At 65.7% G+C, this 57,671-nt stretch carries 45 protein-coding genes, 2 tRNA genes and 2 riboswitches (2 of these 49 running past the window's edge); of the genes, 14 read left to right on the forward strand and 33 right to left on the reverse strand.

Translation table 11 applies throughout. The annotated features are described in order from the left end of the window. Window positions 1-17, forward strand: partial view of a DUF3141 domain-containing protein gene (locus H3H36_RS19155; RefSeq protein WP_182219697.1) — the 3' end only. The gene continues 2,197 nt to the left of window position 1, outside the view; the window shows 17 of its 2,214 coding nt (coding positions 2,198-2,214); its start codon lies beyond the left edge, outside the window; it ends in the stop codon at window positions 15-17. Between the two features lie 14 nt (window positions 18-31). Here the strand turns inward: H3H36_RS19155 and H3H36_RS19160 are convergent, their stop codons facing one another. From H3H36_RS19160 to H3H36_RS19190, 7 genes are all read right to left on the reverse strand, one after another. Then, entirely contained in the window at window positions 32-985 is a 954-nt protein-coding gene (locus tag H3H36_RS19160; RefSeq protein ID WP_182219698.1) for an ion channel, read from the reverse strand. A gap of 10 nt (window positions 986-995) precedes the next feature. Next, window positions 996-1,532, reverse strand: a complete 537-nt coding sequence (def, locus tag H3H36_RS19165) for a peptide deformylase (RefSeq protein ID WP_182219699.1) — start codon at window positions 1,530-1,532, stop codon at window positions 996-998. Then, window positions 1,529-2,455, reverse strand: coding sequence for a UTP--glucose-1-phosphate uridylyltransferase GalU (gene galU / locus H3H36_RS19170; RefSeq protein ID WP_182219700.1), 927 nt, complete (start codon window positions 2,453-2,455; stop codon window positions 1,529-1,531). Before galU ends, def begins: the two co-directional genes overlap by 4 nt. Next, window positions 2,452-4,857 carry an NAD-dependent DNA ligase LigA gene (gene ligA / locus H3H36_RS19175; protein ID WP_229219989.1) on the reverse strand — a complete coding sequence of 802 codons (2,406 nt, stop codon included), beginning with the start codon at window positions 4,855-4,857 and terminating at the stop codon, window positions 2,452-2,454. Before ligA ends, galU begins: the two co-directional genes overlap by 4 nt. 10 nt (window positions 4,858-4,867) lie before the next feature. Further along, window positions 4,868-5,998, reverse strand: a complete 1,131-nt coding sequence (locus tag H3H36_RS19180) for a cell division protein ZipA C-terminal FtsZ-binding domain-containing protein (RefSeq protein ID WP_182219701.1) — start codon at window positions 5,996-5,998, stop codon at window positions 4,868-4,870. Next, window positions 5,995-9,522: a chromosome segregation protein SMC gene (gene smc, locus H3H36_RS19185; protein WP_182219702.1), complete on the reverse strand. Its 3,528-nt coding sequence runs from the start codon at window positions 9,520-9,522 to the stop codon at window positions 5,995-5,997. The genes H3H36_RS19180 and smc overlap by 4 nt, the downstream gene beginning before the upstream one ends. 190 nt (window positions 9,523-9,712) lie before the next feature. Continuing rightward, on the reverse strand, window positions 9,713-10,345 hold the full coding sequence (locus H3H36_RS19190; protein WP_182219703.1) for a phosphatase PAP2 family protein: 633 nt from the start codon (window positions 10,343-10,345) through the stop codon (window positions 9,713-9,715). 192 nt (window positions 10,346-10,537) lie between these two features. On the opposite strand from H3H36_RS19190, the gene hmpA reads away from it, so the two are divergent. After that, entirely contained in the window at window positions 10,538-11,719 is a 1,182-nt protein-coding gene (hmpA, locus tag H3H36_RS19195; RefSeq protein WP_182219704.1) for an NO-inducible flavohemoprotein, read from the forward strand. A 160-nt stretch (window positions 11,720-11,879) separates the two neighbouring features. Here the strand turns inward: hmpA and H3H36_RS19200 are convergent, their stop codons facing one another. Both H3H36_RS19200 and H3H36_RS19205 read right to left on the reverse strand, forming a co-directional pair. After that, window positions 11,880-14,174: a DUF1631 family protein gene (locus H3H36_RS19200; RefSeq protein ID WP_311196660.1), complete on the reverse strand. Its 2,295-nt coding sequence runs from the start codon at window positions 14,172-14,174 to the stop codon at window positions 11,880-11,882. A 371-nt stretch (window positions 14,175-14,545) separates the two neighbouring features. After that, window positions 14,546-15,106, reverse strand: a complete 561-nt coding sequence (locus H3H36_RS19205; protein ID WP_182219706.1) for an ATP-dependent Clp protease proteolytic subunit — start codon at window positions 15,104-15,106, stop codon at window positions 14,546-14,548. Between the two features lie 153 nt (window positions 15,107-15,259). After that, window positions 15,260-15,346: riboswitch (glycine riboswitch) on the forward strand. A gap of 17 nt (window positions 15,347-15,363) precedes the next feature. Next, window positions 15,364-15,468: riboswitch (glycine riboswitch) on the forward strand. Between the two features lie 76 nt (window positions 15,469-15,544). Between H3H36_RS19205 and gcvT the strand changes: the two genes are divergently transcribed. The 3 genes from gcvT to gcvP all read left to right on the forward strand — a co-directional run bounded on the left by gcvT (window position 15,545) and on the right by gcvP (window position 20,073). Then, complete coding sequence (gene gcvT / locus H3H36_RS19210; protein WP_182219707.1) at window positions 15,545-16,666, forward strand: glycine cleavage system aminomethyltransferase GcvT; 1,122 nt, start codon at window positions 15,545-15,547, stop codon at window positions 16,664-16,666. Window positions 16,667-16,708: 42 nt separating this feature from the next. Continuing rightward, window positions 16,709-17,086: a glycine cleavage system protein GcvH gene (gene gcvH / locus H3H36_RS19215; RefSeq protein ID WP_182162264.1), complete on the forward strand. Its 378-nt coding sequence runs from the start codon at window positions 16,709-16,711 to the stop codon at window positions 17,084-17,086. A gap of 92 nt (window positions 17,087-17,178) precedes the next feature. Beyond that, a complete protein-coding gene (gene gcvP / locus H3H36_RS19220; protein ID WP_182219708.1) occupies window positions 17,179-20,073 on the forward strand; it encodes an aminomethyl-transferring glycine dehydrogenase in 2,895 nt (964 codons plus the stop codon). Window positions 20,074-20,140: 67 nt separating this feature from the next. Here the strand turns inward: gcvP and H3H36_RS19225 are convergent, their stop codons facing one another. Both H3H36_RS19225 and H3H36_RS19230 read right to left on the reverse strand, forming a co-directional pair. After that, window positions 20,141-21,790, reverse strand: a complete 1,650-nt coding sequence (locus H3H36_RS19225; protein ID WP_182219709.1) for a methyl-accepting chemotaxis protein — start codon at window positions 21,788-21,790, stop codon at window positions 20,141-20,143. Window positions 21,791-21,882: 92 nt separating this feature from the next. Beyond that, entirely contained in the window at window positions 21,883-22,320 is a 438-nt protein-coding gene (locus H3H36_RS19230; RefSeq protein WP_182219710.1) for a cache domain-containing protein, read from the reverse strand. Window positions 22,321-22,519: 199 nt separating this feature from the next. Here H3H36_RS19230 and H3H36_RS19235 point away from each other — a divergent pair, with 199 nt between their 5' ends. The 4 genes from H3H36_RS19235 to H3H36_RS19250 all read left to right on the forward strand — a co-directional run bounded on the left by H3H36_RS19235 (window position 22,520) and on the right by H3H36_RS19250 (window position 27,559). Continuing rightward, on the forward strand, window positions 22,520-22,858 hold the full coding sequence (locus H3H36_RS19235; protein WP_182219711.1) for a hypothetical protein: 339 nt from the start codon (window positions 22,520-22,522) through the stop codon (window positions 22,856-22,858). Window positions 22,859-23,062: 204 nt separating this feature from the next. Then, the gene (locus H3H36_RS19240) at window positions 23,063-25,093 is read left to right on the forward strand and encodes a TonB-dependent receptor plug domain-containing protein (protein WP_182219712.1); all 2,031 of its coding nucleotides are present in this window, start codon (window positions 23,063-23,065) and stop codon (window positions 25,091-25,093) included. A gap of 4 nt (window positions 25,094-25,097) precedes the next feature. After that, complete coding sequence (locus H3H36_RS19245; RefSeq protein WP_182219713.1) at window positions 25,098-25,670, forward strand: YfiR family protein; 573 nt, start codon at window positions 25,098-25,100, stop codon at window positions 25,668-25,670. Further along, window positions 25,667-27,559, forward strand: coding sequence for a putative bifunctional diguanylate cyclase/phosphodiesterase (locus H3H36_RS19250; protein ID WP_182219714.1), 1,893 nt, complete (start codon window positions 25,667-25,669; stop codon window positions 27,557-27,559). Before H3H36_RS19245 ends, H3H36_RS19250 begins: the two co-directional genes overlap by 4 nt. 115 nt (window positions 27,560-27,674) lie before the next feature. Here the strand turns inward: H3H36_RS19250 and H3H36_RS19255 are convergent, their stop codons facing one another. The 7 genes from H3H36_RS19255 to H3H36_RS19285 form a co-directional block, all read right to left on the reverse strand. Next, window positions 27,675-29,342 carry a peptide chain release factor 3 gene (locus H3H36_RS19255; RefSeq protein WP_182219715.1) on the reverse strand — a complete coding sequence of 556 codons (1,668 nt, stop codon included), beginning with the start codon at window positions 29,340-29,342 and terminating at the stop codon, window positions 27,675-27,677. A gap of 125 nt (window positions 29,343-29,467) precedes the next feature. Then, window positions 29,468-34,078 (reverse strand): PilC/PilY family type IV pilus protein, encoded by a 4,611-nt coding sequence (locus tag H3H36_RS19260; protein ID WP_229219991.1) that lies wholly within the window; start codon window positions 34,076-34,078, stop codon window positions 29,468-29,470. A 26-nt stretch (window positions 34,079-34,104) separates the two neighbouring features. Further along, complete coding sequence (locus H3H36_RS19265) at window positions 34,105-34,698, reverse strand: pilus assembly PilX family protein (protein ID WP_229219992.1); 594 nt, start codon at window positions 34,696-34,698, stop codon at window positions 34,105-34,107. Next, window positions 34,695-35,882 carry a PilW family protein gene (locus H3H36_RS19270; protein ID WP_182219718.1) on the reverse strand — a complete coding sequence of 396 codons (1,188 nt, stop codon included), beginning with the start codon at window positions 35,880-35,882 and terminating at the stop codon, window positions 34,695-34,697. Before H3H36_RS19270 ends, H3H36_RS19265 begins: the two co-directional genes overlap by 4 nt. Window position 35,883: 1 nt before the next feature. Continuing rightward, window positions 35,884-36,306, reverse strand: coding sequence for a PilV family protein (locus H3H36_RS19275; RefSeq protein WP_182219719.1), 423 nt, complete (start codon window positions 36,304-36,306; stop codon window positions 35,884-35,886). After that, the gene (locus H3H36_RS19280; protein ID WP_182219720.1) at window positions 36,303-36,923 is read right to left on the reverse strand and encodes a pilus assembly FimT family protein; all 621 of its coding nucleotides are present in this window, start codon (window positions 36,921-36,923) and stop codon (window positions 36,303-36,305) included. The genes H3H36_RS19275 and H3H36_RS19280 overlap by 4 nt, the downstream gene beginning before the upstream one ends. Then, window positions 36,911-37,336, reverse strand: a complete 426-nt coding sequence (locus H3H36_RS19285; RefSeq protein WP_182219721.1) for a type IV pilin protein — start codon at window positions 37,334-37,336, stop codon at window positions 36,911-36,913. The genes H3H36_RS19280 and H3H36_RS19285 overlap by 13 nt, the downstream gene beginning before the upstream one ends. Window positions 37,337-37,565: 229 nt before the next feature. On the opposite strand from H3H36_RS19285, the gene H3H36_RS19290 reads away from it, so the two are divergent. Beyond that, window positions 37,566-38,726, forward strand: a complete 1,161-nt coding sequence (locus H3H36_RS19290) for a hypothetical protein (protein ID WP_182219722.1) — start codon at window positions 37,566-37,568, stop codon at window positions 38,724-38,726. Window positions 38,727-38,747: 21 nt separating this feature from the next. Here H3H36_RS19290 and H3H36_RS19295 read toward each other — a convergent pair whose 3' ends face one another. The 3 genes from H3H36_RS19295 to H3H36_RS19305 form a co-directional block, all read right to left on the reverse strand. Beyond that, the gene (locus tag H3H36_RS19295) at window positions 38,748-39,608 is read right to left on the reverse strand and encodes a hypothetical protein (RefSeq protein ID WP_182219723.1); all 861 of its coding nucleotides are present in this window, start codon (window positions 39,606-39,608) and stop codon (window positions 38,748-38,750) included. A 139-nt stretch (window positions 39,609-39,747) separates the two neighbouring features. Next, on the reverse strand, window positions 39,748-41,118 hold the full coding sequence (locus H3H36_RS19300) for a sensor histidine kinase (protein WP_182219724.1): 1,371 nt from the start codon (window positions 41,116-41,118) through the stop codon (window positions 39,748-39,750). Continuing rightward, entirely contained in the window at window positions 41,111-41,791 is a 681-nt protein-coding gene (locus H3H36_RS19305; protein ID WP_182219725.1) for a response regulator transcription factor, read from the reverse strand. Before H3H36_RS19305 ends, H3H36_RS19300 begins: the two co-directional genes overlap by 8 nt. 183 nt (window positions 41,792-41,974) lie before the next feature. Between H3H36_RS19305 and H3H36_RS19310 the strand changes: the two genes are divergently transcribed. Both H3H36_RS19310 and H3H36_RS19315 read left to right on the forward strand, forming a co-directional pair. Next, the gene (locus tag H3H36_RS19310) at window positions 41,975-44,068 is read left to right on the forward strand and encodes a methyl-accepting chemotaxis protein (RefSeq protein WP_182219726.1); all 2,094 of its coding nucleotides are present in this window, start codon (window positions 41,975-41,977) and stop codon (window positions 44,066-44,068) included. Window positions 44,069-44,260: 192 nt separating this feature from the next. Then, window positions 44,261-45,070 (forward strand): Crp/Fnr family transcriptional regulator, encoded by an 810-nt coding sequence (locus H3H36_RS19315; protein ID WP_182219727.1) that lies wholly within the window; start codon window positions 44,261-44,263, stop codon window positions 45,068-45,070. Here the strand turns inward: H3H36_RS19315 and H3H36_RS19320 are convergent. From H3H36_RS19320 to H3H36_RS19375, 12 genes are all read right to left on the reverse strand, one after another. Further along, complete coding sequence (locus tag H3H36_RS19320; protein WP_182219728.1) at window positions 44,967-46,667, reverse strand: CHASE3 domain-containing protein; 1,701 nt, start codon at window positions 46,665-46,667, stop codon at window positions 44,967-44,969. The genes H3H36_RS19315 and H3H36_RS19320 overlap by 104 nt on opposite strands. 123 nt (window positions 46,668-46,790) lie before the next feature. Next, a complete protein-coding gene (locus H3H36_RS19325) occupies window positions 46,791-47,423 on the reverse strand; it encodes a response regulator (RefSeq protein WP_182162226.1) in 633 nt (210 codons plus the stop codon). Window positions 47,424-47,631: 208 nt separating this feature from the next. After that, window positions 47,632-48,042 carry a MerR family transcriptional regulator gene (locus H3H36_RS19330; RefSeq protein ID WP_182219729.1) on the reverse strand — a complete coding sequence of 137 codons (411 nt, stop codon included), beginning with the start codon at window positions 48,040-48,042 and terminating at the stop codon, window positions 47,632-47,634. Between the two features lie 16 nt (window positions 48,043-48,058). After that, window positions 48,059-48,409 (reverse strand): integration host factor subunit alpha, encoded by a 351-nt coding sequence (locus H3H36_RS19335; protein ID WP_182162222.1) that lies wholly within the window; start codon window positions 48,407-48,409, stop codon window positions 48,059-48,061. A 131-nt stretch (window positions 48,410-48,540) separates the two neighbouring features. Next, a complete protein-coding gene (pheT, locus tag H3H36_RS19340) occupies window positions 48,541-50,967 on the reverse strand; it encodes a phenylalanine--tRNA ligase subunit beta (RefSeq protein WP_182219730.1) in 2,427 nt (808 codons plus the stop codon). Window positions 50,968-51,051: 84 nt separating this feature from the next. After that, complete coding sequence (gene pheS / locus H3H36_RS19345; RefSeq protein WP_182219731.1) at window positions 51,052-52,071, reverse strand: phenylalanine--tRNA ligase subunit alpha; 1,020 nt, start codon at window positions 52,069-52,071, stop codon at window positions 51,052-51,054. A gap of 99 nt (window positions 52,072-52,170) precedes the next feature. Next, complete coding sequence (gene rplT / locus H3H36_RS19350) at window positions 52,171-52,530, reverse strand: 50S ribosomal protein L20 (RefSeq protein ID WP_092271776.1); 360 nt, start codon at window positions 52,528-52,530, stop codon at window positions 52,171-52,173. Between the two features lie 25 nt (window positions 52,531-52,555). Then, on the reverse strand, window positions 52,556-52,753 hold the full coding sequence (gene rpmI, locus H3H36_RS19355; protein WP_057262756.1) for a 50S ribosomal protein L35: 198 nt from the start codon (window positions 52,751-52,753) through the stop codon (window positions 52,556-52,558). 210 nt (window positions 52,754-52,963) lie between these two features. After that, window positions 52,964-53,485, reverse strand: a complete 522-nt coding sequence (gene infC, locus H3H36_RS19360; RefSeq protein WP_182219740.1) for a translation initiation factor IF-3 — start codon at window positions 53,483-53,485, stop codon at window positions 52,964-52,966. Window positions 53,486-53,535: 50 nt separating this feature from the next. Then, on the reverse strand, window positions 53,536-55,443 hold the full coding sequence (thrS, locus tag H3H36_RS19365) for a threonine--tRNA ligase (protein WP_182219732.1): 1,908 nt from the start codon (window positions 55,441-55,443) through the stop codon (window positions 53,536-53,538). Window positions 55,444-55,640: 197 nt separating this feature from the next. Beyond that, window positions 55,641-55,717, reverse strand: a tRNA-Val gene (locus H3H36_RS19370). A gap of 45 nt (window positions 55,718-55,762) precedes the next feature. Next, window positions 55,763-55,839, reverse strand: a tRNA-Val gene (locus H3H36_RS19375). A gap of 214 nt (window positions 55,840-56,053) precedes the next feature. Between H3H36_RS19375 and H3H36_RS19380 the strand changes: the two genes are divergently transcribed. Both H3H36_RS19380 and H3H36_RS19385 read left to right on the forward strand, forming a co-directional pair. Beyond that, complete coding sequence (locus H3H36_RS19380) at window positions 56,054-56,716, forward strand: response regulator transcription factor (RefSeq protein ID WP_182219733.1); 663 nt, start codon at window positions 56,054-56,056, stop codon at window positions 56,714-56,716. After that, window positions 56,716-57,671 carry the 5' portion of an ATP-binding protein gene (locus tag H3H36_RS19385; protein ID WP_182219734.1) on the forward strand. 394 nt of this gene lie beyond the right edge of the window, so only the first 956 of its 1,350 coding nucleotides appear in the window; the start codon lies at window positions 56,716-56,718; its stop codon lies off the right edge, out of view. Before H3H36_RS19380 ends, H3H36_RS19385 begins: the two co-directional genes overlap by 1 nt.

The raw sequence follows: 57,671 nt of genomic DNA on the forward strand, positions 1-57,671 counted from the left end.
CGGGGCCGGAGATGTAAAGGCGTGCCGCCGCTTAGCCGGGATGGGCCACGGCGGCGCCGGGCATGGTGCCGCCTTCGCTGCCATCGGGATAGATGTCGTGGAACTTGCTGAAGTCGAGGATGCGCAGGTCGCCTTCCTGCTTGTCGGACAGGATGTCGGCGAAGTGGTGGTTGAAGAAGATGTGCTCGGCCGAATAGCTCTGGCGCGCGTGGACGAAGTCATTGAGCGTGTCGTCCGTGCCGGACACGCCCACCGTCAGCGTCGTCCCCTCGTTGATCAGGTCCTGGCGCGTCTTGCCCCACAGCGGGCTGCTCTCGTCGATGCGGTGCATGATGGTCCACGTGAGCGCGAACACGGTGGTCTGGTCGCGTTCCAGCTTGAGATCGTAGAAGCGAGTGAACAACTGGCCCTCCTGGGTCGTCTCGCGCCGCACCAGCGAGGCCCGCACGGACGCTTCCAGGATCAGGTTGGAGCGTTCGTTCCCGGCCCGCAGCATCAGCGTGGGCACGCCATTGAACGGCGTGATAACGGCCGAATCGGAAAACATGATGCGCGACGTGGGCCGCGAGAAGCGCGCGAACAGCAGGCCCGTGACCACCGCCACCTCCACCATGCCCAGCATGATCTCGATGGACGCCACCACGTGGCCGTAGGTGCTGCCCGGATTCATGTAGCCATAGCCCACCGTGGCCAGCGTCTCGATCGAGAAGAACACGGTATCGAGGTAAGAGTCCGGGCGGGCGTTGGCGACGGAGCCGGGCACCAGGTAGAACGCGCTGGCGAACAGCAGGTTGGTCAGCACGTAGATGGTGGAAAACAACAGGAAGAAGCGGGTCCACGTGAGCGTCAGCATCCAGTGGTAGATGTCGGCCCAGTACCAGCGCGGCAGGCCGATGCGCTTGATGCGCGAATTGCCCATGCGGAAGGTGCCCCGCTCGGCGCCCACCTTGGGCCGCAACGGCCCCTTGACTGGCTCTGCGCTCATCGTGCCCCGCTCAATCGTCGTCGTTGGGATCGCGGTCAGGGAACATCACGTCGGTGAAGCCGAACCGGGAGAAGTCCTTGATGCGCATCGGGTACAGGATGCCGTGCAGGTGGTCCACCTCGTGCTGCACCACGCGCGCGTGGAAGCCATCCACCTCGCGCACGATGGGCTGGTTGAACTGGTCCACGCCCACGTAGCGCAACCGGGTCCAGCGCGGCACGCTGGCGCGCAGGCCGGGCACGGACAAGCAGCCCTCGTAGCCTTCCTCCTGTTCGTCCGACAGCGGCGTGAGCACGGGATTGATCAATACCGTTTCCGGTACCTGGGGCGCGTCCGGATAGCGCGTGTTCTGCTTGAAGCCGTAGATCACCAGTTGCAGGTTGACGCCGATCTGCGGCGCGGCCAGGCCGGCCCCATTGGCCGCGTGCATGGTGTCGAACATGTCGGCGATCAGGCGTTCCATGGCCGGCGTGCCGAATTCGCGCACCGGCTCGGCCACCCGCAGCAAACGCGGATCGCCCATCTTGAGGATCTCGCGCACGGTCATGGCTGGCCCCCGGCCTGCTCGCCTTGCTGCTCACTTTTAAGCTGGCACTGGACTTCGCGCAGGAAGGTGCAATAGGCGTCGCCGATTTCGGCGTGCTTCAAGCCCATGGCGGTGGTCGCCTTCAGGTAGCCCAGCTTGGAGCCGCAGTCGTAGCGCTGGCCCTGGTAGCGGTAGGCCAGCACACGTTCATCCTTCATCAGGGCGGCGATACCGTCCGTGAGCTGGATCTCGCCGCCGGTGCCGGCGCCGATGTGCTCCAGGTAGTCGAAGATGCGGCCCGACAGCACGTAGCGCCCCACCACGGCCAGCGTGGACGGCGCGTCGTCCGGCTGCGGCTTTTCCACGATGCCGTGCACCAGTTCCAGGTTGGGCTGGTAGGCCGAGGCGCTGACGATACCGTAGTGCTTGGTTTCGTTGCGCGGCACGTTCTGCACCGCCAGCACGCTGCAGCGCTCGTAGGCGTACAAGTCCGTCATCTGGGCCAGCACAGGCTTGACGCCGTCGGGCGTGTCCATGAAATCGTCAGCCAGCAGCACGGCGAACGGGTCGTCGCCCACCACGGGACGGGCGCACAACACGGCATGGCCCAGGCCCAGCGGCGCGGACTGGCGGATGTAGATGCAGTTGACGTGCTTGGGGATCACGTTCTGGACGAATTCGAGCAACCGGGTCTTGCCGGCCGCTTCCAGTTCCGATTCCAGCTCATAGGCCGTGTCGAAGTGGTCTTCGATGGCGCGCTTGTTGCGGCCCGTGATGAAGATCATCTCCGTGATGCCGGCCGCCACCGCCTCTTCCACCGCATACTGGATCAGCGGCTTGTCCACGATGGGCAGCATTTCCTTGGGCTGGGCCTTGGTCGCGGGCAGGAACCGGCTGCCCAGTCCTGCCACCGGGAATACTGCCTTGGTAATTTTCTTCGTCATGCCACACTTCCATTGTCTGTTGCGGCAGCCGCCGCGGGCTGCCCATGTAACGCCAATAATGCCAGCAAGCCCGCTTCGTCGAGGATCGCCAGATCAAGTTCCTGCGCTTTGGCCAGCTTGCTGCCGGCGTCGGCCCCGGCCACCACGTAGCCCGTCTTCTTGGACACGGAACCGGCCACGCGGCCGCCGGCCGCCTCGATCAGGGCCGCCGCCTGGTCGCGGCTCAGGTTGGGCAAGGTGCCCGTCAGGACAAAGGTCTTGCCGCTCAAGGCGCTTTCCACCACGGCGGCCGCGGCCGGCATCTGCGCCAGCAGGTCCGTGCGCAAGGCATCCAGCGCCAGCAGCTGTTCGCGGTGGCCGGGCTGCTCCATCCAGTCGCGCAGCGCCTCGGCCACGGCGGCCGGCAGGCCGAACACGTCGAAGATCTTCAGGTAGGCCAGCGCTTCCAGCGTGACGCCCTGCTCCACCAGCTGCTTGCTGCGCGGCTCCGTCAACTTGGGAATGGCCAGCGCGGCCAGCAGCTTGACCGTATCGAGCCGCTCGCGCAGCTTGGCGCTGGGCGCATGTTCGCCCTGCGGCTGCACGCCTTCGGCCAGCAGCGCATCGATGGCTTGCTGGTTTTTGGGTTCGGCGAAAAAATCCGCGATCGATTCTGCCACCGTGCCGCCGATATCAGGCAGCACGCGCAGCAGCGCCACGGGCGCGCGCCGCACCAGCTCGAAGCGGCCCAGCCATTCGGCCAGGGTCTTGGCCGTCGATTCGCCCACGTGGCGGATGCCGAGCGCGAACAACAGCCGTTCCAGCGGCGGGCGCTTGGCGGCGGCGATCGCCTCCAGCAGGTTCTCGGCCCACTTGGTGGCCACCTTGCCTTGCTGGACAGTCTCGGGCGTGGTGCCGTCGCGCTCATCGGCCAGCCGCTTCATTTTCAGCAGGTCGTCCAGCGTGAGCCGGTACAGGTCCGACACGCCGTGCACCAGGCCCGCTTCCACCAGGTTGTCGATGTAGCGGTCGCCCAGGCCTTCGATGTCCATCATGCGGCGGCCGGCGAAGTGGCGGATCGCCTCCTTGCGCTGGGCCGAGCAGAACAACCCACCCGAGCAGCGGGCGATGGCTTCATCTTCCTCGCGCACCACGTGCGAACCGCACACGGGGCAATGCTTGGGCAGCTCGTATGGCGGCGGCGCCGGCTGCGGGCGCTTGTCCAGCACCACGGCCAGCACTTCGGGAATCACGTCGCCGGCGCGGCGCACGATCACCGTGTCGCCCACGCGCACATCCTTGCGGCGCACTTCGTCCTCGTTGTGCAGCGTGGCGTTGGTGACGTTGACGCCCCCGACGAAGACAGAGGCCAGCCGCGCCACGGGCGTGATGGCGCCCGTGCGACCCACCTGCACTTCGATCGCCTGCACCGTCGTCAGCGCTTCCTCGGCCGGGAACTTGTGGGCCAGCGCAAAGCGGGGCGCGCGCGACACGTAGCCAAGCACGCGCTGGTCCTGCAGCCGGTTGGCCTTGTACACGACGCCGTCGATTTCATAGGGCATGTTGGGACGGTTGGCGCCGATGGTGCGGTAGTAGCCCAGCAAGCCATCGACGCCATGCACGACAGAGGCCTCGCGCGCCACGGGCAGGCCCAGCGTGCGGTACCAGTCCAGCAGCGCCGAATGGGACTCGGGCATGGGCGCCCCTTCCAGCGCGCCGATGCCGTAGGCGAAAAAGCTCAGCTTGCGCTGGCTGGTGATGCGCGAATCGAGCTGGCGCAAGGTGCCGGCCGCCGCATTGCGCGGATTGACGAATTCCTTGTGGCCGGCGGCGCGCTGGCGCTCGTTCATGCGCTCGAAATCGGCCTTGAACATCAGCACTTCGCCGCGCACGTCGAGCACGGCCGGCGGATGGGGCGTGTCCAGGCGCAGCGGGATGCTGCGGATGGTCTTGACGTTGGCCGTCACATCCTCGCCCGTGTAGCCATCGCCGCGCGTGGCGGCCTGCACCAGCACGCCATCGACGTAGCGCAGGTTGATGGCCAGGCCGTCGTACTTGACCTCGGCCGCGTATTCGACCTGCACCGCATCCAGCCCTTCGCGCACGCGGCGGTCGAAGTTGACGATGTCCTCATCGTTGAAACCGTTGTTCAGCGACAGCATGGGCACGGCGTGCGTGACCTGCTCGAACTGGGGCAGCGGCGGCGCGCCCACGCGCAAGGTGGGCGAGTCGGGCTGGGCCAGCTCGGGATGGGCCGCCTCCAGTTGCTGCAATTCCAGGAACAGCTTGTCGTACTCCGCGTCCGGGATGGTGGGCGCGTCCAGCACATGATAGGCGTGCAGGTGCTTGTTCAGCTCCGCGCCCAGGGCGGCCATCCGGGCCGCCACTGCCGTCATGTCCGTGTTGTGTTGCGTATTGCTCATTACCCTGCTTTCAGCTGAACACGCGCAGCGCGCGCGAGGAACCGGCCGGGATATCGGACGCTTCCATCTCGGCGTAGAAATCCTGCACCTGGCCCTTGATTTCTTCCAGTGCCGCATCGCTGAGCGGCGTGTTGTAATCGTCGACGATGGTCGCGTCCAGCCGCGCCACCAGCGACTTGGCGCACGCCACCATGGCGCCGAAGCCGTCGCGGGCCGGCGCCACGCAGGGCACGTCCAGCAGCAGCGTCAGGCGCGACGTGGTTTCCTCGGCCAGCGTGACGTTGGTCGACAGCGAGAACAGGTAGCCGCCCTCGCCGTCCGGCATCACGAAGCGGCCATCGGGACGCACGTCGAAACCTTTCTTTTCCAGCGCGCCCAGCAGCGTGGCGATGGCCCATGGCGCGCCATTGCTTTGCAGGTTCACGCCCAGTTGCGCGTCGTGGCCGGCCACGAAACGGTGCAGGTTGCGGGCCTCGGCCATCACCTCGATCATGTCCGGGATTTCCGGCTCGGCGCCGATCTCGTCGGCCATGGCGCGCAGGCGCGTGACCAGTTCCGAATATTCCAGCTCGTTCAGTGCCGTGGTGCGGCTGGCCAGCTGCACGCCACCTTGCAATTTCGTATAGACCCCGCCGTGGACGATAGGTTCCCAGTCGCCGCTGACGGCCAGGCCAATGAAGTGCACCGGCTTGTTGCCCACCAGCCGCAACGTTTGCAGCACGGGCAGGATTTTTTCGCCGCGCACGGGCGTTTCCAGCGCCAGCGGCAGCAGGCAGTCGATCAGCGGATCGACCAGGTTGGTGGCTTGCTCGGCCAGGCTGGCCGCCGTTTCCGCCGTGGGGGCGGCGGGCGCGGCCTGGCCGTCGCCGTACTGGGCTTGGCCGGCGACGGCGCTCAAGGCGGCGGCCGCGGCCGTCGCTTCGCCGCCAGCCACGCCGGGCGCCGCACCATCGAGCGAGAAGCTCGGTTCCTGGCGCGGCACAGGAGCGTCGCCGGCGCGCATCAGCACGTCGTCATGGTCGGAGGCGAACGCCCGTTCCACGCTTTTCTTGGCCTTGTACTCCTGCCACTTGTTGTAGCTGAACACACCGACGATGAACACGCCACCGGCGCCGATTAAACTCAGTTGAAGATCTGTCATGCTGCTTGTGCCTCGGAAGCAAAATTGGCGGCGGCTTCCATGTCCACCGCCACGATGCGCGATACGCCCTGCTCTTGCATCGTCACACCGATCAGTTGATTGGCCATCTCCATCGCGATCTTGTTGTGCGAAATGAAGAGGAATTGGGTCTGGTCCGACATGCGCTTGACCATGCGGCAGAAACGTTCCGTGTTGGCGTCGTCCAGCGGCGCGTCGACCTCGTCGAGCAGGCAGAACGGCGCCGGGTTCAGGCGGAACATGGAGAACACCAGCGCCGTGGCCGTGAGCGCCTTCTCGCCGCCCGACAGCAGGTGGATGGTGGCGTTCTTCTTGCCCGGCGGCTGCGCCATCACTTGCACGCCGGAGTCGAGGATTTCATCGCCCGTCATGATGAGCTTGGCCTGGCCGCCGCCGAACAGGATGGGGAACAGCTCGGAGAAGTGGCCGTTGACGCGGTCAAAGGTGTCTTGCAGCAGTTCGCGCGTTTCCTTGTCGATCTTTTGGATCGCATCTTCCAGCGTGTTGATGGCCTCGGTCAGGTCGGCGTTCTGGGCGTCCAGGAATTGCTTGCGTTCGGACGCCTGGGCCAGCTCGTCGAGCGCGGCCAGGTTGACGGCGCCCAGGCCGGCGATGGCGTTGCTGAGCCTGGTCACCTCGCCTTGCAGGTAGGATGGTTTCATGTCCGGGTGCAGCTTCTCGGACAGGGCCGCCTCGTCCGCGTTCACTTCGGCCAGCTGGGCCGCGTACTGCTCCTGGTTCAGGCGCGCGGCCTGTTCCTTGAGCTGCATTTCCATGATCTTGTCGCGCTGCGGTTGCAGGCTGCGTTCGGCCTGCATGCGCTGCTCCTCGGACGAGCGCAGTTGCTGGGTGATCTGGTCCAGCTCGTGGCGCGCGTCCGACAGCGCTTTCTCCTGTTCCGTCCGGCGTTGCAGCAAGTCCTGCAAGCCATCGTTGGCCGCGCCCGATTCCAGGCTGGCCAGTTCCTGCTGGCCCGCTGCCAGGCTGGACGCCACCTGCGTGGCCTGGGTGGTGGCGGTGGCGATATTGCGGCGCAATTCCTCGATCTTGCTGCGCTGGGATTTTTCGGCGAACTGGGCTTCCTGCGCGGCCCGTTCCAGCTCGCGCAGCTGTTCGCGCGCGTCGGCCAGCCGCTGCTCCTGTTGCAGGAAGGCCGTCTGGCCATCCTCGTGCTCGCCTTGCAGCGTGCCCAGCGCCATGTCCAGCTGTTCGAATTTTTCTTCCGATTCCAGCTTGATCTGCATCTGCTCCGCTTCCTGGGCCGCGATCTCGGCCAGGTCCGTTTCGATCTGGTTGCTGCGCTGGTTGAAGCGCGCTTCGATCTCGGACAGCTTGAGCACTTCCAGTTGCAGCGTGTGCACGGACTGGGTCAGGCTCTGGCTGCGGGCGCGGTACTCGGTGAGCTGGCGCGCATGGTTGGCCACGGCCGCCTCGGCCCGCACGGCGCGCGCGCGCGCCTCGTCGGCCAGCATCTGCTGGGCCCGCAACTGCTTGGTGATGTTGTCGATTTCCTGCTGGCGGCCCAGCATGCCGTCCTGCTCGGCGTCGGCCGCGTAAAAGCGCACGCTGCCTTGCGTGATCACGTGGCCCTGGCGCGTGACGAAACAGCCGCCGGCCGGCAACCTGCCCCGCTCCGCGAAGGCGCTGGCCGTGTCCTCGGCCGAATAAACGTTGTGCAGCCAGTCCTGCAGCACGGCGCGCAGGCCCGGATCGTTAAGCTTGAGCAGGTTCAGAAATGGCGTCAGGCCGGGCACTTCCTGCGGCGCCGGCGGCACGGCCGTCGAGGGCGCGTACAGGGCCAGCTTGGCCGGTGGCGCATCGCTGAAGAAAGCCTTGGCCCAGTCGATGTTCGACATCTGCAAGGCCGAAGTGCGTTCGCGCAGCACGGATTCGAGCGCCGTCTCCCAGCCCGCTACCACGTTCAGTTTTTGCCACAGGCGCGGCAGCGCGTCGAGCTCGTGCTTTTGCAGCCACGGCTGCACCTTGCCCTGGGTTTGCACCCGTTCCTGCATCTGGCGCAGCGCGTTCAGGCGCGCTTCGAGCTGGGCGTTGGCGGCCGTTTCCGTGTTGACCTGGGCTTGCGCGGCCTGGCGTTCCGCTTCCAGTTTCGGCTGCTGTTCCAGCGCCTCCTCGAGGTGGTAGCCCAGTTCCTCCTGCGCCTGCTGCTTTTCCTCCAGCTGCAGCTTCAGGTTGGCCAGGTGGCTGCTGTCGGGCAGGCTCAGGCCGGTCTTTTCCTGCTGCAAGCGCTCGCGCCGCGTGGCCAGGCCGGACAGGATGTTGGAGGCGTTACGCTGGTGGGCCGATTCCAATTCCAGTTGCTGCTGGGCCTGCATGATGCGGGCCCGCGATTCCGTGCTCTTGACCTGGGCTTCGCGCCACGCCTGCTCCATGGCCGGCAAGGCTTCGGCCTTCTGCTCGGCCATCATTTGCGATTGTTCGACCTTGGCCGACAATTCCTCGAGGTTGAATTCCGCTTCCTCGATCTGTTCCGTGTATTCCTGGGCCTGGCTTTGCCACTGGTCGCGCTGGGCTGTCAGGGTGGCCAGCTGGGCCTGCAAGCGGGTGCGCGATTCGAGCACGAACTTGATCTGCGCTTCCAGGCTGCCGATCTCGGCGTTGGTCTGGTACAGATGGCCCTGGGCCGTGTGCAGCCGATCGCCCACGGCGAAGTGGGCCTGGCGCATCTGCTCGAGCGACAGTTCCACGTGGCGCAGCTTGGCCGTCTGTTCCTCCAGGTCGGTCTGGGCCTGCTCCATGTCGCGGAAATATTTCTTCTGCTCGTTTTCCGCTTCCGTCTTGCGCAGCAGCCACAGCAGTTTCTGCTTTTCTTCCTGGTCCGCTTGCAGCGCGTGGAACTTGGTGGCCACGGCCGCCTGGGCTTCCAGCTTTTCCAGGTTGGCGTTCAGCTCGCGCAGGATGTCTTCCACCCGCAGCAGGTTCTCGCGCGTGTCGTGCAGCCGGTTTTCCGTTTCACGCCGGCGTTCCTTGTATTTCGACACGCCCGCCGCTTCCTCGAGGAACACGCGCAATTCCTCCGGGCGCGACTCGATGATGCGGGCGATCATGCCCTGGCCAATAATCGCGTAGGCGCGCGGCCCCAGGCCCGTGCCCAGGAAGATATCCTGGATGTCGCGCCGCCGCACGGGCTGGCCGTTGATGTAGTAAGTCGAGGTGCCGTCGCGCGTGAGCGTGCGCTTGACGGCGATTTCCGCGTACTGGCCCCACTGGCCGGAGGCCTTGCCGTCGTTATTGTCGAACACCAGCTCCACCGACGCGCGGCCAGCCGGCTTGCGGTGGGTGGAACCGTTGAAAATCACGTCCTGCATGGACTCGCCGCGCAGTTCCGACGCCTTCGATTCGCCCAGCACCCAGCGCACGGCGTCGATGATGTTCGACTTGCCGCAACCATTGGGGCCGACCACACCGACCAGCTGACCGGGGACCTGGAAATTGGTGGGATCGACGAAAGACTTAAATCCCGACAATTTAATGGAAGATAGACGCACGTTGTGAACTGTTCCAGGCCGCAGGCGGCCTCAATTAATCAAACTCAAGCAAACGATCGATGGTTGGTGGAAGGCGTGCGGCGGCGCTAGGCATCACCGTGCATTAGCCAAATGAAAAGTGGCCTATCATACCATTTCGTCCATCTATTCTGGCCAAAAACACGCATTGCGCCCCTGCGTGCGTCCTGCCTTAGCGCAATACGCTGCGCGGGCCGGGCCCGCGCCACAGGCTGCGCGTGTAGGGACGGTCATGCCCCGACAGCAACAGCGCCAGTTGCGTCATCCATTGCTCGGTGGGCAGGGGTTCGACACGCGGCGCCACCAGCAGCACGGGGATGCACAAGGCCATCAGCACCCGGCTCAGGGCCATGTGGTTTTCCGTGCTGGCATGCCAGATGAAGGCGGCCGCCACCACCAGGCCCAGCAGGCAGCCAGTGACCGCCTCGGACACGGAATGGGCCATCACATACACGCGCGCGACGGCGATCAGCATGGCCACCAGGATGCCGGCCATCAATGCCAGCTGGCGGTGCGGCAAGTCCCAGCGCCGGAACGCGAGGTAGAACGCGACGGGGAACACGGCGGCGGCCCGCATCGCATGGCCGCTGAAGCCAGCGAATTCCAGCGAGGGCACCCCGACGCCCCAGCCGATAAAGGCCACCTTGGTCAGCACCACCAGCGCCATGCCGGCGCCAAACAGCAGGCACCACGATAACGTGAGCCGCCACGACTTGCCGGCCAGCAGCCAGACGGCGATGGCCACGCCGATGGGGCCGGTCACCGCCAGACTGCCCAACACGCTCAAGCTTTGCCACCAGATCATTTACACCACCAAAAAGAAAACGTTGCGCGCGCATTGCAGCGCAACATCATTTAACCACATCGCCGAGGCCACGAGGGATATTTCCGTGCGTCAATATTGCATAAAAATAGAAGTAAATGAAATACCGATTCTCTTGACACAGATCAAGAAAAAGCGGCATACTACATGCATGTTTAACCCAAAGGAGTCGTCATGCTGTCCCAGTCGCACCGCGCCATCGTCACCGCCACCGTCCCCATCCTCGAACAAGGCGGTGAAGCCCTGACCCGCCACTTCTACCGCACCTTGTTCCAGGACTATCCTGAAGTGCTGCCCTACTTCAACCAGGCGCACCAGCATAGCGGCGACCAGCAGCGCGCCCTGGCCACCAGCATCCTCATGTACGCCAAGCACATCGACAAACTGGAAGCGCTGGGACCGCTGGTCAACACCATCGTCAGCAAGCACGTGGCGCTGCGCATCCTGCCTGAACACTATCCCATGGTGGGCGCCAGCCTGCTGAAGGCGATCCGCGAAGTGCTGGGCGCCGAGACGGCCACCGACGCCGTGCTCGAAGCCTGGGGCGCCGCCTACGGCCAACTGGCCGAGCTGCTGATCGGCATCGAAGGCCAGACCTACCAGGCCCAGGCCGCCGCAAAAGGTGGCTGGGAAGGCGCGCGCGCCTTTGTGGTGGCGCAAAAGCGCGTGGAGAGCGCCGAGATCACGACCTTCGTGCTGCGTCCGGCCGACGGCCAGCCCGTCATGGAATTCCAGCCCGGCCAGTACATCGGCATCCGCGCCATGGTCGATGGCAGCGAGCAGCGCCGCCAGTATTCGCTGTCGGCCGAAAGCAATGGCCGCGATTACCAGATCAGCGTCAAGCGTGAGCCGGGCGGCAAGATGTCGGGCTACCTGCACGAGCAGGTGCAGGAAGGCGACACGGTGGAACTGTTCCCGCCGTCGGGCAACTTCACGCTGGCCGACAGCGCCCGTCCGATCGTGCTGATCAGCGGCGGCGTGGGCATCACCCCCACCCTGGCCATGCTGAGCAAGGCCGTGAAGTCAGGCCGCCCCATCCACTTCATCCACGCCGCCCGCAACGGCGCCGTGCATGCGTTCCGCGACCAGGTGGACCAGCTGGCCGAACGCCACGCCAACCTGCGCCGCCACTACATCTACGCCGAGCCCCACGAGGCCCATCCGGCGCCCGACGCCGTGGGCCTGATCGACAGCGCCCAACTGGCCAAGTGGATGCCGGAAACGCGCGATGTGGACGCCTACTTCCTCGGCCCCACGCCGTTCATGAAGACGGTCAAGCACGCGCTGCGTGAACTGGGCGTGCCGGAAACGCAGACCCACTACGAGTTCTTCGGCCCCGCCGCCGCACTCAACTAAGCATCCCGACTATCCCCCCAGAAAAATCGGGGACGTAACAAGATATTCCCTTCCGGAAAAATGGTGTTACGTCCCTGATTTTTCTTTGCCGACAAATCGGGGACGTAACACAGTATTCCCTTGCGGGAAAATGGTGTTACGTCCCCGATTTTGCTTTGGGTTATGCGGCGGTTTCGGCTTCGTCCATCGCCTCATCGTTGACGGCGCCCTGCTCCAGCGCTTGCGACAGCGCCACGGACACCACGCCATCGGCACGGATCAGTTGCACGGTGTTCTCGCGGAAATGCTTGACCAGCTGTTCGCCGGACATGGAGAACGCTTCCTGCCGCGCCGCCGTGGAGAAGATGTACAGCGTGCGCAAGGGACTGATCCACGCCAGCTTGACCTTGCGCTGGCTGCCGTCCTCCTGCGTAAAGCCCAGCCACATGCCACGCGCCAGGCTGTCGACCTCGATCGCGGCATCGTCGTCGGGCGGCGGGGGCGGCGGTTCGGCGGCGGCCTTGGCCTGCAGTTCCAGCCGGCGTTCCGTGGCCCGCTGGGCCGCTTCCATGGCGATTTCCACTTGCCGCTCCGGGCTCAGTTCCAGCGGCGCCCGCACGATGGACGCGTGGCACTCGGCCAGCTCGGCAAAAAATTGCAGCCGGTCCGCATCCTGCCACTTGATCACGTCGAGCCACTTGTTGAGCGTGGACAGCAGGCCGGGCAGCTTGGCGATCAATTGCTTGCGGTCGTCCGCGTTGAGCTTGGGCTTGACGCTCCAGATCAGGTCGTCCATGGTGCGCGTGGCGTTCTCGACCGCACCTGGCTTGTCCTGCTCCACGCTGTAGGCGATGGTCAGCACGGACACCCATTTGTTTTCCAGGAACGCTTCCACCACGGCGATCACTTCGCCGGTGCCGATGCGCAGCGCGACCGCGTTCTTGGCCGACTTGCTGGCCTCGGCCATGCGTTCCTGCTTGAGCGCGGCGGCGATCGGCTCGGCGATGGCGGTGGCGGCGGCCGCTTCCTCGGCCTTGATCGACGCCTCCAGTTCATTGACCGCTTCCGTGAACACGGACAGCTCATGGTCGTAATCGCGCCCCACCCGGTCCACACTACGCTGCATGGCCTGGAACAAGGGATCGTCCGGCCCCTTGCGCTGTTCCCAGCCCATGCGCGACAGCAAATCGATCAGGCGCCGCGCAGGGTGGGCTTCCTGGAAGAAGAAATTCTTGTCCACCAGCGCCGCCTTGAGCACGGGAATCTGGAGGAAGCGGATCAGGTCGCGGATTTCCTGCGAAATATTCTGGTCGCGGAACACCGTCTCGAAGATGGCCGACAGCAGGTCTATCGTGCTTTCGTCGGTGCGCGACAAACTGCCCTGCGGCAGGTTCTGCTTAATGGCGGGCAAGTAAAACACATTGCCAGCACCTGGCTCGCCAAAGCCGTGCAGCATATCGGACAGGCCGCCCCCGCTGCCAACTCCACCGGCCACCGCGCCCCCCACGCCGGCCGGCGCCAGTCCGGTCGGCACGCTTTTCTTCTGTAACTGCGCCAGATAACCGAGCAAGGGCCGCTTGGCCGCCACCTGCGACAGGCGCTGGGCACTTTCGTTGTGCATGGCCCCATGGAAGCCTTGGGCGGCGCCCTGCGTCCAGGCGCTGTCGGGCGCCATCGGCACGTTGGGCAGGTCGGGGATGGTCAGGTCGATGTCTTCCTGCGGTTCGGCGGCGCCAAAGAACTGGCGCAACTGCTGGGCCAGTACGGCCTGGTTGGCGCGCACGCGCGGCGGGGCCGCGGGCGAGGCGCGGTCGGCCTTGCGGCTCTTGTAGCCGTCCACCGAACCGGGCAATACCCCCTTGCGCTGCAAGGTCAGGTTGAGCGCTTCCAGCATGGGGCCCAGTTCGATGAACATGCCCGGTTTGAGCAGCGGCTGCAACAGGCCGGCCGATTCCGGCGACGGGTCGAAATCCAGCCACGCTTGCTGCACGGCGGACAGGAACACTTCTGGGCGGAACGGATTCTGGTTGCCGCGCAGGATGTCGCGATCCAGCAGGAAGGCGAGGCGCACGTTGAGCGTCTGCAGCGCGTCAGCGTACAGGGTTTCGAACGGCTTGCTGACGCTGCCCAGCGCCACCTTGGTGTCCATTTCCTCGTAGGGCACGAGGCTGAGCGCTTCCGTCTTCTTGGCGGCCTTGGGCTTGGCGGCCGGCGACAGCAACGCGATTTCCTTGCGCAACGATTTTTCCAGCGTGGCCGTGGCCAGGTGTTGGAACGCTGCATTGCCATGATGTAGCAGGTTGCCAGCCTTGATGCGCTGCTGCATCTGCGCGGGATCGCCCTGGGTGGCGTCGATCAAGGCGGCCGCCAGGCGGTTGGCGAAGTCGGGGAACTGGTCGCCAGCCTGCTTGACGGCGATACCGATCAGCTCCTCCAACAAGGCATGCCGCGGCGAGACCGTCTTTTTCGGTGCCACAGTAGTTGTTGAAGTTGCCATCATTTTATCGCCTGCTGACGGGTTGTCTGGTGCGGCGGCATCAGCCAGCTTGGCAGCCGGACCGGGAATTTCGCCGCTTTACCCTATTCTTGCACAGTATTGCCACATGGCAATAGCCAAAAAGAAATAATCGGAGATATTTCTCACATTTTCACGCTGACCATCAAATCCAACGCACTTTCCCATGGTTATTTCTTAACCAGAGCAAATCAGCCACGGCACGCGCGGGCCCATGGACCGGCGCGCCAGTCGCACGCAGGAATTACCTAAAATGCAACACATAATTACGGAGGAGAAAAGTAATAACGGCCGGATTGGCCGAAAGTTGACGGTCGCCGGCGCGGTCAGCCTCAAATATTGGTCACGCGCAGCCCCTTGGGCGGGGCGAAGTCCTGCACCTCGTCCACCAGGCCCACGGCCTGCGCCTCGCTGGCCGTCAGGTGCAAATCGGAATAAGCGTGGATCCGCCAGTGCTCGTCCGTCAGGCGCACGTGCGCGCGGATGATCTGTTCGGTACGCGCGTCGTCGGCCTGCAAGCCTTCCACGATGATGCGCAACGCGTCGGGCCGGGCGCCGTGGGGCGCGCTGGCGTGCGACTTGTGCACCATGAAGCGGGCCGTCTCACTGGCGTAGCGCCGCTCGCCGGCCAGGAACACGATGACGGCGATCGACGCCACGGCGCCGGCGTTGTAGGTCATGAAGCGGATCGGCAGGTTGCTCAGGTAGTTGTACAGGCAGATGCCGTCGCTGACGTAGCCGCCATTGGACTGGATCAGGATATGGGCCGTGCCGACCCGGTCTTCCGTCATGTCGGCGACCGCGTCGAACACGCGCCGCACCATATCGCTGTTGACGTCGCCGGACAAGGTAAACCAGGCATGCCCTTCGAATTGATCGCGCTCTTCGTTCATGGCCGCACCCGCAGGTTGTTTGGGCAATTTTAGCAAAACGGCGGTCATCGAGTCCGCCACCGCGCGCCATTCGTGCGCGCCCGGCAAGACCACACAGCAGGCGCGCCGACGACTGGTTTTATTGACAGCAAGGCCCTTCTGGCATATATTTCCGAGTCTTGATCGGGAGAGGGCTGACCTGCGCAGCCGCCGAAGGGGCACTACCCACAAACTCTCAGGCAAAAGGACCGATCAAGGGACCGGCGCGCGCAAGCGCCTGGCTCAACTCTGGAGAGCGGCCGCGGCACATGCCGGCGGCCCACCGAAGGGGCGCACGGGAACCATCCCGTTATCTCTCAGGTACCAAGGACAGAGGGGTCTGCGATCACACGTGGAGAAGCTGCGTTAGCTCTTCCTTGTCTGCTCCGTTAACCCTTTCACCTTTGGACCGAGGAATACATGACGCTCAAAACCACCCCGCTCAATCAAGCCCACCGCGACGCGGGCGCCCGCATGGTCGATTTCGGCGGCTGGGACATGCCCGTCAACTACGGTTCGCAGATCGAGGAACACCATGCCGTGCGCACCGACGTGGGCATGTTCGACGTGGCCCACATGTGCGTGGTCGACATCAAGGGCGACAACGTGCGCGCCTTCCTGCGCGGCCTGCTGGCCAACAACGTCGACAAGCTGCAAGTGTCGGGCAAGGCCCTGTACTCGTGCATGCTCAACCCGCAAGGCAAGGTGATCGACGACCTGATCGTCTACTTCATCAACGAGAGCTGGTTCCGCCTGGTGGTCAACGCCGGCACGGCCGAGAAGGACGTGGCCTGGATGCAGGCGCAGAACACGGCCACCAACAGCGGCCTGACCATCACCCAGCGCCGCGACGGCGCCAACGCCATGGCCCTGATCGCCGTGCAGGGCCCGAACGCGCGCGCCAAGGTATGGCAAGTGATCCCCGAAGCCCAGGCCGCGACGGCCGACATGAAGCCCTTCAACGTGGCCTTCGCCCACAGCGCCGTGTTCGGCGAGGCGATGGTGGCGCGCACCGGCTACACGGGCGAAGACGGTTTTGAAATCGGCGTGGCCGCCGAACAGGCCGTGGCCCTGTGGAACGCGCTGGCCGCCGCCGGCGTCAAGCCGGCCGGCCTGGGCGCGCGCGACACGCTGCGCCTGGAAGCGGGCATGAATTTGTACGGCCAGGACATGGACGAAACCGTCAACCCGCTGGACGCGGGCCTGGCCTGGACCATCGACCTGGTGTCGCCGCGCGACTTCATCGGCAAGGCCGCGCTGGAGGAAATGGGCCAGAACGCCCAGTTCGTGGGCCTGGTGCTGCGCGAAAAAGGCGGCGTGCTGCGCGCCCACCAGAAAGTCATCGTGGCCGGCAGCGACGCCACCGGCGAGATCACCAGCGGCACCTTCAGCCCCACCATGCAGCAAGCGATCGCGCTGGCGCGCGTGCCGATGGGCGTGGCCGTGGGCGACACCGTGCACGTGGAAATCCGCGACAAGAAGCTGGCCGCCTCGGTCGTCAAGCTGCCGTTCGTACGTAACGGTAAAATCCTCGTCGCCTGACCCCAAAAACTATTTAACAAACACTTACCTCTGGAGCCACACATGAACATCCCTGCAGACCTGAAGTACACCGAGTCCCACGAGTGGGTACGCCTGGAAGCTGACGGCACCGTCACCGTCGGCATCACCGAGTACGCACAGGATGCGCTGGGCGACATCGTCTTCGTCGAACTGCCGAAAGTGGGCGCCACCTACGGCGCCGGCGACGACGCGGCCGTGGTGGAATCGGTCAAGGCCGCCAGCGACATCTACGCTCCCGTGGCCGGCGAAGTGGTGGCCGTGAACGAGGACGTGGTCAACGCCCCCGAGTCGATCAACGCCGACGCCTACGCCGCCTGGATGTTCAAGATCAAGCCAGCCGATGCCAACGCCATTAACGGCCTGCTGGACGCGGCCGCCTACGGCAAGGCCACCGCCTAAGACGGTAACCAGGCCAGCGTTCGCGCTGGCCTTTTTTGTTCCCGTCCGCCGTCCCCGCCGGCACCCTCTCCTCTTTTTCGCCCTGATACATCATGACCCGCACCAGCCTTTCCCAACTTGAAGCCCGCGACGCCTTCCAGGCCCGCCACATCGGCCCCGACGCCGCCGACCAGCAAGCCATGCTGGCCGTGCTCGGCTACGCCTCGCGCGCCGCGCTGATCGACGCCCTCGTGCCCGCCAACATCCGCAACCAGAGCGCGCTGCCGCTGGGCCAGTACAGCGCCCCCATGCCCGAGCAGGAAGCGCTGGGCAAGCTGAAGGCCATCGCATCCAAGAACAAGGTGCTCAAGTCGCTGATCGGCCAGGGCTACTACAACACCCACACGCCAGGCGTCATCCTGCGCAATATCTTCGAGAACCCGGCCTGGTACACGGCTTACACGCCCTACCAGCCGGAGATCTCGCAAGGCCGCCTGGAAGCGATCCTGAACTTCCAGCAGGTGATCACCGACCTGACCGGCATGGGCATCGCCAACGCCTCCATGCTCGACGAAGGCACGGCCGCCGCCGAAGCCATGACGCTGATCCAGCGCGTGGGCAAATCGAAATCGAACGTGTTCTACGTGGCCGACGACGTGCTGCCGCAAACGCGCGAAGTGGTGGAAACACGCGCCAAGCCGCTGGGGATTGAAGTGCGCGGCTTCGCGCCGGCCGAACTGGCCGGCCTGCCCGAGTGCTTCGGCGTGCTGCTGCAATACCCTGGCGTGAACGGCGTGGTGCGCGACTACAGGGAAGCCGTGGCCGCCGTCAAGGCGCGTGGCGCGATGGTGGTGGTGGCGGCCGACCTGCTGGCCCTGACCATGCTCACCCCGCCGGGCGAATGGGGCGCCGACGTCGTCGTCGGTAACAGCCAGCGCTTCGGCGTGCCGCTCGGTTTCGGCGGCCCGCACGCCGGCTACCTGTCCACCCGCGACGAATTCAAGCGCAGCATGTCGGGCCGCCTGGTCGGCGTGACCATCGACTCGCAGGGCAACAAGGCCTACCGCCTGGCGCTGCAGACGCGCGAACAGCACATCCGCCGCGAGAAAGCCACCTCCAACATCTGCACCGCGCAAGTGCTGCTGGCCGTGATCGCGTCCATGTACGCCGTCTACCACGGCCCCGCCGGCCTGCGCCAGATCGCCCAGCGCGTGCACCGCTACACGGGCGTGCTGGCCGCCGGCCTGAAAGCGCTGGGCTACACGCTGGCCAACGACAGCTACTTCGACACGCTGACCGTGCAGACGGCGCGCGCCGACCAGCTGCACGCGGTGGCCGTGGCCAACGGCGTCAACCTGCGCAAGGTCGATGCCAACCACGTCGGCGTCTCGCTGGATGAGACCACCACGCGTGACGACATCGAACTGCTGTGGACCATCTTCGCCGACGGCGCCAACGGCGCCAAGCCCGCGTTCGACGCGATCGAAGCGTCGGTGGCCGACGCCTTCCCGGCCGCGCTGAACCGCACCAGCAGCTACCTGGATCACCCCGTGTTCAACCGCTACCACTCGGAACACGAAATGCTGCGCTACCTGCGCGCCCTGGCCGACAAGGACCTGGCGCTGGACCGCACCATGATCCCATTGGGTTCGTGCACCATGAAGCTGAACGCCACCAGCGAGATGGTGCCCGTGACCTGGCCCGAGTTCTCCAACATCCACCCGTTCGCGCCGGACGCGCAAACCGTGGGTTACCGCGAGATGATCTCCCAGCTGGAAGAGATGCTGTGCGCATTGACCGGCTACGCGGCCGTGTCGCTGCAGCCTAACGCCGGCTCGCAAGGCGAATACGCCGGCCTGCTCGTGATCAAGGCTTACCACGAGTCGCGTGGCGAAGGCCATCGCAACATCTGCCTGATCCCGTCGTCGGCGCACGGCACCAACCCTGCCTCGGCCAACATGGTCGGCATGCAGGTGGTGGTGACGGCCTGCGACGCCAGCGGCAACGTCGACCTGGCCGACCTGAAGGCCAAGGCCGAGCAACACTCGAAGAACCTGGCCTGCGTGATGGTGACCTACCCATCGACCCATGGCGTGTTCGAGGAAGGCATCCAGGAACTGTGCCAGATCATCCACAGCCACGGCGGCCAGGTCTACATCGACGGCGCCAACATGAACGCGCTGGTGGGCGTGGCCGCGCCGGGCAGCTTCGGCGGCGACGTGTCGCACCTGAACCTGCACAAGACCTTCTGCATCCCGCACGGCGGCGGCGGCCCTGGCGTGGGTCCGATCGGCGTGGGCGCGCACCTGGCCAAGTTCCTGCCTAACCAGCGTTCGACCGGCTACCAGCGCGATGCGGACGGAGCCGGCATCGGCGCCGTCAGCTCGGCGGCCTTCGGCTCGGCCAGCATCCTGCCGATCTCGTGGATGTACATTGCCATGATGGGCGCGGAAGGCCTGACGGCTGCCACCGAGACGGCCATCCTGGCGGCCAACTACATCGCCCGCCGCCTGGCGCCGCACTACCCGGTGCTGTACTCGGGCCACGACGGCCTGGTGGCGCACGAGTGCATCCTGGACCTGCGTCCGCTGCAGGACGCCACCGGCATCAGCAACGAGGACGTGGCCAAGCGCCTGATGGACTTCGGCTTCCACGCCCCGACCATGAGCTTCCCCGTGCCGGGCACGCTGATGATCGAGCCGACCGAGAGCGAATCGAAGGCCGAGATGGACCGCTTCATCGACGCCATGATCGCCATCCGCATGGAGATCGCGAAAGTGGAATCGGGCGAATTCGACCGCACCGACAACCCGCTCAAGGGCGCGCCGCACACGGCCGAAATGCTGACGGCCGACACCTGGGAGCACAAGTACAGCCGCGAAGTGGCGGCCTACCCCGTGCCATCGCTGCGCAAGCAGAAATACTGGCCGCCAGTCGGCCGCGCCGACAACGTGTACGGCGACCGTAACCTGTTCTGCGGCTGCGCGCCGATGAGCGATTACGAGTAAGCGCCAGGTTGTATGCGGACCGGCGTCAGCGCCACGCGGTTAGCGCCGCGCGCCTGACGCCGCGAAGTCAACGTCGATTCGACGCCAGACGCAGGCGGGCCACCTGGCTCGTTCCTGCGTTTTTTTTCGCCTCCGCCGCCAGCGCCAGCTCGGGCCGGGCCGGCACGTCGTCCAGTTTGAACAGGGTGACGGCTTCCGACAGGCTCACGGCCTGCTCCTGCAGGCTGCACGCGGCGGCGGCGGCCTGCTCCACCAGGGCCATGTTCTGCTGCGTGACCTGGTCCATCTGGACCATGGCATGGTTCACATCCTGCAGCCCGGCCGCCTGCTCGGCGCTGGCCTGGCTGATCTGGCTGATGATGTCGCCCACCTGGCGCACCGAGGTGACGATATCGGCCATGCTGGTGCCGGCCTCCTCCACCGACCGGCTGCCGCCCTCGATCTCGGCCACGGACTCCGCGATCAGCGCCTTGATCTCGCGTGCGGCCGTGGCCGAGCGCTGGGCCAGCGTGCGCACTTCGCCGGCCACCACGGCGAAGCCGCGCCCGTGCTCGCCGGCCCGCGCCGCCTCCACGGCCGCGTTCAAGGCCAGCAAATTGGTCTGGAACGCGATGCCATCGATCACGCCCACGATCTCCACCACCTTGCGCGAACTGCCCCGGATCGAGGCCATCGTCACTTCCAGCCGCTGCACCACGGTGCCGCCGCGCACGGCGTAGCCGGTGGCGCTGCGGGCCAGTTCATTGGCCAGCTGCGCGTTGCTGGCCGTCTCGCTGACGGTGGCCGTCAATTCCTGCATCGAGCTGGCCGTCTCCTCCAGCGAACTGGCCTGGGCCTCCGTGCGCGAGGACAGGTCAGCGTTGCCGGCCGCGATCTCGCGCGAGGCCGTGTCGATGGTCTGGGCCGAGGCCAGGATGGTGCGCAACGTGCCGTTCAGGTTGCGGATGCTGGTGTCGAGCGCGCGCGCCGTTTCCGCGATCTCGTCCTTGCCATAGATGCGCTGCTTGACGGTCAGGTTGCCTTCGGCCAGGTCGACGGCGGCCGCCCCGATCTCGCGCACTTCCTTGAGCAGTGCGTTGCGCACGGCCATCGTCACCAGCAGCGACAGCGCGATCGACAGCCCCACCACCACCGGCAGCAGCGTCGACAAGGTGCGGAACTCGCTCCGGGCCTCCTGGTAGGCCTGCTCCCCCAGGGCCTGTTCCTGCCGCGACAACTGTTCCAGCCGCTGGGATAGCGCGTCGAACGCGCGCTCGGCCTTGGACATGGCGTTGGTGGCCATGGACGGATCGACCGCGCTCATTTCCACCACGTCGTTGACGGCCTTCACGTACAGCGCGTGGGCCGCGTGCGACTCGGCCACCAGCGTATGTTCGCCGGCGCTGGCGGCCGTGGTGCGCTCCAACTGCCCATACTGGTGCTCGAGCGCGGCGTGGCGCGCATGGATGTCGCGCACCAGCGCCTCCACGCGCGGCGCGGAAAAGCTGGCGTTGATCCAGGTGAGCAACTGGTAAGCCTCCGTGTGGGCCCGGTTGGCGCCGGCCACCAGGTCGGCCGCCGCCTTGCTGCGGGCGGCACGCTGCTGCACCAGCTTCTCCAGCAAGCCGTTCTGGCGCACCAGCCCATAGTAGGCGCCGACCGACAGCACCACCAGCAGCGCCAGCACCACCGCGGGGGCCAGCAGCAGCTTGGGACCTATCCGTAATTTGCTCAGCATATTCGCTCCAGATCCGAAAAGGCGGCCCGCCCCGCAACGTGGCGCGCCACGGCGTGGTTCAACCACGTCGGGCAGACGCGATGCCGGCGCCGTCAGTGCTTGTAGATGCCCGCTTCCAGCGCCACGTCGCCCACCCGCAGCACGTAGGTGGACTTGGCTTCCACCTTGCCCGTCTCGGGATTGCGGAACTTGTAGTCCACCCAGCCGTGGCCCTTGCCCTTGGCCAGCGCCAGCAGCTCCTGGCGGAACGGCTTGCCGTCCGCGTCGGGCACGTCGAGCAGGTTCTTGCCGATCAGGGCCTTGGTGGGATGGGCGATGGTGATGCCGTCCAGGTCGCGCATGGCCAGGTACAAGGCGCCCTGGTTGAATTCCGGATCCTTGTTGTTGATCTTGGCGATCATGTCGGCCTTGCCGTGCTGCTTGACGTACTGGGCACCGCGCTCGGCCAGCGCGACCGCGTCCTTCTCGCCCGGTGCCGCCAGCGCCAGTTGACAGCACAACAGCGATGCCACGCACAGCAGCTTTTTCATGGTTGATTTCCTCGCATGTGGATATCCCCGATCGCGGCCGCGCCGCCGGGCGGGTATGATAGGCGGCGAGGCGTGAGCCCGGCCGGCCCCAGGCTTGTTCTTGCCTAAGTGCATGTCGTAATCTACGCTGTCCGGCCGGCCGCAATCTTGCGCTGGCTCAATCCATCGGCTGCCCCGCGCAGCCCACAACCGAGGTTGCATGAAACCATCCGTCAAAGCGGCCCTGTGGTCGGGCCTGGTGTTTCCCGGCCTGGGCCATATGCTGGCACTGCGCCGCCCGCTGCGCGGCTGCCTCTTTCTTCTGCCGACCGCGCTGGGCTGGGCTTATTTACTGGGCGGCCTGCTGCCGCTGGTGAACACGCTGAGCGAACAGCTGGTCAACGGCACGCTGGCGCCCGACCCCGACCAGCTCGCGCAACGGGTGGCCGAGTCCGGCATGGGTGGCGCCGGCCCCGGCGTGGTGCTGCTTGTGTGCACCGTGTGCTGGATAGGCAGCGTGGTCGACTCGTTCCTGGCCGGCGCCGCGCCACGCCCATGAGCCGCCCGCGGCCGCGGGACAGGTGGCGTGCCGACGCCCATGCAACAATATCATTGCAAACATGCTAATTATGTTGCACCGCTCCCAATGCCAGACTGTACTTTCCCTCTGGGAAATGTCACCATTACGAAGAGACATTTTTGACCATCAGTCGCACCACGTTGAAGGTTCCGGCCTGCCTGTTTCCTTCCCTGGAACCCATGCATGACTAACACTATCCGGCCCGCGGGGGCCGCATCGAACCGGGCCGGCCAAGTGGCCGCCCCGCTATTGCTGGCACTGCTGCTGGGCGCGCGCGTCCCGGACGCCGCTGCCATGACGCCCGGCGACGGCCAGGACTTGACCACGCTGCCACTGGAGCAATTGCTGGCGCTCGACGTGTACAGCGCCTCGCGCTACAGCCAGCAGACCAGCGAGGCGCCGTCCAACGTCAGCGTGATCAGCGCCGGCGACATCCGCGCTTACGGCTGGCGCACCCTGGCCGACGTGCTGCGCAGCCTGCGCGGCCTGTACGTGAGCTATGACCGCAACTACAGCTACCTGGGCGCGCGCGGCTTCCTGCGCCCGGGCGACTACAATACCCGCTTCCTGGTCCAGATCGACGGCAACCGCATCAACGACGCCGTCTATGACCAGGCCCCGCTGGGCGAGGAATTCCCGCTCGACCTGGAACTGGTGGAGCGGATCGAATACGCGTCCGGCCCCGGCTCGTCCGTGTACGGCGCCAACGCCTTCTTCGGCGTGATCAACGTGATCACGCGCCGGCCCCAGGAGCTCGAAGGCGTGCACGCCACGGTCGATGGCGCGCAAGCAGGCACGCGGCGCGGCCTGGGCAGCTACGCTTGGCGCGACGGCCATGGCAATGAACTGCTGCTGGCGGCCAGCCGCTACAAGAGCGACGGCCGTGACCAGTACTACGCCGTCTACGATACGCCGCAGCAGAACAACGGCGTGGCCCAAGGCCTCGATTACGAGACGTCGCAGCGGCTGTACGCCAAGGCCATCAGTGGCCCGGTCACGCTATCGCTGCTGCATGGCGACCGGCCCAAGGGCGTGCCCACGGCCTCGTTCAGCCAGGCCTTCAACGATCCGCGCTCGCGTACCATCGACACCCAGAACTACGCCAGCCTCGATTACCACGACACGGTGGCGCCGGCCACGGAACTGAACGCGCGGCTGTACTGGGGCAGCTACGATTCGCTGGGCGACTACGCCACCGACAACGCCGACCGCACGCCCAACCGTGACCTGAGCAACGGCCGCTGGTGGGGCGCGGAAGCGCGCGTGCTGTCGACGGCCATGGCCGGCCACAAGCTGATGGTGGGCGCCGAATACCAGCACGACTACCGGCTGCGCCTGCTCAACTTCGACGCGGCGCCCTACCGGCTGTACCTGAACGAAAACCATGCGGGCCAGCGCTACGGCCTGTTCGTGGCCGACGAACTGCGGCTGGCCGCGCCGCTGCTGCTCAACGCCGGCCTGCGCTACGACCACCATACCAGCACCGGCGGCGTGTTCAACCCGCGCGTGGCCCTGATCGACCAGCTGACGGCCGACACCACGCTCAAGGCCATCTACGGCAGCGCCTACCGCACCCCCAACATCTACGAACGCTATTACGCCTTCATCGGCGACGGCGGCCAGCTGGCCAACCCAGGCCTGGCGCGCGAGCGCATCCGCAGCACGGAACTGGTGCTGGCCCACCAGTGGCAAGCGAACCGCCGCCTGACCGTGAGCCTGTTCCACAACGAGGTGTCGGGCCTGATCTCGCAGGTGACGGATGCGGCCAGCGGCTTGCCCATCTTCCTCAACACGGGCTCGCCCTCGGCGCACGGGCTGGAGGCCGAATATGAGCACAGCTGGAGTCCGGAAGCCCGGCTGCGCGCCAGCTACAGCTGGCAACGGGTGCGCCGGGACGGCGCCGACACCGTCAATTCGCCCGCCCAGCTGGCCAAGCTCAATCTGACCCTGCCCCTGCGGGGAGCATGGCGGGCCGGCCTGGAAGCGCAGTACATGGGCCCGCGCGACACGGTGCGCGGCGCGCGCGCGGGCGGCTTCCTGGTGGCCAACCTGAACCTGTTCAGCGTGCGCCTGAGCCGCCACACGGACCTCGCCTTCACGGTCCACAACCTGGGCGACCGGCGCTACGCCGACCCGGTGGCCGACTCGCTGGCGATGGATACCGTCACCCAGGACGGCCGCCGGCTGGGCGCGCGCCTCACCGTCGACTACTGAGGCCATGCACAGCCGCACCGCCCCGCTCCCCCACGCCATCCGGCCGCCGCGCCGGCGGCCTGGCCTGGGCCTGCGCAGCCTGCTGCTGGCGGCGTGCTGCGGCTGGGGTCTGGCCACGGCCCAGGTAACGGAATACGACGTCAAGGCGGCCTTCGTGTTCAACTTCGCCGTGTTCACGGAATGGCCGGCCGAAGCCCTGCCGGGCGGCGCGCCGCTGCAGCTGTGCGCCTATCCGGGCAACGCCTTGCAGGGCGCGCTGGCCGCGCTGGGCGACAAGCAGGTCAACGGCCACCGGGTGCAGGTGCGCTACCCCGGCAACGGCGCCGCCGCGCGCGCCTGCAACGTGCTGTTCCTCGATGGCCAGGACCGCGAGCGGTGGAACGCCTTGCGTCCGGAACTGGCCGGCGCCAGCGTGCTGACCGTGGCCGACGACCGCGTGATCGGCGCCGCCGGCGCCGTGCTGGCGCTGGCCATGGACCACGCGCGCATCGTGTTCGACGCCGACCTGGCGGCCGCCCGCCAGGCCCGCCTGACCATCAGCTCCAAGCTGCTGCGCCTGGCCAGGAGCGTCCAATGAGAGCGCGCGCCAGGAACACTACCCGCGCGCTGGGCCGGCGCGTGGCGCACCTGAACATGCTGGCCGCCGGCGCCGCGCTGGCGCTGGCCGGCATCCTGCTGATCGTGGTGCAGTTCATCGCCCTGCGCGGCGCGCTGGTGGACGATCTCCAGGTGCAGGCCCGCATCGTGGGCAGCAACAGCAGCGCCGCCTTGCTGTTCCAGGACCGGCGCGCCGGCGCCGAGATCCTGGCCGGGCTGGCCGCCTCGCCCAACGTACAAAGCGCCGCCATCTACGGCCCGGCCGGCGCGCTGCTGACCAGCTACCAGCGCCTGCCCGCCAGCGCCGTGCCGGCCGCCGCCCCGCCGCTGCCGGCGCCGCACCATCAATTCAGCGCGCGCCACGTCGAAGTGACGGAGCCGGTGGTCGCCAATGGTGCGCGCATCGGCACGGTCCTGATCCGCGCCACCATGGCGCCGCTGTACGAGCGCCTGGCCAGCTTCACCGGCTTCACGCTGGTGGTGGCGGCCGGCTCCTACGCGCTGGCCTGGCTGCTGGTGGCACGCATGCGGCGCGCCGTACAACGGGCCGAAGACCACCTGCACTACCTGGCCCACGTGGACCCCATCACGGCCCTGCCTAACCGCAACGCGTTCAACGACAAGCTGGCCACGGCGCTGGAACACGCCGACCGTCAGGAAACGAGCGTGGTGCTGCTGCTGCTCGACCTGGACAACTTCAAGGTGGTCAACGACACGCTGGGCCACAACAGCGGCGACGCCCTGCTGCAGATGGTGGCGCGGCGCCTGACCGACACGCTGCGCAGCACGGACGTCATTTGCCGCATCGGCGGCGACGAATTCGTCGTCATCGTCGAGCCGCACGAGGACGAGACGGAGCCGGACGCCGTGGCGCGCAAGATCCTGCACGCGCTGGCCGCGCCGTTCCAGCTGGAACACCACCTGCTGTATGTGAGCGCCAGCATTGGCGTCAACGTCTACCCGCAATATGCGCACGACGAGCAGGCGCTCATGCGCGGCGCCGATACGGCCATGTACTACGCCAAGAATAGCGGCAAGAACGACTATGAGACGTTCAAGCCGGAGATGGAGCAACTGGCCCGCAAGCGCCTCAAGCTGGAAGCCAACCTGCGCCGCGCGCTGGAACGCAATGAACTGAGCCTGCACTACCAGCCGCAGATCGATGTGCGCAGCGGCCGCATGACGGGACTAGAGGTACTCACGCGCTGGACCTGCCCTGAGCTGGGCCCGGTCAGCCCGGCCGAATTCATTCCCGTGGCCGAGGAAAGCGGCGTGATCGTGCCGCTGGGACGCTGGGTGCTGCAGACGGCGTGCCGCCAGGCGGCCGCCTGGCACCGGGCCGGCCTGCTCGACGAGATCAGCCACGTGGCCGTCAACCTGTCGGCCTGCCAGACCCGCGACAGCGACCTGATGGCCGACGTGAACGCCATCCTGGGCGAGACGGGGCTGCCGCCGGCGCTGCTGGAACTGGAGATCACGGAAGGGGTGCTGATGGAGAACGTGCACGCCAACCTGGCGCTGATGCAGCAGATCCAGACGGCCGGCATTCATTTATCGATCGACGACTTCGGCACCGGCTATTCATCGATGGCCTACCTGAAGCGCTTCCCGATCGATCAGCTCAAGATCGACCGCAGCTTCGTCAACGACGTGCCCGGCGACGGCGCGGCCATCGCCACGGCCATCATCGCCATGGCGCACAGCCTGAATCTGAAGGTGGTGGCTGAAGGGGTTGAAACGGAGCAGCAGGTGCGCTTCCTGCGCGAGGCCGGCTGCGACGTCATGCAAGGTTATTACTTCGCCAAGCCGATGGCGCCGGAAGTGCTGGAGCGGCTGCTGTCCGAGCGGCGCCAGTTCCTCGCCGCCTGACAGAAGGCAGGGCACGGCAAAATTCCGGGCGGCAAAATCGGGGACGGACCCCTATTTTCACTTCGTGAAAATAGGGGTCCGTCCCCGATTTTGCCGCCCGGAATTTTACTTTCGCTTAAGCCAGCTTGGCCGAGTGCTCGCGCGTGGCGTGGAACTTCAGCTTGGGCCAGCGCTCTTCCGTCAGGCGCAGGTTGACGGAGGACGTGGCCAGGTAGGCCATGTTGCCAGCGGCGTCGTAGGCCACGTTGTGGCCCAGCGCCGCTTCGAAGTCGGCCAGCGCCTTCTTGTCGTCGCTCGACACCCAGCGCGCGCTGCTGATGCTGGTGCCTTCGAACACGGCATCCACGCCATATTCATTCATCAGGCGGCTGGCCACCACTTCGAACTGCAGCACGCCGACCGCGCCCAGCACCAGTTCACCACCTTGCACCGGCTTGAACACCTGCACGGCGCCCTCCTCGCCCAGCTGTTGCAAGCCCTTGTGCAGCTGCTTGATCTTGAGCGGGTTGCGGATGCGCACCGAGCGGAAGAAGTCCGGCGCGAAGTACGGGATGCCGGTGAAGGTCAGCATCTCGCCTTCCGAGAAGCTGTCGCCGATCTGCATGTTGCCGTGGTTGGGCAGGCCGATGATGTCGCCCGCGTAGGCTTCCTCCACCTGCTCGCGCGAGGACGCCATGAACGTCACCACAGACGAGACCTTGATCTCGCGCCCCAGCCGCAAGTGCTTGACCTTCATGCCGCGCTCGAAACGTCCCGAGCACACGCGCAGGAAGGCGATACGATCGCGGTGGGCCGGGTCCATATTGGCCTGGATCTTGAACACGAAGCCCGTGAACGGCTGCTCGACCGGGTCCACCACGCGCACCGTGGCGTCGCGCGGACGGGGCGCGGGCGCCCAGTCCACCAGCGCCGACAGGATCTCGCGCACGCCGAAGTTGTTGATGGCCGAACCGAAGAACACGGGCGTCTGCACGCCCGACAGGAACTCGTCCAGGTCGAACGGGTGCGAGGCGCCATGCACCAGCTCCACTTCCATGCGCAGCTGGTCCATCTCCAGCGGGAACATCTCCTGCAGGCGGGGATTGTCGATGCCCTTGATGATCTCGAACGCGCCGTCGGCCTTTTCCTCGCCGGCCTTGAACAACATGATCTCGTCCTTGAGCAGGTGGTACACGCCGCGGAAGTTCTTGCCCATGCCGATCGGCCAGGTCACGGGCGCGCACTGGATCTTGAGCACCGATTCCAGCTCGTCGAGCAGCTCCAGCGGATCGCGCGTCTCGCGGTCCATCTTGTTCATGAAGGTGACGATGGGCGTGTTGCGCATGCGGCACACGTCAAGCAGCTTGATGGTCTGCGCTTCCACGCCCTTGGCCGCGTCGATCACCATCAGCGCCGAGTCCACCGCCGTCAGCACGCGGTAGGTGTCTTCCGAGAAGTCCTGGTGGCCGGGGGTGTCGAGCAGGTTGATGACGTGGTCGCGGAATTCGAACTGCATCACCGAGGAAGCGACGGAAATGCCGCGCTGCTTCTCGATCTCCATCCAGTCCGAGGTGGCATGGCGGCCGCTCTTGCGGGCCTTGACGGTGCCGGCCATCTGGATCGCGCCCGAGAACAGCAGCAGCTTTTCGGTCAGCGTGGTCTTACCCGCGTCGGGGTGGGAGATGATGCCGAAGGTACGGCGGCGCTGCACTTCGCGCGCGATCAGCGCGGGGGTTTTGGCGCTCGCCACGGGGGCGTCGTCGGTGATCTGGTCGGGAGTTGTGTTTTCGGTATCGTTTGCCATATTGGTGACCATAATATGGCCCCGCAAAAAACCCTCGATTTTACCGGCAGTTGGCCCTTTCGTGTGAACTGTTTGCGGGCGCGGGGGCGCGCGGGAGCAGCCCATGCGCCCCCCGCCCGCCCTCCTCATTCGCCCTTGACCCGGCGCCAGCCGACGCGGTGCGCCTCGGCCGACTTCAGTTCCTGCAGCGAGGTGGTCTTGGTCTCGCCGGTGGCCATGGTGGAGATCATCTTCAGGCCGCCAGCCGGCAGGCGGATGATGATGAAGCCCACCGCCGCCGACGTGTTCGACAGCGTGGCGCCGGCCGGATTGCCGGGAATGGCGTTGCCGGTGCAGACGTCGACCTGGTAGGCGTTGCTCGAACCGCCCACCTGGCACGAGGACGAGGACGACGGGATGTTGGTCACCACGTTGGCCACGCCGCTGACGATCTGCGGGTCCAGGTTCATCCGTTCGCCGGGGTTCAGGTTCCAGTCGAAGAACCAGCCATCCTTCTGGGTCAGGTCCACCGGGTTGCTGGTGATGGCGTAGGTATTGACGTTGCTGCTCGATCCGGCCAGGCTCAGGGTCTGCTGCACCATGGTGGCGCCGCGGATGTTGCCGATGGTGCTGCCGCTGTCCTTGAGCAGGTACAGGCTCTGGGTGTCCGTGTTGCTGATGTCGGGCAGGTCCAGCAGCCGCCCCGTGCCGTATAACACCACCCGCTGGGCGCTGGTGGTGGTGGTGGTCACGCCGCCCGTGGTGGTGGTGTTCTGTACCTCGCACAGGGTCACGTCGGGCCGGGTGGTGATGGGCTGGGTGGTGCCGGCGTCGCCCATTTTGAGCACCGTCACGGCGCCGCTGGTGCTGGTCAGGTCGAAACGCCACATCTGGCCCTGGTTGTCGCCACCGTAGATGTAGGTGGTGTTGGGGTCGATATTGGGGTCGGTGCTGATCGAGGTGATCTTGGCCAGGCCCGATGGCGTGGTGGTGTCGCCCGATCCGGTGGAAATCTTCTTGAGGATGGCGCCGGTGCTCACGTCCACGATGAACAGGTAGCCCAGGCCACTGCCGCCGGCCACGCCGTCGGCGCCGGGCACGTTGTTGTAGCCGGAGGTGAGGAACACCACCCACTTGCCGCCCCACACGCCGAACTGGGGGTTGCCGAAGGTCAGGCCCAGGTCGGGATCGCTGTGGGCGCAGATCGACGAATCGGCGCACAGCTCCCACAGGGCGCGCGGATTGACGGGGTCCGTCACGTCGAGCGCATAGTAGCCGCGCCCGCCCCCGTTCAGGCCCGCCACCAGGACCGAGGCCCAGTTCGCGCCCAGCTTGACGTCGGCCAGCTCGGGCGAACCGTCCGTGCTGAACTGGTGGTTGGTGCCGTAGGTGGTGCTGGCCAGCGCATACAGCTTGTGCTGGGTGATGCGCGGCACATAGGCCCATACCTCGTTGCCGGTGGCCGCGTCGAACGCGTGCAGCATGCCGTCGTTGGCGGCCGTGAACACGGTGCCGGGACGGCCCGCGTGATCGAGCTTGAACTGGCTGTAGCTGGCGTCCGGATAGTTCTTGCGCGGGTCGCGCAGGTAGGCCGGCTTGGATGAGGCGATATCGCCCAGCACGATGGGCACGGGGCCGGTGGCGCCGGCCGGCGTGTTGGAGGTCATCGTGTAGGCCCGGAAGTGGGTGTTGTCGGCGTACTGCTGGCGCCCGCGCAGCCAGCCGACCAGGTTCGAGCCGCTGTTGACGATGGCCTTGTCGGCCGCCGACAGCAGCGTGCACTGGGACAGCGCCGCGCACTTGTTGTCGAACCAGGCCGTCTGGGTGCCTGACATGTTCTCGTAGTAGAAATCCGTGAGGGCCGCGTTGGACTGGTCCAGCATCAGGATGCGGCGCGTGTCCGTGCTGGCGGCCACCTTCCTGCCCACCGTGTCGGAACTGATCCAGCTGTAGCTCGTGCCCACGGCGCCGGTGGTGGGATCGATCTTCTTGTCCGACAGTTCGCCATACCATTTCACGGTGGTGAAGGTGTCGGAGAAGATGTCGTTGTCCTGCAGCGAGATGTTGGGCGTGGAGGTGGCCGCGGCGGCCGCCGCGCCCAGCCGGATCTGCATGTTGGCCAGCGCCGCGCTCAGGCCCTGCACCACTTCCTTGGGCTGCGAGGCGCTGAAGTACTTGCCGTGGCCGTTGATGGCCGCGTGCCACAGGTCGTCCACCCGCTCCTGCACGGTGCTGGCCGTGTTGGTCACGTCCGGATCGGGCCACACGTAGGCGCCGCCGCCGTTCCATGGGCAGCCCGAGGACACGCGCGTGATCAGGTTGTAGAAGTCGCCGCCGGCCTTGGGCGCCGTGTCGTAGTTGGGCTCATAGGTCATCACGCCGTCCACGCCCAGGCCCAGCGTGTAGGTGTTCATGTGCAGGTGGGTGTTCTCGCCGGCGCCGGCCGGCACGGAGCCAGGCTTGCTCATGTCCGGCTCGAGCGGCGGGCGCAGCGACACCGTGCCGGTGTCCGAGCCGCCGTTATACCAGTGCAGCGAGACGTCCGAGATCGACGGCTGGGACTGGGCGCGGGTGTCCACGCAGCCGCGCGCGTAGGTGCAGAAGCGGCTCACGTTTTCCACGTTGTCGTTGTTGACCACGTTGTTGGTGGTGCTGCCGTTCCAGTAGCCGTCCGTGGTCAGGATCATGAAGTTCTGCTGGCAGGGGTACTGCACCACTTCCGAGCCGGCCGCGTAGTTGTACGGCGTCAGGTTGGCGAACATGCGGCCCACATAGTCCATCGCCGTGCGGATCGGGGTCGAGCCGGAGGTGGTGGTGTTGTAGAGCGTGGTGTACCAGCTGGAACGGGCCGACCCCGTGAAGTCGGCCGGCACCATGTCGATGGTCGCGCCCACGCCCGCATTGGACAACTTGACGTAACCGACCTTGTAGTTGGCCGTGATGGCCGAGAAGGCGATGCCGACGGAGGTCTTCATCATCTGCAAACGGGTCTTGTAGTACACGTACCAGTTGGCGAAGTTGGTCATCTCCTCCTCGTAGGTGCAGACCCCGGCCGCGGCCACGCAATCGACCCGGTCGCTGCCCTTGGGATAGGTCTGGCCCAGCACCAGGTTGACGCGGGTGAAAGTGCTGGGCGCGCCCGAGCCGGCCGACAACGCGGCCGTCGTGGTGGGGATGGCATCGGGCGCGCTGGTGGCGGCCGTACCCGTGAAGGTGACGTTGCTCAGGCCGGAGGCCGACACGGCGGCGCCATTGGTCGTGGCGGTGGTATCGAGCAGGCACAAGCTGGTAGGCGGGGCGGCCGCGCAGATCGCGGTGACGGCGTTGCCGCCCACATAGGCACGGTAGGTGCCGGTGCTGCCGATGGCCGTGGCCAGCGTGGAAACGATGGTGCTGGCCGCAGCGTTGCGGGCGATGGCCACGTTGCTGATCACGGTGGCCGTGCCCAGCTTGACGCTGGAAACGGTGGGGCTGCCGCTGTTGGAAGCCGTGCCCGATACGGCCAGCAAGGCCGTGGGCGGCACGCCCGTGGTGGCCGGCGTGGGCGTGACGGACGGCGCGTTGACGGTGATGCCCCAGCCGGCGCGCGAACTGTCGGTGATCGTCACGCAGTTGGCGAGCGACTTGCTGCCGCTGCAGATGACGGGCACCACGGCCACCACGTTGTCGGCCGTCAGGTTGATGCCGAACGCGCTGGAACAGGTGGGCACGGTGGGCTGGCCACTGTTGGCCGTCTTGACGCAGGCGTAATACTGGTTGGTCAGGCCGGTCCTGGCGATGATGCTGGCGGCCAGTGCGGCGGCCATGTTCTGCTGCTTGAGGGCGGTGTTGGTGCCGCTGCTGGCCGTCACGGTGCCGTTGGTGATGGTACGCGCCGTGCTGGGGTCGGGGATGGTCACCGACGAGATGGTCAGCGAGGACGAGGAGGCCGAGGCGCCGATGGCGATGGTGCCATAGGCGGCGCTGGCGCCACTGGCGGACGAATAGCTCGGATAGATATAGGCGCCCACCCGCTTGCCCTGGCAATTGGTGAGCAAGGTGTTGTTACACCAGCGCACCTTGACGGCAATAGGATAGCCGGCCGGCGCGGCCGCCCCCGCCGAGGTCGACACACAGCTCGTCATGGTGGCGTCGGTGCAATACTGGGCCACGCCGATGGTGTAGTAATACGGCCCCGTGCTGATCGCGTAGGCACTGGTGAAGGTGCTGTCGGGATAGGTGTAGGTGGCCGTGTTGGTATGGCACGAGCTGGTGTTGTTGGGATCGCACCACTTCAGGTCGGGAAAGCCGCTGACCAGGTTGATGGCGCTGGAACTGTTGCCGTACAAGTCCGTCTTGTGGGCATTGAAGCCGTCGCCGCTGACCACGGTCCAGTTGCTGGTGTTGGCCGCCGTCTGTTCCGGATAATAGCTGCCGTCGGACTTGATGGGCGGCTGGTAGCGGATGGCCGGGTTGTAATACTGCTTGTTGAAGTCCGGGCTCATGAACGGCGGATGGCCCACGTTACATGCCATCACGCCCTGGGCCAGCGTGGACCTGGAGCGGCACAGGTTGTCGTTCACGTAGTCGGGCGTGTAGGACTGGTCCATCGAGCCGGAGTTATCGAACAGCAGCATCAGGTTGGGCTTGACGGTGCCCGTGCCCGTGATGTTGAGCAAGGGCACCTGGGCGATCTGGGTCTGGCCGGCCCAGGCCATCAGTGGCGCCAGCAGGCAGGCGCCCAGCGCGGTGCGGACTAGAGTAGGCAGGGATTTCATGTGCATTCCTATCTGAAAAAGCAGCCTTACGGCCCCATCATCACAACGGCCTGGGTGACCACGTTGCCGCCGCGCGGGCCGGAAATGCGGGCCGTGACGACGTAATGCAGTTGCGGCTGGCCCTGGTAGCTGGGCGCGTTCGAGGCCAGGCTGGAGCCGGTGGGCGTGGGCGCGGCCACGGCCGACTTGGCCGCGCTGAGCATGCAATTGTTCTGGGGCGGGCCGACGTCGTTGTAGGCGCCCGGGAAATCGCACATGCGGTGGATCACGTACTCGACCTGGTTGCCGGCCGTGTCGGCGAGGGTGACGGAACCGGCCCAGAATTCGGGCGAGCTGACCGTCCACGCCGTGTTCAGGGTGGCCACATAGCCCTGGGCGGGCACGTCGGCCGTCAACACGGCCTTGCTGGGCAAGCCCTTGAGCCAGGCGAAGGCCGTGTGCACACCCAGGTCGGCCGCCTTGCTGAGCGAGGAGTCGTAGGCCAGGTTGGCCGTGGTGAGCGTGGTCGAGGTGCTCGACTTGAGCAGGTAGATGCTGCCGACCAGCATCACGGTCAGCATGATCAGCATGACCGGCAAGGCGACGCCGGCCTGGCGGCGGGAGCGTGATTGCGCCATCATGGCCTCCATTCCGCGTTACGCAACGATACGATGGTTTCGAACACCCGGTAGCGGTAGCATTTCCAGTCGATCGGGTCGCCCGCCACCGCCACGTTGACCGTCACGGGCACGGCCGCCACCCCGGCCGGCGCCACGCTGGTGAACACTTGCGGCTGTACCGTGGTGGCCGAGCAGTTGCCGTGGCTGTCGGGCTTCTCCGCGCTCTTGCTGCGCGCAACGACGGCGATGCGCACGGCCGCGATGCGCTGGAAGTCGCCGGCGCCGCCCGTGTCGGCGTCGCCGTCGGCGTTGATCATGGTGCTGCTCCATTGCCCCACCTGCATGCCATCCTTGTCGGGCGCCGGATCGTAGCCGGGCAGCACGCGCGTGTCGAAGCCATACTGGGCCTTGATGGAGACCACGTTGTCGATCACGGACACCGGTTGCTGCGAGGCGCCAGCCAGGTCGGTGGCGCGCAGCAGCAGGATGCCGTTGTTGACCGACCAGCTATGGAACGCCAGCCGGCTGCCCGGCCCCAGATTGTAGACGCGGGCCTGGCCGGCGCCGAAATTGGCGCCCAGGCCGCCGGCCGTGTTGAAACGGTAGGCACTGCCGGCGGAAAAATCGATCCCGTCATCGTTGGGGAATGGCGGAATGGAGGCCACCTGGGCCAGCGCGCACTTGGTGGCCCCGGCCGGTTCCGGTGCCACCACGATCACGTCGCCCTGGTTGAAGCCATAGGGCGCGCGCGTGGCGATTTTCAACACGCTGCCGCCGGCATACGCCAAACTGCTTTTGACCGAACCGACGGCCGCTGGCGAAGTGCCGGTGTAGAAGGTGATGCGGTCCGGATTGGCGCCGCCATCCTCGATGATCACGGCCGACATGGGCGTGATGACGGCGCCATTGCGGGGCGCCGGCGCCAGCGTGTAGCCGCTGGCGTCGGTAAACACCGTGTCGCAGCCGGCCACCAGCGTGTCGTTCAAGCCCCAGCCGGCCTGGGCCGCGTCGTTCTGCATGGAGAACAGGGCCAGCATGCCGTTCTGCATGGCGTCCGAGCCGCCCAGCGAAGCGTTGCGGTTGATCTCGGCGTTGGTGATCAGGCGCGTGGCGAACAGCAGCGCCAGCATGCCCACCACCACGCTGACCATCAGTTCGATCAGCGAAAAACCGCCGCGCCGGCGGGGGGAAAGTGAGTTCGTCATGTCAGAAACCGATGTAGGAAGTGACCCGGTGGACGTTTTCAGCGCCGCCATTCTTGCGCGTCCAGCGGATGGCGACGTCGACCTGGTAGCGCCGGTTCTGCCCGGTCACGGCCACCGTGATCCTGGCGCCCGGAATGTAGGTCTGGGTCTCCGTCACCCACGGCGCCAGCGCCGTGCTGGGCGCGGCCGCGCCATCGTACACATAGCCGCCCGCCGCCACGTTGGCCAGGTCCGCGTTCATCACGCCCAGCAGCTTTTCCGTGGCCATGGTGGCCTCGGCCCGCATGCTGGCGTCGGACAGGGCCGAATAGGCGCGCGCCTGCAAGCCTATGGTGCCCAGCAAGCCTATGCCCAGCAGCAGCACGGCCAGCATCACTTCGAGCAGGGCCACGCCGCCCTGGCGGCGCGATGGCATCATCTTCATGGCGGGCACCCCCGTGAATCGCCGGCCGCCACCGTGGGGTCGCACTTGCTGGCCATGCCGGCCAGCGTGACGGCCACCGCCACCGTGGGTACCGCTTTGGCATAGCGCGCGTCGGGATCGAGCCGCAGGCGCGTCAGGTTCAGCGCGTAGCTGGTATCGACCCAGCCCAGCGCCGTGTAATAGATTTTCGAGGCGCCGTCGGGCTGGAAGGACGGCGCGAGCACATCGGTGGACGGCAGGTTGTCGGCCGCGCGGAACACGGAGGTGTAGCCGTTGACCCCTTCGGGATCGTTGTCGGCCGGCGTGGTGGTGGTGGACCAGCCGCCTGCGCCGTCATTGCACGGCAGGCCAGGCTGGGGGAAGCAGATGTCGACCTGCCAGTCCATCTGGCCGCTGACGGCATTGGTGGTCAGCACGATGCGGCTGGCCGCGTTGTGGCTGACGGCCTGGCGCCGGGCCATGCTGAAGCCTTCCTGGTAGAACTCGCTGGCCGAACGGACTTTGCTGCTGAGCACCCAGGTGCTCATGGCCGGGATGCCGACGGCCAGCATCACGGCGAACACCGTGAGCGTGATCAGCACCTCGATCAGTGTGAAGCCCTTGTTTAGTTGGAGCATGATCCACCCTTGTGGTCGACCCAGCAGCTGGTGCTGGTGCCCCAGCCGGCCGGGCTGCCGGTGGTGGCGCGGGTGCCGTTCTGGTCTATCGTGTAGACGAAGCCGGCCACCTTGCCGATGCCGGTCGCCGTCACCGTGTAGGCGGACGCCGAGGCCCCGCTCAGGGCGTAGGTGAAGTTGGCGGTGGCGGCCGGGAAGTTGATGGCCGTGTCAAAGCCCACATAGGTGCGGTTGTTGGACCAGAATTGCTCGGCCGCCGGTTGCGCCGTGCCCAGGGCCGAGAACGCTTCCGTCAAGCGGCCCCGGATCACATAATCGTTATAGGCCGGCATGGCGACCGCCATCAGGATGCCGACAATCACCACCGTGACGAGGACTTCGATCAGGGTAAAGCCGTTCTTGACGCGTTTCATGTGCCATGCTCCCGAAGATGATGCCGGCCCATTGCCGGCGAACCATAGTGCTGGCAAGTATGGTAGCGCCCCAAGCTTTCATTTCCCTGAGGAAATGCTGACAAATTCCTGACAACGGGCGCCGGCGCCGCACAGGCCGCAAAAAACCTTGCCGTTGCAACAATGCGTGAGTTTCCCGTCGACTAGACCGGGTGACAATGTTTCCTATGAACCCAGTTCGGAAGCCGCCATGTTGACCCGTTTCTTGCGATTATCACTGCGCACCGCCGCGCTGGCCGCCGGCGCAACCTTGTTCGCCGCACCCGCCGCCGCCCAGGCCGGCGCGCCGGCCTGCGCCATCCACGCCGGCCCCGTGCCCCGCGTGCAAGTGGACCAGCCCTTCCAGCTGCGGCTGGGCGCACCGTGCGACTGCACCACGTTCGCCGCGCTGGCCCAAGTGGACTTGCTGGTCAAGGGACTGGACACGGGCTTGCATCCGCTCAGCTGCGATCCGGCCGGCCCCACCGTGTCGTTCATGCTCAGCCGTAACGCCAGCGCAGCGGCCGGCCCGGCCGGCAGGGCGGCCTGGGAAGCCATGCTGGGGGACTTCTGGAGCGGCAATGGCGCCGACGGCGCGCGCCAGCTGGCCTACAGCCTGGTGCAGCAAGGCACGCTGCTGGGCGCCGGCACGCTGGCGCTGCAGACCTGGAGCAGCACATCCTTGCTGCTGGGAACGCTCATGCTGGCGGCCGTGTGGGCCGGCCTGATCGTGCTGGGCAAGTACAGCGGCATGTTGCGCGATGCCGGCACGCCCGCCCTGCCCGCCTGCCAGCGCAGCTACAGCCTGGGACGGGTGCAAATGGCGTGGTGGTTCGCCATCGTCATCGGCGCCTACATCTTCCTGTGGACACTGACGGGGCAGGTACCTGTGATGAGCACGCAGGCATTGGCGCTGGCCGGGCTCTCCAGCGCCACGGGCCTGACGGCGGCCGCGCTCGACGCGGGCCAGGGCAGGCCCGCCCCCTGCGGCAGCGGCAACCTGCTGCTGGACTTGCTGACGGACGCCAATGGCGTGACCATCTACCGCTTCCAGCTGCTGGTGAGCAACCTGCTGTTCGGCCTGTTTTTCCTGGTGAGCGTGGTACGTGAACTGGCCATGCCCGATTTCGATCCCAGCGTACTGACGCTGCTGGGCCTGAGCGCGGCCACCTACACGGGATTCAAGATCCCGGAACAGCAGGGCCCGCCGCCGGGCCTGGCCGCCACGGCGGCGCCGCCGGTTGTTACCCCGCTGGCGGCGAGCGCAACGCCGGCGCTGGCCCCTGGCGCACCGGGGGCGCCCGCCACGGCCCCGGCGGCGCAGGTCGTCACGGCCGCGGCGGCCACGGGCGCGCCGGCGGCCGGCGGCTGAGCGTGGGCGCCGCTCCGGCGCTCACAACACGGCGTGGATGGCGCTGCTGATCTGGGCCTGCAAGCCCACCAGGTCGACCGTCGTGCCCGCGCCGTGCGCCACGGCCGTGTAGATGCCGTCGCCATTGCCATCGGCGAACACTTCGTAGCGGGTGTGCGTGCCCTGGGTGTGAAACTCGGCCACGTAACCGGGCGCCAGCTGGGTGTAGGTGGTGGCCGCGCTGGCCGCCACCGTCTTTAGCGTGCCGTCTGGCAGCACGTGCTGCACCTGGCCCACCACGCCATTGGCGTCGATGGCGAAGGTGTCGCGCTCGAACGGTTCCACGGCCAGCCGGGTGGTGGCCGCGCCGGCCTGGATGATGGTCTCGGTGGTGGCGGCGACGGCGTACAGCCCGGCGCTGCCGGTCTGCACGTAGCTGATGGTCTCCACTTCGTTGCCCTGCACCACCGTCTCGGTGACCGTGCCGGTGCCGACCGTGAACGTGGCCGTGGGCGCGATCCGCACCTCATGCGTGCTGGTGTGGCTGCCGTGGCCCTGGGTGACCGACATGGCCGTCACGGCGCCGCCGCTGATGGTGAAGCCATAGCCGGACAGCGCGCCATGGTCGTTGCTGGTCGATGGCTGGGCCACCACCAGGGATCTCGACACCAGGTGATACAAGGTGGCGTCGGTGCTGTCCTGCGCGAATTGCAGCGTGGTGGTGGTGTGGCTGCCGCTCAAGGTTTCCGTCACCGTGCCACTGCCGACGACGAACGTGGCGTTGGCCGGCAAGTGCATGCTGATGCTGTGGCTGCCGACCACCCTTGCCTCCCCCGTCACCTGGCCGTTGCTGATGTCAAAGCGCACGCCGCCCGTGTCCGGATGTTCCGCCATTGCGTCCATGTTGATTCCCCCATGTTGTTGGTGGAACTAGCGTAGGTGAAGCCTGGAGCAAACTCAACAGTGCGAGTGTAAAACCCGGTACGGAAAGTATTTCAAATTGTAAGCACGCGCGTATCGGCAACCGCGCGGCGCCCGCGCCTCAGCCGGGGAAACGCACTGCGAAGCGGGCGCCGCGGCCGTCGGCGCCCGCGTCCAGCGTGATGGCCGCGCCGTGCGCCTGGGCGATGTCGCGCACGATGGCCAGGCCCAGGCCGCTGCCGTGGGTCTTGTCGTCCAGGCGCACGTAGCGGCTGAACACCTGGTCGCGCTTGGCCGGTGGTATGCCGGGACCGGAATCCTCGACCGCCAGCATGCCGCCGCCATCGACCGGCTGGCAGCTGACCGTGACCGTGCCGTGCGCGGGCGTGTAACGGATGGCGTTGTCGATCAGGTTGTCGATCAGGTCGCGCAACAGGAAGCGGTCGCCCTGCACGGTGGTGGGCGCCAGGTCGAAGCCCAGGTCGATGTGCTTGAGCGCGGCCTGCTCGACGAAATGCTGGATCGCATCCTCGACCAGGCTGGCCAGCGCCACCGGCTCCAGCCGGGTCTTCTCGAAATGGCTGGGCTCGGCGCGCGCCAGCGCCAGCAGCTGGTTGGTCTGCCGTATCATGCGTTCCGTGGACGACAGCATCAGCCGCACCGACTGCGCCGTGTCCGGCTCGGCGTGGCGCTGGGCCAGCCATTCGAGCTGGGTCTTGAGCCCGGCCAGCGGGGTGCGCAACTGGTGCGCCACATTGGCCAGGAAATCATGCTGGGCCCGCGCGCCATCGCTGACCCGTCCCAGCAAACCGTTGAAGGCCAGCACCACAGGTGCCAGCTCGAACGGCACCCGCTGCATGCTGATGGGCGACAGGTCGTCGCCGGCGCGCGCGTTCAGGTCGGCCCGCATGCGGTTCAGCGGCGCCAGGCCATTGGTGACGGAAAACCAGATCAGGCCCAGCGAGGCCAGCGTGAAGGCCGCCTCCAGCAACAGCAGCACGCGCACGATGGCGGCACGGACCTGGCCGCGCTTGCGCAGCGTCTTGGCGACGGTGATCACGGGCCCGCCCGGCGCCGGGCGCAGCGCCACGGCCCGCACGGCTTCGCCGCGCATGCGCGCAGCGTAGGCCGATGGCGCAGCCTGGCCTGAGGCGCCCACGTGCGCGGCCGGCGGCGCGGGAAAATCGGCGTCGCCGGCCAGCAGTGCGCCGGCACCGGCCCCGCTCCCGTCGCGCACGGCGAAGAACACGGCGTCCGTCTGGTCGTTACGCAGCACCTGCTCGGCCTGGCGCGGCAAGTCGATGCGCCAGCGGCCCAAGTCATCGCGCGCCAGGCGCGCGCCCAGCGCCCCGGCCGCGTCCGACAGCGCCTGGTCAAAGGCGGCCTGGGCCGGCATCCACGCCAGCAGATAAGTGAGCGCGCCGCCGGCCAGGTTCAGCAGCAGGATCGGACCGATCAGCCAGCGCAGCAGGCGCAGGCGGATGCTAGGCATGGCCGGGCGCCGTCGCTTCCAGCATGTAGCCAAAGCCGCGGATGGTGCGGATGCTGATGCCGGCGTCGGCGATCTTCAGGCGCAGGCGCGAGATATAGACTTCCACCGCGTTCAGCGTCAGGTCGTCGCCCCAGGGCAGGATGGCGTCGATGATCTGCTGCTTGGACACCACGCGCGAACCGTGCTGCAACAAGTATTCGAGCACGGCCCACTCGCGCACGGACAGCTCGATCACCCGCTCGCCGATGCGGGCCCGCTTGGCCGTGGTGTCGAGCGTGAGCGCGCCCAGCGACAACACGGTGGGCTGGGGCGCGTTGCGCCGTGCCAGCGCCCGCACCCGCGCCACCAGCTCGGCGGTGGCGAACGGCTTGACCAGGTAATCATCGGCGCCCAGCTCCAGGCCCTGCACCCGGTCCTCGATGGCGTCGCGCGCCGTCAGCAGCAGCACCGGGATGGTGCCGCCGCGCAGGCGCAGCCGGCGCACCACCTCGAAGCCATCGATGCCGGGCAGGCCGATGTCGAGCACCACCACGTCGGCCGCGCCGGGGCGCTGCAACAGCTGGTCGGCCTGGTCGCCATGGCGCACCACGTCCACCGCCATGCCGTGCCCGGCCAGCGCGCGCGCCAGCCCGTCGGCCAGCACGGCATCGTCTTCCACCACTAGTACGTGCATGCTCTGAGAAATAAGAAGGAATCAACACGGGCCAGTGCCCGCTGCTCGCATTATGCGGCATTTGTTGCACAGACCCAAACCAAAACCACATGACGCAATGCCGCATGAGACAAATTCATCATGCTGTCATATTTACCGTGCATTATTGCAATGAAGAAACACCAATTCTATTATGGAAAATACATGACTTCCCTTCTCCAGCCTGCCATCGCCCTGATGCAGCGCCTGCGCCTGCTGCCCAAATTCACCCTGATCTGCCTCGTGTTCCTGTTGCCGCTGCTGCTGGTGACGGCCATGCTGATGCAGGAGCTGCACAAATCCATCGCCCGCACGGAACAGGAACAGCGCGGCGTGGCCTACATCGTGCAATTGCAGGAAATCACCCGCCTGACCCAGCAACTGCGGGCCCTGGAGCATTTGCGCCACGCCAGCCCGGCCAACGCGGCGCCGGCGCCCCAGCGCGACGCCATCGCCCAGCGCATGCGCCAGCTCGACGCGTTCCAGGCCGACGCCGGCAGCGTGGCCGCCCTGCCCGAGTGGCAAGCGCTGAAAAAGCGCTGGGACGAGCTGCTGCAACGCCAGGCCACGCTGGACGCCAAGGACAGTTTCGCCCTGCACAGCGCGCTGGTGGCTGACATGGCGCACCTGACCACGCTGGTGGCCGATCGCGCCAACCTGAGCCTGGACCCGGAAGTGCAGACCTACTACCTGATCGCCTCGTTCCTGAAAACCTTCCCTGACATCGCCGAAGGCTTGTCCGTAATCGCCGGCCGCGGCGCCGCCTTCATCGACACCGGCTTGTTGGAGGGCAACGAGGATCAGCTGCTCAACGCCACGGCCATGATCGCCCACCACGACCTGGAACGGGTGCCGGCCCAGTTCGACGCCGTGTTCCGCAACAATCCCCAGCTCAAGCCCGTGCTGCAGCCGCAACTGGGCGCCGTGCCGGCCGCGCTGGCCTTCCTCGAACGCGCCAAGAACGAGGTGACCAACTCCTACAACCAGACCTCAGGCAAGGAATTCAACGCGGCCGGCAACCAGGCCATCGACGGCCTGTACGGCTTCTCGTCGGCCTCGGCCAAGGTGCTGGACCAGCTGCTGGCCGAGCGCATCGCGCGCGACCGCCTGCGCCGCAACCTGATGCTGGGCGCCGTGCTGGCGGTGGCGGCGCTGGCCGCCTACCTGTTCGCCGGCTTTTACATCTCCTTCTCGCTCGACATTGCCCACTTGCGCGGCGCCGTGCACAGTGCGGCGGCCGGCGACCTGACCGAGCGCATCAGCTCGCGCGGCAACGATGAAATCGGCGGCCTGGTCAACGCCTTCGGCGGCATGACGGGCGCGCTGGCCACGCTGGTGGCGGAAATCCGCAGCGGCGCCGGCGCCATCGCCGGCGCCACCGATGCGCTGGCCGAAGGCAACGCCAGCCTGTCGCACCACACCAGCAGCCAGAGCGAAGCGCTGGCCGAGACGGTGGCCTCCATGCGCCAGCTGACCGGCACCGTGCAGCGGGGCGCGGCCCACGCCCAGCGCGGCCACGAACTGATCGTCTCGGCGTCGGAACTGGCCCAGCGCGGCGGCCAGACGGTGGGCGCCGTGGTCGACACCATGGCCTCGATCCGGGGCAGCTCGAACCGCATCGTCGACATCATCGGCGTCATCAACGGCATCGCTTTCCAGACCAATATCCTGGCCTTGAACGCGGCCGTGGAAGCGGCCCGGGCCGGTGAACAGGGGCGCGGCTTCGCCGTGGTGGCCGGCGAGGTGCGCAACCTGGCCCAGCGCTCGGCGGCGGCCGCGCTGGAAATCAAGCAATTGATCGGCGACTCCGTGGCCCAGGTGGAAGCGGGCAGCGAACTGGTGGCCGTGGCCGGCAGCACCATGGACGACGTGGTGCAGGCCGTGCGCGAAGCTGCCGCCATGATCGAGCAGATCAGTGCCGCCGAGGCCGGCCAGAGCGCCGACATCGCCCAGGTCGGCGCGGCGCTGGCCCGCATCGACCAGATGACGGGACAAAATGCGGTGCTGGTGCGCCAGGCCAGCGATGGCTCGGACCGCCTGCACGCGGAAACGGCCCAGCTGGCCAAGGCCGTCAGCCGCTTCCGCCTGGACCGGGCCGACGCCGCGCCCGCCGCCGCTCACCCGGCGGCAGCCACGTCCGCGCCCGCCACGGCCGGCGCGCTGCCAGCCGTGGCGCCGGCCGGCGCCTGGTCGGCCAACAAGCCACGACTGGCCCCGCGCCAGGCGCCGGAGCAGCGGCCGCACCAGCGCCGCGCCTGATGCAGCATGACAGGGCCGGGTCTGGCTCTGCAGTAGGAATAGGCTGACAAAGCTGCATGTTGCTAACCTACATGGGGGCGACTAGTCCTCTTATGTTCGCTATCTAACTTAACGCTTAAAGTAACTGCACTACGCGAGGCGTTTGTTATCCGCCTCGCCTGCCATCTGTACTTTAAGTCTGCGAGGAAGAAAATGAACAACACTCAACTTGTTGCCATCGACGAAGCGCCGCGCGCCCGTGGCGCCTCCGCCCAATCGCGCGAGCTCAAGCTTGTGTCACGGCCGGTTGTCAGCCACAGCGGTACCCAGCAGAACGAGTTGCTGGCCGCCCTCCCGCGCGAAGTGCTGGAATCGCTGTTCGAACACCTGGAACTGGTACAACTGCCGTTCGGCAAGGAACTTTTCACCTACGGCGCCACGCTCGATTACGTGTACTTCCCCACCACGGCCATCGTGTCGTTGCTGTATGTGATGGAAGACGGCGCCACCACGGAAATCGCGGTGGTCGGCCATGAAGGCGTGGCTGGCGTGTCGCTGTTCGCCGGTGAACGGGCCATGTGCAGCGCCGTGGTGCAAAGCGCTGGCTATGGCTACCGTCTCAAGGCCCAGCAACTGCGCGACGCCTTCAACCAGGGCGGCGCCCTGCCCCAGCTGCTGATGCGCTACAACACGGCCCTGTTCGCGCAAATGGCGCAAAACACGGTGGGCGGCATGCACAGCTCGATCGAACAGAAACTGTGCCGCTGGCTGCTGGACCGCCTCGATCGTTCACCCTCGAACGAATTGAAAGTGACGCAAGAAATGATTTCCATCATGCTCGGCGTACGGCGCGAAAGCATCACGGCCGCCGCCGGCAAGCTGCAGGACGAAGGCATGATCACCTATCGCCGCGGCAACATCACGGTGCTCGATCGTCCAGGTCTGGAACAGTATGCGGGCGAGTGCTACAAGGTGGCGAAGACGGAATATGACCGTCTGCTGCTGGATGTGGCGCGCTGCTGACCGCACTGTTGACCGCGCTGTTGAGCGCGCTGTTGACCGCATTACTGACCGCATTGCCGACACTGCCCGCGCCGCAGGTCGGCGCACCCGCGGCAGCGCCGGGGGTCGCTGCGTTGGTCGCCGTATTTGCCGTATTTGACGCATTGGCCGCGTTCGCCGCATTGGCCGCCATGGCCGCCAGTTCGGGCGGCTGTGCCACCCCGGCCGCCGGCTTGCGGCGCAACGGGATGTGCGCTTCCACACACGTTCCCGCATCATTGCGGCCACGCCGTATGGTCAGCGTGCCGCCCAGCAGCAAGGCCCGCTCCCGCATCCCCAGGATGCCGTGCGACATGGGCTTGGCCACCGTGTTGGCCGCAATCCCCACGCCATCATCGATCACGCGCAGCACCAGGCCATCCACGGTGCGGCGCAGCATGACGGACACCCGGCCCGCCTTGGCGTACTTGCGGATATTGGTCAGCGATTCCTGGACGATGCGGAACAGCGCGATCGACAAATCGCCCGAGCGGCCCGCATCCTTTTCCAGCTCCGCTGAAATGTCGACGTCGCAGCGCACCTGGGCCATACGGCTGAACTCGTCGCAATAGCTTTCGATGGCCGCGCACAGGCCCAGGTTGTCGAGCAGGCTGGGGCGCAGGTTCTCGACGATGCGGCGCTTCATCTCCACCGTCTCCACCAGCGTGGCGCGGGCGCGGCGCAACTGGGTGGCCAGTTCCGGCGCCGTCTTTTGCAATTGCTGGGTAACGGCCGCGATATCCATGCCGATCGAGGTCAGGTTGGCGCCCAGCTCGTCATGCAGTTCGCGCGACAGCCGCACCTTCTCCTCCTCGCTGATGCTGATCAGGTGGCGTGACAGCACGGACAACTGCTCGGTACGCTGTGCCACGGTCGATTCCAGGTTTTCATTGGCCTTTTGCAAGGCATGCTCGACGGCGGCCCGGTTCTGGAAACTGCGCCGCACCAGCTGATAGAACATGATCAGCACGATGATGGCCACGGCGTTGATGCCCATGCCCAGCAGCACGGCCTTTTGGTACTCGTGGTAGAACATGGCGCTGCGCGCGGCCAGCGTTTCATACTGTTCCTGCTCCATGATCACCACCTGGAGCCGGATCTCGTCCATGCTGGAGCGGCCATCGCTGACCTTGGCGATCTTGACGATCTCGTCCAGCCCGCCTTCGCGATAGACGTCGATCGACTGATTCAGCAGCGCCAGCTTGCGGCGCACCAAGGTACGGAGCTGGGCCAGGTTGCGCAGCTGGGACGGGCTGTCAGCCAGCAGCTTTTCCAGTTCCTTGAATTCGGCTTCCGATTCCGTCACGGCCGTGCGGGCCGGGCCCAGGTAGGATTCGCGGCCGGAGATGAAATAGCCGCGCAGGCTGCTTTCCGCATCCAGCACCAGCACGTTCAGGTATTGCAGGCGGTCGGCCACCCGCGAGCTCTGGCTTTGCAGGAAGTTGGCGCCCTTGAGCGACTGCAAATTGTGGAACAGGCTGAATCCATTGGCGATCAGGATCAGCACGCACGTAACGCACAATATGGTCTTGTACAGCGGCAGACGGTGCAAGGGTGCCGTCGTGGCGGTGAAATACATCCTGATAAGCATCCTTCGAGAGGTTAGTCGCACAGTTGCGCCAAGCTATCCCATTATAGTCTGGGCGGCCAACTGTCGCAGCGCAGCAGCCCTACCGTGCGCACCTCTCGCAATCAACTGGTTTCAGTCGAGCAGATTATTTTTCATCGCGTAATAGGTCAGGTCGCTGTTGGACTGCATGCCCATTTTTTCCATGATGCGGGTGCGGTAGGTGCTCACCGTCTTGATGCTCAGCGACAGGGCCACGCCGATGTCGCTCACGGTGGCGCCGCGGGCCAGCCGCAGGAACACCTGGAATTCGCGGTCCGACAGCTCCGTGTGGGGCGCCGTGTTGGGGTCGCGGTCGAAGGTCTGGGCCAGCAACTCGCCCACGGTGGCGCTCACGTAGCGCCGCCCCTGGTAGACGGTGCGCACGGCCGTGATCAGCTCGTCGGCTTCGCATTCCTTGTTCAGGTAGCCATTGGCGCCCATCTTGAACAGGTTGAGCGCGTACTGCTGGGCCGGATAGCCGGACAGGATCAGCACCGGCAAGTCCGGCTGGCCCTGGCGGATGGTGCGCAGCGTGTCGATACCGCTCTGGTCCGGCATGGCGATGTCAAGCAGCAGCACGTCGCAGATTTCGCGCCGTGCGATGTCGAGCGCCTCGCGCCCGCTACCCGCCTCGGCCACCACATCGAAGTCCTCGGCCGACGAAAAGATTTGCTTGAAGCCCGCGCGGACTATCTGGTGGTCGTCACAAATGGCAACGCGTATCATTGTTTCCCCTCGTGGCGCTGGAACCGGAACCGGCGGTTCCCTGTCTCACGCCACCTTCGCCAGTATATTTGCATACTGGCAAAAAAATAAACATTAATATTATAGCACTGAAGATTTAACATTGCGATTTAACACTCCCGCCAGCAGGGTTACGGCGTGGACGAAAAAAAAGACGCCTGGTGCGCGCCTTTTTTTCCACTGCGCCCGCTCACTGGAGCAGGGTCAGTATCGCCAACAGTTCGCTGCGTATCAGCGCCCGGTCCAAGGGCGGAACGGCGGCTGGCGGCGCGCTGCCGTCCAGGCCGGAGGCCCCATCATACTCCCCTTGCGCCGAATCGGTCGTCCGGCTGTCCAGTTTATTGCGCGCGCCACTGATGGTAAAGCCTTGTTCATAGAGCAGTTCGCGGATGCGCCGGATCAGCAGCACTTCATGGTGCTGGTAATAGCGCCGGTTGCCGCGTCGCTTGACGGGCTTGAGCTGGGTGAATTCCTGCTCCCAGTAGCGCAGCACGTGCGGCTTGACCCCGCACAGCTCGCTCACCTCGCCGATCGTGAAGTAGCGCTTGGCCGGAATCGGCGGCAATACGGCCAGTTCGGTCTTGGCGAGGCGGTCGTTCATGGCGGATCAGTCCCTGTCAGGCGGCACGGGCCATGGCCGGATTGCTTTCCTCGACCATGCCCTTGAGCTTCTGGCTGGCGTGGAAGGTCACCACGCGGCGCGCCGTGATGGGGATCTCCTCGCCCGTCTTGGGGTTGCGACCCGGCCGCTGCGGCTTGTCGCGCAGCTGGAAGTTGCCGAAACCGGACAGCTTGACGGCCTCGCCGCGCTCGAGCGCGTTGCGGATCTCGTCGAAGAAGGTCTCGACCATGTCCTTCGCTTCCCGCTTGTTGAGCCCGACTTGCTCGAACAGCAATTCGGCCAGCTCCGCCTTGGTCAGCGTCGGCAAATCTTTTTCCGCTTCCTGGCGTACCTTGGCCACCTGCATGGCGCGATGCAAATCGGCTGCCAGTGCGGATTGAAGGACGGCGGTATCCACGTCGTTGGTAGTAATTTTACAGCCCTGCCTTATCAAAATATGGGGGAATCCGGACCGGGCCGGACTCCCGTTGATTGCCCTCAGGCACGCAAGCGTGCGCCCTGCTTTTGCCTGACCGCATCGGCCAGCGCGGCCATCACGGCATCGACCACATCGTCCTGCAGGGTGTTTTGAGTATCTTGCAAGCTAAAGCGGAAAGCAAGCGATTTTTCGTCCGCCTCCAGCCCCTTGCCGCGATATTCATCAAACAAAACAATAGCTTGCACAATCTTGCCCTGTGGATTTTCTTGCACCACAGCATTAAATGCGTCGAGCAGGTCTTGCGCCGGCACGCTGTGCTTGACCACCACGGCCAGGTCGCGGGTGGCGCCGGGGAACTTGGAGATTTCCGCATAGACGGGCACAGAACGTTGCTCAAGAGCAGCGGCGTCGACTTCGAACACGACCGGCGCCTGCGGCAAGTCATACTTCTGCATCCAGCGCGGGTGCAGCTCGCCCAGGTAGCCCACGGTCTTGCCGTCCAGCTCGATGCGCGCCGAACGGCCGGGGTGCAGGGCCGGTTGCTCGGCCTTCACGAAACGGGCCACGGCCGGCGCGAACAACTGCTCCAGGTCGGCCTTGACGTCGAAGAAATCGACGTTGCGCGAGGCCTGGCCCCACTGCTCGTCGGCCACCGGACCGTAGGCCATGGCGGCCACGCGCTTGGGCTGGTGGTAGCCGGCCACGGTCAGCGGGCCATCGGCCACGCTGGCGTCGCGCAGGTAGACGGCGCCGATCTCGAACACGCGCACGCGGCTGGCCTTGCGGTTCAGATTGTAGCGCACGTTGGCCACCAGGCTGGCGATCAGCGACGAGCGCATCACGCTCAGCTGGCTGGCGATCGGGTTCTGCAGCTTGATCGGCGCGTCGTTGGCGCAGAAGTCCTGCTCCCAGGCCGCTTCCACGAAGCTCATGTTGACCACTTCCTGGTAACCGAGGTCGGCCAGCTGGTGACGCACGGCGAACGGCGAACGGGTGTTCTCGGGCGCGATGATCATGGTGTTGGCGGCCACCGGCGCCACGGTCGGGATGTTCTCGAAGCCGTACACGCGCGCCACTTCCTCGATCAGGTCTTCCTCGATCTCGATGTCGAAACGGTAGGTCGGCGCCGTCACGCTGAACACGCCGTCGGCCACCGTGAACGGCAGCGCCAGGCGGGTGAAGATGTCGGCGATGGCCGCGTCGTCCAGCGCCACGCCGATCACCTTGCGGGCGCGCTCGGCGCGCATGGACACGGGCTGGCGCTGCGGCAGGTTCACCACGTGGTCGTCGACCGGGCCGACCAGGGTTTGCGCCGTGCCGCAGATCTCCAGGATCAGCGCGGTGATGCGCTCGATGTGTTCCACGGTGGTGGCAAAGTCCACGCCGCGCTCGAAGCGGTGCGCGGCGTCGGTCGAGAAGTTGTAGCGGCGCGCGCGGCCCTGGATGGCGTTCGGATGCCAGAACGCCGCTTCCAGGTAAATGCTGTCCGTCTCCAGCGACACGGCCGTGGCGTCGCCGCCCATGATGCCGGCCAGCGATTCGAGTTCCTGGTCGTCGGCGATCACGCCCACCCATTCGTCCACCGTGATGGTGTTACCGTTGAGCAGCTTGATGGTTTCGCCGGCCTTGCCCCAGCGTACGTCCAGGCCGCCGTGGATCTTGGCCAGGTCGAACACGTGCGACGGACGGCCCAGTTCCAGCATCACATAGTTGGAAATGTCGACCAGGGCCGACACGGGGCGCTGGCCGCTGCGCTCGAGGCGCTGCTTCATCCAGTCCGGCGTGCTGGCCTTGGCGTTCAGGTGGCGGATCACGCGGCCCGAGAAGCGGCCGCACAGGTCAGGCGCCGACACTTTCACGGGCAGCACCTCGTCGCAGGTGACGGCCACGGGACGGCACTGGGGTGCGTTCAGCGGCACGCCCGTCAGGGCCGACACTTCGCGCGCCACGCCCAGCACGGACAGGCAGTCGGCCTTGTTCGGGGTCAGCTTGATGGTGAACTTGAGGTCGTTGAGCGCGTAGTAATCGCGGAAGTTCTTGCCGACCGGCGCGTCGTCGGGCAGCTCCAGCAGGCCCGCGCCCTCTTCCGACAGCTTCAGTTCCTTGGCCGAGCACAGCATGCCCTGCGACTCCACGCCGCGCAGCTGGCCCACCTTGATTTCGAACGGCTTGCCGTCCGCGCCGGGCGGCAGCATGGCGCCGGCCATCGCGCACACCACCTTCAGGCCGGGGCGCACGTTGGGCGCGCCGCACACGATGCTGAGCAAAGTGCCCGTGCCCACGTCCACCTGGCACACGTTCAGGCGGTCGGCGTTGGGGTGCTTCATCATCTCGCGCACGTGGCCCACCACCACGTTCGAGAACGGCGGCGCCACCGCTTCCACTTCTTCTACTTCCAGGCCGGACATCGTCAACAGATGGGCCAGTTCGTCCGAAGTCATCTTCGGATCGACCATGGTACGGAGCCAGTTTTCGGAAAATTGCATAATCAAGCTTTCAGCCGCAAAAATTGTTCAGAAAGCGGGAGCGCAATGGCGCTCGACCGCTAATGGTATAAACCGTTTAGACGATTAGTTGAACTGCTTGAGGAAACGCAGGTCGCCTTCGTAGAACAGGCGCAGGTCGTTGATCCCGTAGCGCAGCATGGTCAGGCGCTCGAGGCCGGAGCCGAACGCGAAGCCGATGTACTTTTCCGGGTCCAGCCCGAAATTGCGCACCACGGTCGGATGCACCTGGCCCGAGCCGGACACTTCCAGCCAGCGGCCTTTCAGGGGACCGGAGCCGAACGCGATGTCGATCTCGGCCGACGGTTCCGTGAACGGGAAGTACGAGGGGCGGAAGCGCACCTGCAGGTCGTCCGTCTCGAAGAAGGCCTTGACGAAGTTCAGGTACACGCCCTTCAGGTCGGCGAAGCTGATGTTTTCGGCGATCCACAGGCCTTCGACCTGGTGGAACATGGGCGAGTGGGTGGCGTCGCTGTCGACGCGGTAGGTGCGGCCCGGCGCGATCACCTTGATCGGCGGCGTGTGGCTGCGCGCGTAGCGCACCTGCATCGGGCTGGTGTGGGTGCGCAGCAGCAGCGGCTTGCCTTCGCTGTCGTTGCCTTCGATGTAGAAGGTGTCCTGCATGGAGCGGGCCGGATGGTTTTCCGGGCTGTTCAGGGCCGTGAAGTTGGTCCAGTCGTTCTCGATCTCGGGGCCGTCGGCCACGTCGAAACCGATCGAGCGGAAGATCGCTTCGACCCGCTCCCAGGTGCGCATGACGGGATGGATGCCGCCGCCGGCGCGGCCGCGGCCAGGCAGCGAGACGTCGATCGCCTCGGCATTCAAACGGGTTTGCATCTGGGCGTCGGCCAGCGCGTCGCGCCGGGCCGTCAGGGCCGCTTCGATCCGGCCCTTGGCGGCGTTGATCAGGGCGCCTTGCGCCTTGCGCTGCTCGGGGTCCAGCTTGCCCAGGCCCTTCATCAATTCGGTGATCTGGCCGGTCTTGCCCAGGTATTTGGCTTTGGCGTTTTCCAGTGCGGCCGCGTCATCTTGCGCGGCCATGAAATCCTGCACCGCGGAGGCGACGAGTTGTTCCAGGGAGTCCATGCTTTTCGTTTTCCTCAATCAAAAACGGGGCACAGGTATAACACCTTTGCCCCGTTCTTTTGGTCGCCACCCCTGGGGTGGCGCAGACAAAATCAATGCTTACGCAGCGATTTTTGCTTTCACAACGTTGACAATCGCAGCGAAGGCTGGCTTGTCCATCACAGCCATGTCGGCCAGGACTTTACGGTCCAGTTCGATCGAAGCTTTCTTCAGACCGTTCATGAATGCGCTGTACGTCACGCCATGCTCACGGGAAGCGGCGTTGATACGGGCGATCCACAGGCGGCGGAAGACGCGCTTCTTGTTACGACGGTCGCGGTAGGCGTACTGGCCAGCGCGCATCACTGCTTGCTTGGCAATACGGTATACCTTGCTGCGACGACCGCGGTAACCCTTGGCCAGGTTCAGTACTTTTTTATGACGGGCACGCGCAGTAACCCCACGTTTTACTCGAGGCATAGTAGCTCCTTAAATGAGTGTGAGATTAAGCGGATGGCATCATACGCAGTACGGACGTCACGTCCGAAGCGTTGATGTTACGGGTGCCGCGCAGCTGACGCTTGTTTTTGGTGGTCTTCTTGGTCAGGATGTGGCGTTTGAACGCCATACCCGATTTAACGGTACCACCTGGACGCACGCGAAAACGCTTTTTCGCGGAGCTTTTGGTTTTCATTTTTGGCATAGCAATCTGTCCTCTTACGGACAGCTCCATATCAACAGGATTGCAGGTGGCAACACAACGTTGCACTTAGATGCCTGCTTTCACTTGTTAGTGCAGCGGATGCGAGTCCACTACATTACAACAGCCGGCCATTATAGACCAACTGCCGCAATCGTGCACGCAAATTGCCACCGGCGCCCGGGCGGGCGCCGGCCGGCAGCTTGCGGCGTATTATTTCTTCTTCTTGGGAGCGAGCACCATGATCATCTGACGGCCTTCCATCTTCGGGAACTGCTCGACCTGGCCGAACGGTTCCAAATCGGCCTTCAAGCGTTCCAGCATGCGGAAGCCAATATCCTGGTGCGCCATCTCACGGCCGCGGAAGCGCAGCGTGATCTTGGTCTTGTCGCCATCTTCGAGGAATTTGACGAGGTTGCGCAGCTTGATATTGTAATCGCCGTCATCGGTACCGGGACGGAATTTGACTTCCTTCACCGAGATGACTTTCTGCTTCAATTTCGCTTCGTGAGCCTTTTTCTGCTCCGAATACTTGAATTTGCCGTAGTCCATCAAACGGCACACTGGTGGCTGCGCGGTTGGCGCGATTTCCACCAGGTCGACGTTTGCCTCTTCCGCCAGGCGGAAGGCTTCGGCCAAAGTCACGATACCGAGAGGCTCGTTATCGACCCCGCTTAAACGCATTTCAGGGGCAGTGATTTCGCCATTGATGCGATGCGACTTGTCAGTAGCTATGGTGTTTCCTTTTAATGTCTGATAGTTCGGCCGCGCTGCGAGTTGCCTCGTCAGGCTTTGTTGGCGACATCTTGCTGGAGTCGTTCCACCAGGGCATCGACGGACATGACACCCAGGTCGACGTTGCCCCGTGCCCGCACGGCCACGGTATGGGCATCCCGCTCTTTGTCACCCACCACAAGAATGTAGGGCAGTTTTTGGACGGAATGTTCGCGTATTTTATACGTTATCTTTTCGTTCCGCAAATCGGTCTGCACCCGGAAGCCGCACCGGCGCAGCTTTTCAGCCACTTCCTGCACATAGTCGGCCTGCGAATCGGAGATATTGAGCACCGACACCTGCACCGGCGCCAGCCACATCGGCAAGGCGCCCGCGTAGTTCTCGATCAGGATGCCGATGAAGCGCTCCATTGAACCGACGATGGCCCGGTGCAGCATCACAGGCACCTGGCGGCTGTTGTCGGCCGCCACATACTCAGCGCCCAGGCGCTCGGGCATGAAGAAGTCGACCTGCATGGTGCCAACCTGCCATGGGCGGCCCAGCGAATCCTTCAGGTGGTACTCGATTTTCGGGCCGTAGAAGGCGCCCTCGCCCGGCAGCTCGGTCCAGGTCACGCCGCAGGCGCGCAGGCCGGAGCGCAGCGCGTCTTCCGCCTCGTTCCACACTTCGTCGGTGCCGATGCGGTTGTCGGGGCGCAGCGCCAGTTTCACTTCGATGTTCTCGAAGTGGAAGTCCTTGTAGACTTCCATCGCCTGCGTGTGGAACGCCACCACTTCCGGCTCGATCTGCTCTTCCGTGCAGAAGATGTGACCGTCATCCTGGGTGAAGCCGCGCACGCGCATGATGCCGTGCAGCGCGCCGGACGGCTCGTTGCGGTGGCACTGGCCGAACTCGCCGTAGCGCAGCGGCAGGTCGCGGTAGCTGCGCATGTTGCTGTTGAAGATCTGCACGTGGCCCGGGCAGTTCATCGGCTTCAGCGCGTAGGAGCGGTTTTCCGACTCCGTCACGAACATGTTCTCGCGGTAGTTGTCCCAGTGGCCGGTCTTGCCCCACAGGCTGGAATCGAGGATCTGCGGCGCCTTCACTTCCTGGTAGCCGTTGACCTGGTATTTGTTGCGCATGTATTGCTCGACCTGCTGCCAGATGGTCCAGCCTTTCGGGTGCCAGAACACCAGGCCCGGCGCCTCATCCTGGAAGTGGAAGAAGTCGAGCTGCTTGCCCAGCTTGCGGTGGTCGCGCTTTTCCGCCTCTTCCAGTGCGAACAGGTATTGCTCCTGGTCTTCCTTCTTGGTCCAGGCCGTGCCGTACACGCGCTGCAGCATCTCGTTCTTGGAATCGCCGCGCCAGTAGGCGCCGGCCAGCTTCATCAGCTTGAACACTTTCAGCTTGCCCGTCGATGGCACGTGGGGGCCGCGGCACAGGTCGGTGAACTTGCCTTCCGTGTACAGCGACACTTCCTGGTCGGCCGGAATGGCTTCGATCAGCTCGGCCTTGTACGCTTCGCCGATGGACTTGAAGTAAGCGATGGCTTCGTCGCGCGGCAACACCTTGCGGGTGACCGGCTCATCCTTCTTGGCCAGCTCGGCCATTTTCTTTTCGATCGCCACCAGGTCGTCCGGCGTGAACGGGCGCTTGTACGAGAAGTCGTAGTAGAAGCCATTCTCGATCACGGGACCGATGGTCACCTGCGCGTCCGGGAACAGTTCCTTGACGGCGTAGGCCAGCAAGTGGGCCGTCGAGTGGCGGATCACCTCCAGGCCGTCGGCATCCTTGTCGGTGACGATGGCCAGGTCGGCATCTTTTTCGATCAGGAAGGAGGTGTCGACCAGCTTGCCGTCCACCTTGCCGGCCAGCGCGGCCTTGGCCAGGCCAGTACCGATGCTGGCCGCCACTTGGGCTACGGTGACAGGGCCGTCGAATTGACGGGCCGAACCATCTGGGAGGCGGACTGAAAGCATATTGATCTCCAAAGCGGCGTGCGCCGAAAAATACTGCAAAAAATTTAACTGCAAAAATACGGACGAAAAAAAACGCGGACTAGCCGCGTTTTTTCTTTTTTTGAGCAAAAGAACCCCGTTCGACTAGCGTCACTCCCAATACTTGGTCGTAGTTCGCGGTGTCATAACCGGATTGCCTTTCTCGCTCTTACATGTTCTGGTGGGCGGTGCAGAATTCGAATCTGCGACCCCTTGGATGTCGACCAAGTATTCTAACCAGCTGAACTAACCGCCCAATGTACTGCAATCTAACTTTTTTACTGCCTGCTACTAAGTGTTCTGGTGGGCGGTGCAGAATTCGAATCTGCGACCCCTTGGATGTCGACCAAGTATTCTAACCAGCTGAACTAACCGCCCGAAGACCAGCATTATAGAGAGCCCTCGGCGGAATGACAAGGGGTTTCATTCGGAAAATATTAATCGGCAGAACTATTGCCCTGCCGACCATGTTGGGCCGCCGCCACGGCGCGGCCGCGATCCGGCCGCGCCATCAAGCCTGGCCCTGATTCCGCCCACACGGCACGCGCCGCCGGTGTTAGCCTCAAGACAAGATCAGATCAGGGAGCCTGGCGTGAAAATATTGCTGGTCGAAGATGACGCGCGCCTGTCGGCGCGGCTGAAGGACGACCTGAGCCGGCGTGGCTACGCCGTCGACGTGGCCGACAATGGCATCGACGCCGAACACTTGGGTACGGAATGGGAGTACGACGCCGTGGTGCTCGACCTGGGCCTGCCGCTGCGCTCGGGACTGGACACCTTGCGCCACTGGCGCGCACAGCACAACCCGGTGCCGGTGCTGATCCTCACGGCGCGCGACGCCTGGCACGAGAAGGTGGATGGCTTCCAGGCCGGCGCCGACGATTACCTGGGCAAGCCCTTCCACACGGAAGAGCTGGTGGCCCGCTTGCAGGCGCTGATCCGGCGCAGCCACGCCCAGCCCGGCGGCGCCGTCAGCGTGGCCGGCCTCACGCTCGACGAGGCGCGCCAGTCGGTGCTGGTCGACGCGCGCCCGATCGCGCTGTCGGGCGTGGAATTCCGCCTGCTGCGCTATTTCATGCTCCATCCGGGCCAGATCCTGTCCAAGACGCGCCTGAGCGAACACCTGTACGACAATGACAGCGAGCGCGACAGCAACGTCATCGAAGTGCATGTGAACCGCCTGCGCAACAAGCTCGGCCCGGATTACATCACCACCCGGCGCGGCCAGGGCTATGTGTTCGGCGGAGCGGCCTGATGCGCTCGCTGGCGGCCGCCCTGCTGCTCGGGCTGGTGCTGAGCCTGGCCGCCATGTACGCCGTGCAGCGCACGGTGGTGGGCGCCACCATGCAAACGGTGATGAGGGAATACATCGCCGGCGAACTGGCGCAGGACGCCGATGAACTGTACGGCGGCCTCACGCCGCTGCCCGACCAGCCGCTGCAACTGGCCATCCGCCATTTCGATCCCGCCTTCCTGTCGCCCGCCTCGGGCCGCTATTTCCAGATCATCGTCGATGGCCGGCCCGCCTTCGGTTCGCCTTCGCTGGGCGGGGCCACGCTGGTCGTGGCCGCGCAGCCGTCCGGTGGACGCGCCGTCACGCTCACAGCGGGGCCGGCCGGCCGCCAACTGCTGCAAAGCGCCTCCGGCTATACGGTGGACGGCCACGCCGTCACCATCGCCGTGGCCTCCGACGTGCTGCCCATCGACACGGCGCTGGCCGAACTGATGACGCGCTACACGCGCGCCTCGCTACTGATGTTCGCGCTACTGGTGCTGGTGCAGGCGGCCATCGTGCGCTGGGCCTTGCTGCCGCTGGACCGGGTGCGGGCCGACGTGGGCCGGCTGGAGCGGGGCGACATCGACCAGCTCGGCGAACGGGTGCCGGCCGAAGTGCTGCCGCTGGTGCGCGAGCTGAACCGGCTGCTGGCCCTGCTCACCCAGCGCCTGCAACGTTCGCGCGCCGCGCTGGGCAACCTGGCCCACGCGCTCAAGACGCCGCTGGCCGTGCTGACCCACATGGCCGAAGGCGAACGGGGCCAGCACGACCCGCGACTGGCCGAGCAGATGCTGGCCCAGCTCGATCAACTGCGCCAGCGCATCGACAGCGAACTGCGCCGCGCGCGCGTGGCCGGCGCGGCCAACGCCGGCGTGGCCGTCGATCTGGCCACGGAAATCGAGGCGCTGGCCGCCACGCTGCGCATGCTGTACCG

This window comes from Rugamonas fusca, assembly GCF_014042365.1.
In the GTDB taxonomy this organism is placed as follows: Bacteria; Pseudomonadota; Gammaproteobacteria; order Burkholderiales; family Burkholderiaceae_D; genus Rugamonas; species Rugamonas fusca.

What these genes read in the sequence shown, in the direction of transcription:
- hmpA (WP_182219704.1), top strand. Translation starts at nt 10,538, where the DNA reads ATGCTGTCCCAGTCGCACCGCGCCATCGTCACCGCCACCGTCCCCATC.
- H3H36_RS19265 (WP_229219992.1), bottom strand. Translation starts at nt 34,698, where the DNA reads ATGATGGCGCAATCACGCTCCCGCCGCCAGGCCGGCGTCGCCTTGCCG.
- H3H36_RS19335 (WP_182162222.1), bottom strand. Translation starts at nt 48,409, where the DNA reads ATGCAGGTGGCCAAGGTACGCCAGGAAGCGGAAAAAGATTTGCCGACG.
- H3H36_RS19225 (WP_182219709.1), bottom strand. Translation starts at nt 21,790, where the DNA reads ATGCTGAGCAAATTACGGATAGGTCCCAAGCTGCTGCTGGCCCCCGCG.
- H3H36_RS19325 (WP_182162226.1), bottom strand. Translation starts at nt 47,423, where the DNA reads ATGATACGCGTTGCCATTTGTGACGACCACCAGATAGTCCGCGCGGGC.
- H3H36_RS19180 (WP_182219701.1), bottom strand. Translation starts at nt 5,998, where the DNA reads ATGACAGATCTTCAACTGAGTTTAATCGGCGCCGGTGGCGTGTTCATC.
- H3H36_RS19315 (WP_182219727.1), top strand. Translation starts at nt 44,261, where the DNA reads ATGAACAACACTCAACTTGTTGCCATCGACGAAGCGCCGCGCGCCCGT.
- galU (WP_182219700.1), bottom strand. Translation starts at nt 2,455, where the DNA reads ATGACGAAGAAAATTACCAAGGCAGTATTCCCGGTGGCAGGACTGGGC.
- thrS (WP_182219732.1), bottom strand. Translation starts at nt 55,443, where the DNA reads ATGCTTTCAGTCCGCCTCCCAGATGGTTCGGCCCGTCAATTCGACGGC.
- H3H36_RS19250 (WP_182219714.1), top strand. Translation starts at nt 25,667, where the DNA reads ATGAGAGCGCGCGCCAGGAACACTACCCGCGCGCTGGGCCGGCGCGTG.
- H3H36_RS19305 (WP_182219725.1), bottom strand. Translation starts at nt 41,791, where the DNA reads ATGCACGTACTAGTGGTGGAAGACGATGCCGTGCTGGCCGACGGGCTG.
- H3H36_RS19290 (WP_182219722.1), top strand. Translation starts at nt 37,566, where the DNA reads ATGTTGACCCGTTTCTTGCGATTATCACTGCGCACCGCCGCGCTGGCC.
- H3H36_RS19300 (WP_182219724.1), bottom strand. Translation starts at nt 41,118, where the DNA reads ATGCCTAGCATCCGCCTGCGCCTGCTGCGCTGGCTGATCGGTCCGATC.
- H3H36_RS19280 (WP_182219720.1), bottom strand. Translation starts at nt 36,923, where the DNA reads ATGCTCCAACTAAACAAGGGCTTCACACTGATCGAGGTGCTGATCACG.
- H3H36_RS19270 (WP_182219718.1), bottom strand. Translation starts at nt 35,882, where the DNA reads ATGACGAACTCACTTTCCCCCCGCCGGCGCGGCGGTTTTTCGCTGATC.
- H3H36_RS19240 (WP_182219712.1), top strand. Translation starts at nt 23,063, where the DNA reads ATGACTAACACTATCCGGCCCGCGGGGGCCGCATCGAACCGGGCCGGC.
- H3H36_RS19245 (WP_182219713.1), top strand. Translation starts at nt 25,098, where the DNA reads ATGCACAGCCGCACCGCCCCGCTCCCCCACGCCATCCGGCCGCCGCGC.
- ligA (WP_229219989.1), bottom strand. Translation starts at nt 4,857, where the DNA reads ATGAGCAATACGCAACACAACACGGACATGACGGCAGTGGCGGCCCGG.
- pheS (WP_182219731.1), bottom strand. Translation starts at nt 52,071, where the DNA reads ATGGACTCCCTGGAACAACTCGTCGCCTCCGCGGTGCAGGATTTCATG.
- H3H36_RS19255 (WP_182219715.1), bottom strand. Translation starts at nt 29,342, where the DNA reads ATGGCAAACGATACCGAAAACACAACTCCCGACCAGATCACCGACGAC.
- gcvT (WP_182219707.1), top strand. Translation starts at nt 15,545, where the DNA reads ATGACGCTCAAAACCACCCCGCTCAATCAAGCCCACCGCGACGCGGGC.
- H3H36_RS19295 (WP_182219723.1), bottom strand. Translation starts at nt 39,608, where the DNA reads ATGGACGCAATGGCGGAACATCCGGACACGGGCGGCGTGCGCTTTGAC.
- H3H36_RS19275 (WP_182219719.1), bottom strand. Translation starts at nt 36,306, where the DNA reads ATGAAGATGATGCCATCGCGCCGCCAGGGCGGCGTGGCCCTGCTCGAA.
- pheT (WP_182219730.1), bottom strand. Translation starts at nt 50,967, where the DNA reads ATGCAATTTTCCGAAAACTGGCTCCGTACCATGGTCGATCCGAAGATG.
- H3H36_RS19160 (WP_182219698.1), bottom strand. Translation starts at nt 985, where the DNA reads ATGAGCGCAGAGCCAGTCAAGGGGCCGTTGCGGCCCAAGGTGGGCGCC.
- H3H36_RS19260 (WP_229219991.1), bottom strand. Translation starts at nt 34,078, where the DNA reads ATGAAATCCCTGCCTACTCTAGTCCGCACCGCGCTGGGCGCCTGCCTG.
- gcvH (WP_182162264.1), top strand. Translation starts at nt 16,709, where the DNA reads ATGAACATCCCTGCAGACCTGAAGTACACCGAGTCCCACGAGTGGGTA.
- def (WP_182219699.1), bottom strand. Translation starts at nt 1,532, where the DNA reads ATGACCGTGCGCGAGATCCTCAAGATGGGCGATCCGCGTTTGCTGCGG.
- H3H36_RS19285 (WP_182219721.1), bottom strand. Translation starts at nt 37,336, where the DNA reads ATGAAACGCGTCAAGAACGGCTTTACCCTGATCGAAGTCCTCGTCACG.
- H3H36_RS19320 (WP_182219728.1), bottom strand. Translation starts at nt 46,667, where the DNA reads ATGTATTTCACCGCCACGACGGCACCCTTGCACCGTCTGCCGCTGTAC.
- H3H36_RS19330 (WP_182219729.1), bottom strand. Translation starts at nt 48,042, where the DNA reads ATGAACGACCGCCTCGCCAAGACCGAACTGGCCGTATTGCCGCCGATT.
- H3H36_RS19190 (WP_182219703.1), bottom strand. Translation starts at nt 10,345, where the DNA reads ATGATCTGGTGGCAAAGCTTGAGCGTGTTGGGCAGTCTGGCGGTGACC.
- H3H36_RS19205 (WP_182219706.1), bottom strand. Translation starts at nt 15,106, where the DNA reads ATGAACGAAGAGCGCGATCAATTCGAAGGGCATGCCTGGTTTACCTTG.
- H3H36_RS19235 (WP_182219711.1), top strand. Translation starts at nt 22,520, where the DNA reads ATGAAACCATCCGTCAAAGCGGCCCTGTGGTCGGGCCTGGTGTTTCCC.
- H3H36_RS19230 (WP_182219710.1), bottom strand. Translation starts at nt 22,320, where the DNA reads ATGAAAAAGCTGCTGTGCGTGGCATCGCTGTTGTGCTGTCAACTGGCG.
- gcvP (WP_182219708.1), top strand. Translation starts at nt 17,179, where the DNA reads ATGACCCGCACCAGCCTTTCCCAACTTGAAGCCCGCGACGCCTTCCAG.
- rpmI (WP_057262756.1), bottom strand. Translation starts at nt 52,753, where the DNA reads ATGCCAAAAATGAAAACCAAAAGCTCCGCGAAAAAGCGTTTTCGCGTG.
- rplT (WP_092271776.1), bottom strand. Translation starts at nt 52,530, where the DNA reads ATGCCTCGAGTAAAACGTGGGGTTACTGCGCGTGCCCGTCATAAAAAA.
- H3H36_RS19310 (WP_182219726.1), top strand. Translation starts at nt 41,975, where the DNA reads ATGACTTCCCTTCTCCAGCCTGCCATCGCCCTGATGCAGCGCCTGCGC.